The sequence below is a fragment of the Veillonella rogosae JCM 15642 genome (genome assembly GCF_002959775.1).
In the GTDB taxonomy this organism is placed as follows: Bacteria; Bacillota; Negativicutes; order Veillonellales; family Veillonellaceae; genus Veillonella; species Veillonella rogosae.
Genome location: NZ_PPCX01000002.1, coordinates 115,343 through 173,013 on the forward strand (window position 1 = coordinate 115,343; position 57,671 = coordinate 173,013).

The window sequence follows — 57,671 nt, forward strand, 5'->3', positions numbered from 1 at the left end:
GGCTACATTAACACAAGATGTTAAACAATTAGTTCAAGAGAAGGCAAAAGCTATTCGCGTTAGTATTGTACAGTCTGTGACGGCTGCGAAATCCGGTCACCCAGGTGGTTCACTATCTATCGCCGATGTGATGGCCTTATTGTACTATGTAGAAATGAATGTAGATCCAGCAAATCCAAAGGATCCTAATAGAGATCGTTTCGTTCTTTCTAAAGGTCATGCAGCACCTGCATTATATGCTACATTGGCAGAAAAAGGTTATTTCCCTAAAGAAGAACTTTTGAACTTGCGTAAAATTGACCATATGTTACAAGGTCATCCTGATATGAAACATACACCAGGTGTAGATATGTCTACTGGTTCTTTGGGTCAAGGTATCTCTGCGGCTTGCGGTATGGCCTTGGCTGGTAAAATTGATAATGCTGACTATCGTGTATATTCCATTCTTGGTGATGGCGAGCTTGAAGAAGGTCAAGTTTGGGAAGCAGCAATGTTTGCTGGCCATTACAAACTCAATAATTTAACTGCTTTTGTCGATTTCAACGGTCTTCAAATTGATGGAGATATTACAAAAGTGCTTTCTCCATTGCCAATTCCAGAAAAGTTTAAAGCTTTCAATTGGAATGTTATTGAAGTAAATGGTCACGATCTTGATGAACTTCATAATGCTATTGAATCTGCAAAAGCTTTCACAGAAGGCCCAACATGTATTGTAATGCATACTGTAAAAGGTAAAGGCGTTGAAGAAATGGAAGGTCAAGCTGGTTGGCATGGTAAAGCACCAAGCGAAGAACAAGGTGTAGCCTTTGTTAATGAGATTATGGGGGTACAATAATGGGTAAAGCAACACGTGAAGCATATGGTAATGCGCTAGCTCGCATTGGTAAAGAAAATACAAATATTATTGTTTTAGATGCAGATTTATCTAAATCTACTAAAACAGATACTTTTAAAGGTGCATGCCCAGAGCGCTTCTTTAACGTAGGTATTGCAGAGCAAAATTTAATTTCTGTTGGTGCCGGTCTTGCAGCAGCAGGTAAGATTCCATTTGTTTCTTCCTTCTCTATGTTTGCTACAGGTCGTGCTTTTGAACAAATTCGCAATGCTGTATGTTATCCAAAATTAAATGTAAAAGTATGTGCTACACATGCGGGTATTACAGTAGGTGAAGATGGTGCTACACATCAAAGTTTGGAAGATATTTCCTGTATGCGTACATTGCCTAATATGACAGTCGTAGTTCCTGCAGATGAGCGCGAAACAGAGGCTGTTATTGACTGGGCTGCATCTTATGAAGGCCCTGTATATGTACGTCTTGGTCGTGCAGGTGTAGATGATGTTACTGCAGAAGGTTATACATTTGTACCAGGCAAATCTACCACATTAGTAGAGGGCTCTGATGTTACAATCATCGCTTGTGGTGCGTTGGTTGGACCTGCTGTAGAAGCAGCAAAATTGTTAGGTGAGTCTAATGTATCTGCTCGTGTTATCAATATGGCATCTATTAAGCCTATCGATGCAGATGCAATTATAAAAGCAGCTGCTGAAACAGGCGCTATCGTTACCGCAGAAGAACATAATATCATTGGTGGTCTTGGTTCTGCTGTGTCTGAAGTTGTTGTGGCTAATAAGCCAGTTCCTATGGAATTCGTTGGTGTCCGAGATACATTTGGGGAGAGTGGTACACCAAAAGAATTATTGGCTAAATATGGCTTAACAGCAAAAGACATTGTAGAAGCAGTAAAACGTGTAATCACTCGTAAATAATTTAAGGGGCCCCCATGATTGAATTTAAGAATGTTAGTAAAGTCTATGATAATGGTTCTGTTGCATTAGACGATGTGTGTTTAACCATTAACGATGGTGAATTTATCCTCGTTTGTGGTCACAGTGGTGCAGGGAAATCAACTCTATTTAAGTTGTTGACACATGAAGTTGTGCCAGACACTGGTACAGTTATCGTCGATGACTTTGATGTTACGCGCATGAAGCGTAGCAAAATTCCGAAATTACGTAGAAAGCTAGGAGTAGTATTCCAAGACTTCCGTCTATTACCAAATAAAACGGTAGCTGAAAATATAGCCTTTGCTCTCGAAGTAATTGAAGAAAAACCAAAAATCATTAAAGAAAAGGTGAGTCATGTATTAGAGCTTGTTGGTTTAAGTGATAAGGCTAATGATTTACCAGAGGATCTATCTGGTGGTGAACAGCAGCGTGTGGCTATTGCTCGTGCTATTGTTAATCGCCCATCCGTACTCATTGCTGATGAGCCTACAGGCAACCTAGATCCTGATACAAGTAAGGATATTGTAGATTTGTTCAAGCATATCAACAATTTTGGCACTACCGTTATTATGGTTACCCATAATATGGATCTTGTTTCGTATTTAAATAAACGCGTTATTCGTTTAAAAGACGGCCGCGTTCAAAGTGACAATATGAGAGGTGCAGAAATTAATGAAGCCTAGAACGATAAAATACTATTTTAAAGAAGCTCTAAAATCTATGAAGCGTAATGGGCTTATGACCTTGGCGTCCATTTCTACAGTAGCTTTATCCTTATTTATGCTTGGTGTATTCCTTTGTGGTGTTATCAATTTGAATAATATGGCATCTAGCTTGGAAAACCAAGTACAGTTGAGCATTTACTTAAAAGACGGCTTAACAACAGAACAAATTATGTCTGTAGGCAAGCAAATTAAGGCTATACCAAATCTTAAGAAGCTTGAGTTTGTTAATAAAGAACAAGCTATGAAAGAGTTTAAAGAGCGTCTTGGTGATCAACAACAATTAGTTAATGCTTTAGGTGGTGTAAACCCATTACCTAATTCTTATGTATTAACTTTTGATAATCCTAGTGATGTAAAGGCAACTGCAAAGCTAGCTACGACCTTTCAAGGTGTAGAAAGTACACATTATGGTCAAGATATTGTAGAAGAGCTCTTCCGAATTACTCAAGTTATTCGTATTGGTGGTATTGTATTGATTGCTTTTTTAGCAGCCGCTACATTATTTATTATTTCTAATACGATTCGGTTGACTGTATTTGCACGTCGTAAAGAAATTGCAATCATGAAGTATGTAGGTGCTACTAATGGCTTTGTCCGTTGGCCGTTCTTGATTGAAGGCATGTTGCTAGGCTTAATTGGTGCTATCATTGCCGTTCTTTGCGTCGGTGAATTCTATCACTTTATTACTATGGAAGTATCTGAATCTTTAGCATTCTTCCCATTAGTACCAATGTTCCCATTCTTCTATGATGTGGCTATCTATATTTTAGGTGGTGGCATAGTAGTAGGTGCTATTGGTAGTACTATTTCGTTAAAACAATACATGAAGGTGTAATGTTTATGAAATATAAAACAATAAAGTCCCGTCTTGTAGCAACCATTTTAACGGGTATAGTCGTACTGGGAACACCTCTATACATCGTTGCAGAAGACGAAGATTTAACGAATCAACTCGATTCGATCCAACAACAAGTAAATCAGCAAAATGCTATTAAAGCAGATGCTGAGACTGTCATTGTTAGCGTATCTGAGCAATTGCGTCAAATTGAAGAACAATTGCGTCAAGCACAGCAACAATTAGAAGTAATTCAACAGCAACGTATAGCAGTAGAAAATGATATTACTGTTAATGAAAAGTTACTTGCTGAAGCACAAAAGCGCTTAGAAGGCCGTGAAGCTGTTTTCTATAAACGTGTACGTGATATTTATATCAATGGTCGATTGAGTTATTTAGATGTAGTTATTGGTTCTAAAGACTTTAAAGACTTTGCAAATCGTTTAGAAATCTTAAAGCGTATCATTGATTCAGATATTAAGTTAATTGATGAAATTAAAAAAGAGCGAGCTGAAATCGCTGCTCGTAAGCAAGCCCTTGAACAATCTCGCGCTAAATTAGTAGAGCTTGAAAAAGCGGCAGTGGCTAAACAAGCTGAAATTGAACAGAAGAAACAAGAGCGTGAAGTAGTTCTACAAAAAGCACAAAATGATCGTGCTGTAGCAATGCAAGCTGTAGAAGAACTAAATGCATCATCTGCTCAAATTACTTCTCTCTTAAAAGCTCGCCAAGCAGAACGTGCGGCAGCACGTGCAGCTGCAGAAGCAGCAGCGGCAGCGGCGGCTCAACAAGCTGCACCAAGTTATTCTTGGGTACAAGGGTCTGGTCAACTTGGCTGGCCTGTTAGTGGTGAAATTACTTCACCATATGGCTATCGTACACATCCAATTTGGGGTACTACAATTTACCATTCGGGCATCGATATTGGTGTTGATGAGGGTACACCTGTTCATGCTGCGGATGGCGGTACTGTTGTTTGGTCTGGATGGATGGGTGGTTATGGTTATGCCGTAGTTATCGATCATGGTAACGGTATGTCTACATTATATGCGCATAACTCTGAACTAGCTGTTTCTGAAGGTCAAGATGTAGGTAAAGGCCAAGTTGTAGCCTATGCTGGTAGTACTGGTAACAGTACGGGACCACACGTACATTTTGAAGTTCGTATAAGTGGGGATCCAGTGGATCCTATGGGATATTTATAATATGAAATTTGACACACGTACGGTGTTATGGAGCCTATTGAAATATATAGGCTCTGGCATCGTCATTATGTGGCTTACATTTTGGTATCTTTCCGGTTCATTCTGGGGGTTGCCAAGATTATTTGTAGCCTACTATGCTGCGAGTCAAGTCTTTATGACACCGACAGCTAAATCCACTCTTTATGATGGAATGCTAAAAGGTTTAATTGACTCTTTGGGAGAACCGCATAGTGTTTACTTAGATGCTGAAGAATATAAGTCCATGAAAATGCAAACATCTGCAACTTATGCAGGTGTAGGTATGGTTCTTGGCACTGATGATAAAGGTTTACATGCTGTTAGCGTTATGGAAGATCAACCAGCTTTTAAAGCAGGAATCAAGCCTGGAGATCATATCATTGCTATTGATGGACAATCTACTAGTGACATCACAGTAGAGGAAGCATCCTCTAAAATTCGTGGTGAAGCAGGTACTGTTGTAGCTCTTGATATTGAGCGCAATGGTGAAAAGTTGCATTTCGATATAACTCGAGAATCTATAGTTCTTCCTACTGTTAAAAGTAAAATGCTAACTAGTACAGTTGGTTATATTCGCATTAGTCAATTCGCTGAGAATACGGCAGATGATTTTGCTACTCAGTTTAAAGAGCTTCAAGCTCAAGGTATGAAGGCACTTGTATTAGACTTGCGAGATAATCCAGGTGGCTTACTTTCAACAACTGAAAAAATATCCAACTACATCATGCCTCCAGGTACATTAGTAACAGTACAAAATCGGGCTGGTAAAAAGGATGTTTATAAGTCTGATGGTCCTGAAGTAGCTATTCCTTTAGTCGTTTTAGTAAACAAAGGCTCTGCTAGTGCATCTGAAATCATAGCAGGGGCCGTTCAAGATCGTAAATTAGGTACTATTGTAGGTACTAATACATATGGCAAAGGTACAGTTCAAACTATATATCCAAGTTTAGATAATGAGGGCATTAAAGTTACCATTGCTAAATACCACACACCAAGTGACCGTATTATTGACGGAACTGGTATCAAACCTGATGTGGAAATAGAGTTACCAAAAGGGGTAAATCCATCTAGTAAATTAGATGATATTCAAATTAAAAAAGCATTAGAGATATTACAACAATAATGCATAGGAGTTAAATTATGTTTATAGATAGAGCGCGCGTCTTTGTAAAGGCTGGTGACGGTGGTGACGGCATGTCTAGCTTCCGTCGTGAGAAATACGTGCCAAATGGCGGTCCGAGTGGCGGCGATGGTGGTAAAGGGGCGGACGTTATTTTTAAAGCGGACAAGAATATTAATACTCTTGTAGACTTTAGATATAAACGTCAATTCAAGGCACCTGCTGGTGGTAATGGTGAAAGTTCCAACAAGCATGGTCGTGGTTCTGAACCACTTATCATTCCTGTTCCTTTGGGGACAGTCATTAAAGAGGAAGAAACGGGCAAAGTTTTCTGCGACCTCGTTAATGATGGCGATACATTTGTTATTGCTAAAGGCGGCCGTGGCGGTCGCGGTAATGCTCGTTTCCAAACGAGTGCTAATCGTGCGCCAACATTTGCAGAAAAAGGTGAACCAGGTGAAGAATTCTGGTTACAATTAGAGCTAAAAGTATTAGCTGACGTGGGTTTATTAGGATATCCATCTGTTGGTAAATCTAGTATTTTGCGTAAAGTATCTAAAGCTCAACCTGAGGTAGCAGCGTACCACTTTACTACATTGACACCAGTTCTAGGTGTTGTAACTATTTCCGGTGACCGCAGCTTTGTATTAGCCGATATTCCTGGTCTTATTGAAGGGGCGAGTGAAGGTGTTGGCTTAGGTCATAACTTCTTGCGTCATGTTGAACGTACGAATATTTTAATTCATGTTCTTGATGTATCTGGTATGGAAGGCCGTGACCCTAAGGTTGACTTTGATGCTATCAATGAAGAGTTACGTAAATATTCTGAAAAATTAGCTAATAAAAAGCAAATCGTTGCTCTTAATAAGATCGATATGGTCTTTGATGACACCACAATTCCAGATAATAAAAAATACTTTGAAGATAAGGGCTATGAAGTATTCCTTATCAATGCATTGAGCGGTGAAGGTTTACCAGAGCTTATGGAACGAGCTTACTACTATGTAGAAAACTACGAACCAGAGCCTGAAGCGACTGATGATACAGTTGTTTATGAAGCGAAACAAGATGTAGAGTTTGTTATCACTCGTGGTGATGATGCTGCCTTCTACATTACTGGTAAACGTATTGAACGATTAGTTGCTATGACAAATCTTAGCGACGATCAATCTCTTCGTAGATTCCAACGTATTTGGCGTTTTATGGAGCTCGATGCTAAGTTGAAAGAAAAAGGTTGTAAAGACGGTGATGAAGTTGTAATTGGGGATCAACGCTTTACATTCCAAGAGTAGGAGATATAATGACAGGAAAACAAAAACGGTATTTACGTTCTTTAGCTGCTACTATGCCACCAGTTGTACAAATTGGTAAAAATGGCTTAGAAGATAGTGTTATTGATAGCGCTCGTGCAGCGTTGATGGCTCGTGAGTTAATTAAAGTGAAATTACACAATAACAGCCCTGAAGATAAAACTATTTTCGAAGAACTAGCGGATATGCTAGGTGCTGAGCTAGTGCAAGTTATTGGCTTTAATGGCGTTTTGTATAAAGCTAAAAAAGAACCAAAAATTATTTTACCTAAATAGTTTTGAAATCATTTCTATTAATATGTTGTAGTTAAGAAACTGTTAACCTTAGGAGGTTAGTCTATGCGCAGCGCTATCGTAAACGCTAAACGAATTGTAGTCAAAGTTGGTAGCAGTACGCTTTGTTACGCTAATGGTCATTTAAATTTAGAGCGTATTGAAAGATTAGTACGACAATTATCAGATTTGGCTAACCAAGGTAAAGAGGTAATCCTTGTTTCTTCTGGTGCTACAGGAGCTGGACTTGCTCCACTAGGTTTTAAAGAGAAGCCTAGAGATCTTGTACTTAAGCAAGCAGCAGCAGCGGTCGGCCAAGGCATTCTTATCCATATGTACGAGCGCATGTTTCGTGAATATGGACGTACTGTAGGGCAAATTCTTTTAACAAAAGAGGATAGCACTGGACGTCATAGTTATCTTAACTTACGTAATACATTACATACTTTGTTGCAACTTAATGTTATTCCCATAATCAACGAGAATGACGTGGTTGCTATTGAAGAGTTTAAAATAGGCGATAATGATACTTTATCTGCTACTGTGGCAGGTATTGTAGATGCTGATTTACTTATCATTTTATCTGACATTGAAGGTTTATATACGGCTAATCCAGCAACTCATCCAGATGCTACATTAATAGAAACAGTTTCTGAAATTACAGATGAAACGTATGCTATTGCAGGTGGTGCTGGTTCTAACATGGGCACTGGTGGTATGTATACTAAAATAAAAGCGGCTCACATGGCGACAAACTCTGGTGTACCTATGGTTATTACCTCTGGTGAAGTAGAGGACTCTGTTCGTCGCGTATGTAAGGGTGAACAAATCGGTACTCTCTTTGAAGCACATGATGCTGGTCTATCAGGGAAACATCATTGGCTAGCCTTTGGTAAGCGGTTGAAGGGTTCCATTACTATTGATGATGGTTGTGCTCGTGCTGTTTTAGATAAAGGGGCTAGTATATTACCTGCTGGTATTGTTGATGTGGAAGGTACATTTGGACCTGGTGATACAATTTCTATTTATCATAATGGGAAAGAAATTGGACGTGGTCTTATCAACTATAGTGTTGATGATATGAAAGCTATTAAAGGTCATAATACTAACGATATAGCTCAGATTTTAGGTATTAATACGACGTATGATGAAGCTATACATCGTAATAATCTAGTTTTATTACACTGAGGATACAATATGAACCAGTACGAAGAAATTTGTAAAGATATGGGTCTGAGAGCTAAAGCAGCTGCTTTTGAATTAGCTCAACTTGATCAAGGTACGTTAGATGCTGCATTATTAGCAATCGCTGATGCTGTGGAAGCACAAACTGATGAAATCATGGCCGCTAATAAGCAAGACTTAGATAAATCTGGGGACTATAATGTACCTCAAACTATGATTGATCGATTAACGTTGACCCCTAATCGAATTGCTCAAATGGCTGAAGGTGTTCGTCAAGTCGCAGCTCTTGAAAGCCCTGTAAGATCTGTTATGGAAACGATTACACGTCCTAATGGCTTGACTATAGAAAAAAGAGCAGTACCTTTTGGTGTGATTGGTATTATTTTTGAAGCGCGCCCCAATGTGACTATCGATGCTGGTGTACTTTGTTTAAAAACTGCAAATGCTACGATTTTACGAGGTGGTAAAGAAGCATTCCATACGAATCAAATTATCGTGTCTATCATGCGTAATACTTTAGAATCTTTGGGCATTAATGGTGATGCTATCCAATTGGTTGAGGTTCTTGATCGAGATATGGTTGGCGTACTATTGCAACAACGCGAATACATAGATGTTATTATTCCTCGCGGTGGGGCTGGACTCATTCGCCGTGTCGTAGAGGAAAGTAGTATTCCTGTTATTGAAACGGGTAGTGGTGTATGTCATACGTTCGTAGATGAATATGCTAATCTCGATATGGCATTAGACATTGCTATTAATGCTAAAGTGCAACGTCCATCGGTATGCAACGCTATGGAAACTTTGTTAGTTCACCAAGCAGTGGCTGCTGAATTTTTACCTCGCCTTGATATAGCCTTACAAGAATATGGTGTTCGCATTCACGGTGATGAAGTAGTAGCTCAATATATGAAAAATACAATTCCTTTAACAGAGACGTCTTTTAACACAGAATACAATGATATGGATTTAAATGTACGTATCGTTCAAAATCTTGAGGAAGCTATTGAGCATGTAAACTACTATACTACACATCACTCTGAGGCTATTATTACTGATGAGCCTATGCGTGCTACAGTATTTATGAATTTAGTAGACTGTTCTACTGTGTATCATAATGCGTCTACACGCTTTACAGATGGCTTTGAGTTTGGCTTTGGCGCAGAAATTGGTATTAGTACACAAAAACTTCACGCTCGTGGTCCTATGGGCTTACAAGCTTTAACATCTTATAAATACTTCGTATTTGGAGAAGGCCAAGTGCGGACGTGAAGAATATATATTACTTTATAAGGGCATACTACAGATATATTCAAACACCAAAAGGACGATATGAATGGATATCCTATGGAAAGGCATTGCTCTTATTCATCATTATTTGTGTCATTGTCATTAAGGGTGTGACCGCATTATGGTAGAGAAACGTCGTATAGGTATCCTTGGTGGAACTTTTAACCCCATTCATCTAGGTCATCTAATGATTGCAGAGGTTGCTTGTGAAAGCTTTAATCTAGAAAAGGTTATATTTGTACCTGCTCGTATTCCACCGCATAAACAGCATGATGTGATAGATAGTCGTCATCGCTATGCTATGGCAGCTGCTGCTGTAGCAGATAATCCAAATTTTGAAATTTCCGATATAGAGATGCGAAGAGAAGGTCCATCGTACACTGTAGATACAATTCAACATTTCAAAATTATATATGGTCCAAATGTAGAATTTTATTTTATTGCTGGCACGGATACAATTCGGGCATTGCCGACTTGGAAATTTATAGAAGAATTATTAGATGAAGTTCATTTTATTGGTGCTACTAGACCAGATGGAACGAGTGTTATTGATGCTACATTAGATGAACTAGGGCCAAAGGCACATGAAAAGATTCATGTTATGGAAGTGCCTGAAATGAAATTATCTGCTACTTATTTACGGGATCGTTTACGTTCTGGCAAAACCGTTCGCTATATGTTGCCTAAATGTGTAGTAGATTATATAGAAAAAAACCATATTTATGGGAAGGAATAAAGGATGTTATCTTTTGATGAAATAGAACATAGAGTAAGCCAATGGATGGGTAAAAAACGCTTTAAGCATACTCTAGGTGTTGTTGAATCAGCCACTCAATTAGCTAAACTGTATAACGTCGATGTAGAGAAAGCGCGTTTAGCAGCATTACTACATGACTGTGCAAAGGAAATGCCACTCAAGGATATGCAGGCTTTGGTAGAGGCTAGTAAATACGAAGCTGATGATGAATTGTTAGCTAATGGTAATTTGTTGCATGGCTTAGCAGGTATGATTCGGGCTGAAAAAGAGTTTTCTATAACTGATTTAGAAGTTTTAGAAGCGATTCGTGTTCATACTACTGGTAAGGTTCATATGTCTAAGCTAGATAAGGTTATATTTTTAGCCGATTATATTGAGCCTAATAGAGATTTCCCTGGTGTAGATGAATTGCGTAGATTAGCAGAACAAGACTTAGATAAAGCTGTATTATTGGGATTTGATAACACTATTAATCATCTTATTAAGCAACATCTTTCTATTTATCCTTTGACCATTCTTGGTCGTAATGACGTATTACAATCTTGTAAGTAATGGAGTTTTTATATGGAAGAACGTGAACGAGCAAGAGCTCGCCGGCGTAGGAGAAGACGTCAACAAAAGTCATCGGTAAAATGGCCTAGAGTCATTTTAGCCATCGTTGTTGTTCTCGCTTTGCTCGGTGGGATAGGATATGGCATATATAGTGGCGTATCTTATGCATATAGAGCTATTGTAGGAACTACAGAAGTTACTGAAACAGTAGCAGATAATGGAAATAAACAAGACGCTAACACTGTATCAGTTGAGCAAAAAGGGTTAGATAAACCTCTATATATTTTGGTTGTTGGTACTGATGATAATAATCCAAGCCAAGGGGATAGTTTATTTTTATTATCTGTAAATCTTGATCAAAAAACGATGGATGTTATTGGTATTCCAAGTAATAGTAAGATCGATAATCGTGATCAAACTGATGCAACTATGTTGAATGGTATCTATGAAAAAGGCGGCATCGAGCTTACTAAAGCCGTTATTGAAGATATGTTCCACATTTCAATACCATACTATGTAGTGGTTGATCAAAATGCTTTCAAAAAAACAAATGATGTTCTAGGTGATCAACAAATTTATGTAGAGCAACCTATGGAACATGTTGATGCAGAAGGTAATAAAGATATTGATTTACGTCGTGGATATCAAACGTTAGATAGTAATAATGCGTTAGCATACTTACGATACTCAGATCCTAAACATGACACGTTTACTCGTGTTCAACGACAAGAACGATTTTTAAAATTGTGGGTGGACCAAGAGCATAATGCATTTTTCTTAACAAATGCATGGCATATTTGGCGTATTTGGGATCATTTTGATAGTAATATCTCTACCTTAGATGCGATTAAGCTCGTATACAACGCGAGCAAAATTAATAAGGAAGAAATTCATTTTTACATTCTTCCTGGCGAAAAAGAGTTAGTAGGAGATATGACTTACTGGAAGGTAAATCCAACAGAAGCACAACGTTTAGTGGGCATTACAATGGGCAATTTACCGGCTAATGAAATGACACAATTTGTATCCGCTCCTACAAACAGTACAGCTAAAGTTGCACCTGAATCAGAACATAATGGCGGTACAATTACTAAGCCTACTGAACCAGGTGATGAAAGCGGTAGTAAACGTTAAGATAAGAGGAAAACTATGAAAAATAAAGAAGATATTAAACAATTTGTACTAGCATTAGCACAAGCTGCATTTGATAAAAAAGGTAGAGACATTGAAATCCTCGATTTAGAAGGTATTTCTATGCTAGGCGATTACTTCTTAATTGCTAGTGCAAATAATATTAAGCAATCTCAAAGTATTGCTGATGAAATGGAAGATAAAGCTGCTGAATTAGGCATGACAGTTCGTCATAGAGAAGGTTACCGTGAAGGTGAATGGATTTTATTAGATTTTGGCGATGTAATTTGCCATGTCTTTGGCGGCGATGAATTGCGAGAATTCTACGGGTTAGAAGAGTTGTGGAATGACGCAGGTCGAGTTCCATTCGAAGGAGTATAATATGGCTACAGAATTGTTGGAAAATACAATTGCCACATTGAAAGTATTGCGTACTAGTGACCAAGGTGCTTTCCTAGATGGTCAAACAGGCAATACGAATGATGATATTTTGCTTCATAAAGATCAACAAACGTCTTCCGTTGCCATTGGTGATGAAGTAGAAGTATTCTTATATCGCGATCCAAAAGGTCGTTTAACTGCTTCTATGCGCTTACCAGCGATGAAGGTAGGGCAAATTGGGTATGTTGAGGTAATCAATACGACAAACTTTGGCTGTTTCGTAGAGGTTGGTACTGAGCGCGGTATCTTCATGCCACATGCAGAGATGCGTGGTCGTCCTCAAGTGGGCGAAAAAGTCTGGGTTCGACTCTATACAGATAAATCTGGTCGTTTTGCTGTATCTATGGATGTTGATGACGAAATGCGTCGCGCATCTAAGGCTGCTACAGATGCTACAGTAGGACAACTTGTAAAAGGTGCTATCTACAACTTGACTAGTGATGGGGCATTCTTTATCACTCCTGAACGATGGATTGCCTTTTTACATCGTTCTGAGATGACTAGAAAATTAAAAGTAGGAGAAATGGTTGAAGGTCGCATTACTTTTAAACGTGATGATGGTCGGGTTAATGTATCGATGCGCCCTACAAAGGAAAAAGCTCTTGTATCCGATGGAGATATTATTATGGAATATCTTTTGAATCGCGGTGGCAAGATGCCGTATAGTGATGAATCTTCTGCTATGTTGATTAAAGATAAATTCAACATTAGTAAAGCTGCTTTCAAACGTGCTTTAGGGCATTTAATGAAAGAGAAAAAAATTATTCAAGAGGATGGTTGGACATTGCTTACCGACATTGGTCGCCAGTGGACACCTCCTGTTAGTGAAGAGTCCCAAGATAAGGAATAAAGACGATGAAAATTGTCATTGTAGGCGCTGGTAAGGTTGGTTATTCATTAGCTCAACGCCTTATTCAAGATGATCATGATGTGTATGTCATCGATCGTTCACCAGAACGTATACAAAATCTTGAAAATACATTAGATGTTAGCCTTGTCCAAGGTAATGGCAGTGATGTGCAATTACTTGATGAAATTGGTATGTCTGATGTAGGCATGTTTATTGCTGTTACTGATTCCGATGAGGTTAATATGCTATCTTGTGCGGTGGCTAAAATTACAGGAGTTCCTACAACGATTGCTCGTGTTCGTGACAATAGTGTGGCGGAACATATGGATGCAGAGATGCGTGCTAAACTGGGCGTAGATCTCTTTATCAACCCTGAAATGGTTACAGCTCAAGAACTATTACAAATACTTGAAACTCCATCTGCCATTGATGTTGAAGACTTTGGTCAAGGTACAGTGCGCCTTATGGAGTTTAAACTTACTGAGGAGTTCCCTCTGTTAGGCCAGCCATTAAAAGAAATTCGCTTCCCTGAAGGTGTTCTTCTCGTAGGGATTTTACGTTATGGTGAAATGATTATTCCTCATGGTGAAAGTATTCTCCAAGCTGATGACAGCGTATTCTTCTTGGGATTAAAAGAGTCTGTAGAGGAAGTGGAAAATCTTTGGTTCCATAATTATAATGCTTTTTATAAACGGGCTGTCATCATTGGTGCTGGACTACTTGGTCGTAACCTGACTGTTTTATTAGAACGTGCTGGTTTTTCTGTGAAAGTCATTGAAAAAAACTTAGAGCGATGTGAGAAATTAGCGAATCTTGTAGATAAAGCGATGGTTATCAATGGCGATGGTACCGACTTTGATTTGTTAGAAGCTGAAGAAATCGCTGATAGCGACGTTATTATAGCTTTAACTGACGATGATAAACTTAACCTACTAGTAGCTCTTGTAGGCAAGCATATGGGCATACCAAAGACTGTTGTGCGCGTAGGTCGACCTGAATATATTATGCTTATGGAACAAGTGGGTATTGATGTCGTATTCTCGCCACGTTTATTTACAGCGAGTCAAATTTTACGTTTCGTGCGTAGTGGAGAAGGGGTTGTATCTATTTCGACCTTTGAAGGTGGAAAAGCGGAATCTATAGAGGTTGCCATTACAAGTGAATCACCTGTAGCTGGTAAACAATTAAAAGACATCCGTTTACCAGGGAAGGCGTTAGTTGGTGTAATTTTACGTGGTGATGAAGCCATCGTACCACGTGGTAATACTGAAATCTTAGATGGAGATCACATTGTTCTATTTGCGTTACCTGAATCTGTAAGTAAATTACTTAAATATCTTACTTAGTATGGAGGGACTATGCGCATTCAAATTGTCATGTCCTTAGTGGGGCGATTATTATATATATTTGGGATTTTTACATTAATTCCTTTTATATATGGTATCGTATTTGAAACTGCATATTGGTCGTTTTTGGTTACTACTGGTATTTCATTTGGCTTAGGTGGACTTTTATCCTATTATGGTCATGAAAGTCAAAGCTTTAGTCTTCGTGATGGGTTTTTAGTTGTATCAGCTACATGGATATTAACTGTTATCTTAGGTTCCTTACCATTTATTCTTAGTGGTATATTAACCAATGTATTTGATGCTCTATTTGAAGCTACATCGGGGATTACAGCAACTGGTGCTACAATTATTAATAGCGTAGATGATTTACCTAAGACATATGTTTTATGGCGTGGACTAATGCACTGGATTGGTGGGATGGGGATTATTGTCCTTATCTTATCGTTCTTAAAGAACTTAGGTGCAGATGCAGCTCATATGTTTAATGCAGAAGCATCGGTACCAAAACCTGGTGTTGTTATGCCCCGTATTCAATCAATGGCTACTAAACTTTGGCGTTTATACGTTGCTTTTACGGCTCTTTGTTTCGTTATGCTATGGGCTGGTGGTATTGAGCCTTTTGATGCGTTAAACTATGCCTTTTCCATTATTGCAACGGGTGGATTTACCCCAACATCAGCAGGGGCATTTATATATGAACAGAGTAACTATATTTGCTTTGTATTTGTTTTCTTTATGATCCTTGCAGGTGGTAATTTTTCAGTGTATTACAACGCACTTCAAAAAGGCTTTCGCGTTTTGATTGATGATTTTGAAACACGTATGTATTGGCTGGTTATTTTTATTGGAATTGCTATAATATCAATTTCGATGGCAGTACAATCAAATATTAATGACCCAATTCAAATCTTCAGAGATGTTTCCTTTAATTATGTATCGATTCAAACTGGTAGTGGATTTGCTGTAAGCGATTATGATTTATGGCCAGCCGCTGCACAGATGATGTTATTTATTTCATCATTTTTTGGTGGTTGTAGTGGTTCTACAACAGGGGGCGTAAAAATTATTCGCCTCATTATTCTAATTAAGAGCAGCATTATTTATTTAAGAAAATCAATTCATCCTGAGATGGTACAAGTAGTGCGCATTAATGGTAAACCGATGCCTACTAAATGGATACAGATGGCACAGCAATTTTTATTTTTATATTTAATGATTTACGTTATATCTGTGTTCCTTATGACTTGTTCGGGAATGTCTACTTATGATGCGATGCAAATTATAACAGCTTTTCTTAGTAATGTAGGCATTGGATTTGGTGGTTTTGGGCCTACAGATGCCTTTGGTAGTATGTCTGATGGTGCTAAATGCGTAGCAATGGCAGATATGTTATTAGGTCGTTTGGAATTATTTACAATTCTTGTTATGCTTCATCCTCAATTCTGGGAAGGGTATTTTATAAAAAAACAATCTGCTAAACGGTATCGTATCCTATAGGAGGGCGAATAATATGAATATTATAAAACGCCCTCTAGGGCTTTATAAAGCAAATTGTTATGTATTAATTAAAGATGGAAAATCTCTTATTATTGATCCTGGGTTTCATAGTAAGCATATAATTGAAATGGTAGGAGATTCTGAGCCTATAGCAGTATTATTAACACATGGTCATTGTGATCATGTATCGGCTCTTGATGAGGTTTGTGAGTATTATAATATTCCTGCTTATTTACATCCTTTGGATCATGAGTTGTTACAATTAATTCGTCGTAGACCTAGTGTTTACAAGAGGAAAATGTATACTAATTGTGAAAATTTAGTAACAGGAAAATTACAATTAGGACCTTTTGAAGTTATTGTCCATCATACACCTGGTCATAGTGCTGGTTCTGTTTGTCTTGAAATTGAGGGACACTTATTTACTGGCGATACTGTGTTTAAGCAAAATGTGGGAAATACAGATAATTATAAAAGTAATCCTCATGATTTAATTACAAGTTTGAAGTATATTTTATCTTTATCTAAGGACTTAATTATTGAGCCAGGACATAAAGAATCTACCATATTAAAAGATGAAGAAGAATTCATCAAAAATATTGTAGTATAGTGTTGACAAAAGTTGTGATAACCGATATACTAAGCAAGTACTTTGGATACGGCCCCGTGGTGTAGCGGTTAACATGTCGCCCTGTCACGGCGAAGATCGTCAGTTCAAATCTGATCGGGGTCGCCATTCATGCCTCGGTAGCTCAGTTGGTAGAGCAACGGACTGAAAATCCGTGTGTCGACAGTTCGATTCTGTCCTGAGGCACCATGTACATGCGGGAATAGCTCAGCGGTAGAGCACCGCCTTGCCAAGGCGGGGGTCGCGAGTTCGAATCTCGTTTCCCGCTCCAACTTTATATGGCGGCATAGCCAAGCGGTAAGGCAGAGGTCTGCAAAACCTTTATTCCCCAGTTCGATTCTGGGTGCCGCCTCCACAATCGTTACCCATGCCGGGGTGGCGGAACAGGCAGACGCAACGGACTTAAAATCCGTCGGTTGGAGACAACCGTACCGGTTCGATTCCGGTCCTCGGCACCAATTAAGACTAACTTCGGTTAGTCTTTTTTTCTTATTTGAATTAATAAAAAGTATTGCTATGAATAATAAACCTAAACTATTGATTAGTGAATGCTTATGTGGTGTTCCTTGTCGCTATGATGGAAGAGATAATTATATAGAAGCACTTGACCTTCTGAATGAGTATTATGAATTAGTACCTGTATGTCCTGAGGTATTGGGTGGTCTCGGCACGCCGAGAGATCCTGCTGAGCGCCAAGGAAATCGTATATGCACTGCTGATGGGACAGATGTGACAACACAGTTTATTCGAGGTGCAGAGCTTACAGTTCGTATAGCTATTGAATGTAAATGTGAACAAGCTCTAATGAAGGCGAAAAGCCCTAGTTGTGGTTATAAGCGCATTTATGATGGCTCCTTTACTAGAACCTTAAAAGATGGTCATGGATGTACTGTAGAGGCTTTATTAAAGAAAAATATTAGAATTTATACGGAACATGATATAGATCTTTTGTTGGCACAAAAAAAGAGATGAGTTTAGGGTTATAGGACAAAAAGTGTTGCTATTTTAGTCCCAAAGATTGGTAAATAGGCAATCATAATTATGCAAATCACTCCAAACAATAGCATCACCCCAAGTCGGAATAGAAGCTTCTAACCTAGATTGTTCATGTATGGTATGATATATATCAGAAATACTCTTGTTGGTCGGCATAACCTTAAGTATTTCTGCATTAGAAAGCGGGTTTGGTGAGTGCATATAGCACCACCAGAACACCGCTTTTATTCGTCTTTCAATAGACATTCCTCTATGATTACGTAACATAGTGCGTAACTGAGCATTTACACCACCTTCTATACGATTATTAGTAGCTGGGCAGGTACATGTTAACGATGCATCTAAGTAAGTAAATAAACATCTTTTGTTAATCAATTTAACTAAGGAATTTTCTGCTTTTATAAGTCGTTCATGTTTAGGTCGTATCGTACCATTTTCATCAACTGTTATTTCTGATAGGAATACCCTATGTCGTACTTTCCATGACATAACGTTTTGTACCCACTTCATAGCATGATCTTGCGTGTGTATTGTTAATAAATCCCTTGCAATTCCATATAACTCACAACCAGCAATCGTTTTAGGACGTATTGTTGTATAGCGTTTTACTTGTTGAAATGCATGAAATAAGCACCTTTGTAGTTTGGCTTTCGGCCAAACTTTTTTTAATGCCTTTTGAAAGCCGGTACCACCATCGGATATAACTACTATAGGTGATGAAATACGTCGTAATAAAGCCTCCCAAGCCTTAGAATGCTCATATCTACAAACATACCAGCCTAAGACATGCGTCTCATTACAACAGATTAAAATACAAGCATTTCTAGCTAAATAAATACCATCAACAAATACCACACTACTTGATGATTCAACTTTTGGTGGTAATGGCCAAAGCTCCCAAAACTGTGATGTTTTTCTACGAAATGAACGTCCATCGCCAGCCATATCTAACTGTGTGTGTTTACCAAATAACCAATCCAAAAATATCTGTAAATTATTATTAGTTTTATTCACTTTATTTGTGAATGAGCAAGAACATTGATTACAATACCAACGTTGAGAACCCGCACTTGTTTTACCATTTCTCTTACAGACGAAACCACAATTAGGGCATCTGACTAGTTTCATAATTATACTCCTTCTAAAAAATATATCTCTTTAGAAAGATAAAACCTTTTTTGAGTCAGTAAAATCAAGGGGGTTCCGACTTTTTAGCAACACTTTTTGTCCTATAACCCTGAGTTTAACTCATCTCTTTTTCTTTTATTAAGTTAACCTTTATTGTTAATACATAGTATGTTATAGGGCATTATTTTTGAAACATTAACTATAGGTATGTACTACTGTTATTTACCAGCATTAACAGGATCATTAATTAGTGGCTGTTCACCAAGTAATGTAGTTAAGTTATGTAAATTGAATCGATATGACGCATTACTGAAGTCTCGCGTAGCATCGTAACGATAGTTAGGTGCTTGCATGAGACCTACTAATGTGTCATATAGCAGATCATTCGTAAAGAATTGATGCTCGTGTTTAGTCAGCACATCTGCCGTTTGTGGATAGGCTGTACGATATTGTGGAGATAAGTATACCCAGAATGGAATATGTGTCATAACAAAGTCGAATGTATCAGGATTGTGAGACTTATCTAAGCTTTCACCGTGATCGGAGAAGTATACCATAGCTTGTAAATTCAATTTATCTTTACCATAGGTGTAAATTTGTTGTAATAACCAGTCTGTATATAACTGACTATTTGCATATGCTTCTTGGCCGTCAGGATATGGACCTTGTTTCCATTTACTAAATTCATGAGGGTAACGGTCATTGTAATAAATATGACTACCCATAATATGAATAACAATAAAGTTATTTTTGGTAGGGTCTACAGTTTCTAATAATGGCAATAGTGCTTCGTCATAGCGATCGGAGAACGCATAAGACTCATGAGACCATTTTGTAGTGTCTGCAGTTTTAGCCATCAACGAAATAGCTGTATCATATTCACCGAATACACCTTGGTTGCTAAACCAAGAAGTTGTGTAACCCGCTTTTTTGGCTACATCTAAGATGTTTGCTGAATCAAGGAATGGTCTATCGTCGTACTGGTTTCGTTCAGATAGAGCACGCTCTAAAGTTGGTACTGTTTGTACATAAGAGGAATAGGCGTTATCAAAGAATATAAAATCTTTATTGTCTGCACGCATATTTCCTTGCCATGGTGTATCATCATAAGGGAAGTTCGGATTATATACTTTCATATAATCACGAGAGCTAGATTCACCGATGACGAGAATAATAGTTCCCGGTGCTTTCTGGGCAGCTGTTTCTTTAGTATCTAAGTTAAAGGAATCAAATACTATATGATGGTTATCATTATATTGCTGCATTTGTTTTACATAATCACCAGCAGCAATCCAGTTGGCTACGATACATGTTTGAGGGAATAAGAAGAACGGTACATATACAAGAAAGGCTACGATAGAAGCGATGAGCATAGCAGATCGCATAGGGCGTGTAGTATTTAAATTAACTACCGCTTTCATACCTAAATTAGACCAGTATAATAAATATGTCCACAATACAAGACCAACACCTACTGCAATTAGACCAGGAATACCAGCTGCATTTTTTAAGAAACCAAATGCCTCTTCTGGATTAGTCATATAGACTGCTAATAGACTAGCTGGTGTTAAACAGTGCCATGTAGTCATGTAATAGCCAATTTGTAAGAATGGGATGAGGCTAAGAATCATGGAAATGATAGCCATGATTAAGGATGTTGTTTTATGGAAGCGATTCGTTTGATTGAGTAAAAACTGAATGCCCGATAAACCCATAAAAATCAATAAACCAAATAAGAAATCATTGGCAAATTCATAGAAGTACAATGGTTTTACATAAGACCAGTGAAATAGAAGTGGGAAGGTAAGAGCCCATAAGATACCTACCAATCCATATCCTAAAAATGGTCTATGAAAAACGGTGCAGCCCATAAAATATTGAAATAAGAATGTGCCAACAATGGTGGGCACCGCTAAAATTGTAATATCCTCTACATCTAAGCCTAGTGTAATGGGTTCATAAATTAAAAATAGAATGATATATAAAACAATACCTATAATACCAAAGCGAAAAATGGGGTTACGCCCAATTTGCCTTAAACTAGATGACATAATAAAGCCTCTCTTAAAGGAACACACAATAATATATCTTTATAATATATAATAATTATATTATTAAAGATAGCAGATGAATATAAAAAAAACAATTATTTGAAAGTACTACTATAAATGCTTTATAATTATATAGTTAAAGTATATCTTTCTAAGGATTGGGGTTTATGGGAGATTATAATTATAAGTTGGACGTCTTTGAAGGTCCCCTTGATTTGCTGCTGCATCTCATTGAAAAACATAAAATAGAAATCACCGATATTCCTATCGTTGAAATAACGAGTCAATACTTGGAGTATCTAGATAACTGGAACCATTTTGATATTCACTATAGTAGTGAATTTCTTGTTATGGCTTCCACCTTATTACAAATCAAATCGCGTATGCTATTGCCTAAGGCTGAACCTGAGCCAGAGGATGCAGAAGATCCACGGGATGAGTTAGTAGCTAAATTAGTTGAGTTTAAAAAGATTAAAGATTTTACATCTCTATTGATGGAGCGAACAGCCGTATCGGCAAATGTTTTTAGTCGTCCTGAAGAAACGAGTGTTCTCGGTTTAGATAATGTATATAATCTAGAGCTTTCACAGCTATATCAAATCTTCTACCAAACCTTAAAACGGGCTAAAGAATTGCCTGAAGAGGAACCTATTCGAGAGGTTAAGGTAGAAAAAGATACGTACAGTTTAGAGGATATGATTCTATCCTTGTCGAGTCGTATACGTCGTGGTGAAAGTTTACACTTTAGGGAGTTATTAGTAGCTATAGAAACCAAAAGTGGTATGGTAACAATCTTTATGGCTGTTCTTGAATTGTTAAAGCAGCAAGTAATGGACATGCGCTACGAAGATGATGATATTATATTCACTGCTGCTTTAGATGGAGCCGTGTAGAAAGGGGACTATATGAGCTTACCAACAATGCATTTAGAGGCTGTTTTGTTTGCAGCGGCAAAACCTATATCAATCGATATGTTAGAAGAGGTGTTCGGTCTTTCACGAGACGAAATACAAGCCTATATAAATGAATTAAAACGGGAGTTAGAAGATCAACATCGAGGTATTCGACTTCGTATATCTGGGGCTGGTGTCGAATTAGTCAGTGCTATGGAAAGTGCTGATTATGTGGGACATATCCGCAAGCGAGAAGATAAGCTATCTAATGCGGCTATGGAAACACTGGCAGTTATTGCTTATAAGCAACCAATTACTAAAGCTGAAATTGAAGAAGTACGCGGTGTAAATAGTGATAAAATTATAAAACAATTGCTTACTAGATCTCTTATAGCTGAGTTAGGCCATAAAGATACTGTAGGCAGACCTATTCTATATGGTACGACTGATGAATTTTTAAGAAGTGCTGGTGTAGAATCGATAGAAGCTTTACATCAAGAAGTTTCGGAAGCAGAAGGATAATATGGAACGATTACAAAAATATATTGCTAGTTGTGGTGTTGCATCACGACGTAAAGCAGAAGAGCTAATTACAGAGGGTAAGGTACAGGTAAATGGCCGAAAGGTTACAGAGCTTGGCATTAAAATTAACCCTCAAAAAGATAAGGTTAAGGTTAATGGCCAATTATTGGCTCAGGAAAAGCCTGTATATTATTTATTAAATAAACCAAAAGGTGTCATTACATCTGTATCTGATCCTCAAGGTCGAGAAACTGTTTTAGATTATATTAAAAATGAATCTAAACGCATTTATCCTGTGGGACGTCTCGACTTATATACAGAAGGTTTATTACTACTTACTAATGATGGTGAGTTAGCACAAAACTTAACACATCCCTCTAAAGGTGTGGAAAAAACTTATGAAGTGCGTATAAAAGGTCGCGTTCGCGATGAAGACTTACAAGTTATAGCTAATGGGGTGAAACTTGAAGATGGTATGACTGCACCTGCTACAATTGTAGATTTAGGTTTTGATGATCATAACGGTGTACATGAAGTAGAAATCACTATCCATGAAGGTCGTAATCGACAAGTTCGCCGTATGTTTGAACACTTTGGGTACCGCATTCATAACTTAAAACGTATTGCCTATGCTGGTCTTACCTTGGGCGGTGTTAAACGCGGTGCTTCTCGTCAGCTTACAATTCGTGAAGTAAAAGCTCTAAAAGCGTTAGGAACAGGTAAGAAATGAAACAAATCATAGTCATTGGTGGCGGTGCAGCAGGCTTAATGGCAGCTGTTATAGCTGGCCGTGAAGGAGCACGTGTCATCTTATTAGAAAAAATGAATATGGTTGGTAAGAAAATGGGCATTACCGGTAAAGGTCGCTGTAACATTACAAATAGTGCGGATATGGCTGAGTTTATTAAAAATACACCTGGTAATGGCAAGTTCTTATATGGTGCCTATGAACGTTTCAGCAATGAGGACCTTCTAGATTTACTGCATGGTTGGGGATTGAAAACCAAGGTTGAACGAGGGGGCCGTGTGTTCCCAGAATCCGACTCAGCTTTAGAGGTACGCAATACGTTCATGAAAATCCTTAAAAAGTATAATGTTCAAGTTCATTTGAATGAACCTGTTACATCTATTACGGTAAAGGATAATCGCGTAGTAGGCGTTACAACAGATAAGGAACAATATGCTTGTGATGCTGCCATCATTTGTACAGGCGGTGCATCATATCCATTAACAGGTTCAACTGGTGATGGTTATGCTTTAGCTGAAAAAGTGGGACATACGATCACTGATATTCGTCCATCTTTGGTACCTATCGTTACAAACGAAGCATGGGTAAAAGACATTATGGGGCTTAGTCTTCGTAATGTTGAAGTGTCTGTAGTTTCTAAGAATAAAGTACAGGCTAAACAATTTGGGGAAATGATGTTTACTCATTTTGGTCTTACGGGCCCTACGATTTTGTCTTTGAGTCACACAGTAGGCAAGTTGCTACGTAAGAAGAACCCTCAAATTACAATTGAAATCAATCTTAAGCCTGCTTTGACTGCTGAGGTATTGGATAAACGCTTACAAAAGGACTTTGATTTATATTCTAAAAAACAATTAGCTAATGGTATGAAAGACTTACTTCCAGTAAATCTCATTCCTATAGTTATTAAGCTTGCTGAATTAGATCCAGCTAAACCGATTAATCAGATTACAAAGGAAGAGCGTTTACGCTTGTGTCATGTATTACAACATATGACGTTAACTGTTAAGGAATTGCGACCTGTAGCTGAAGCCATCGTTACAGCTGGTGGTATTTCTTTAAAAGAATTTAATCCTAAAACTATGGAATCCAAGTTAATTAGTGGTTTATATGGCGCTGGTGAAGTATTGGATATCGATGCTTTCACAGGAGGCTATAATCTACAAGCTGCCTTTTCCACAGGCTATGTGGCGGCAATGCATGCCGTACACGGTGATGAAGAATAGAGGTTATTATGAACACTAAAAAAATTGCCATTGCTATTGATGGTCCTGCAGGGGCTGGTAAAAGTAGTATTTCTAAAGTAGTGGCTAATGAATTAGGGTATTTATATATTGATACAGGTGCCATGTACCGAGGTGTAACATGGGCTGTTCTAGATAGTAAAATCGATGTTAATGACCAAGAAGCTGTAGAAGCTTTATTGCCATCATTAAATTTAACATTAGAGCCTACTGCAACAGCATGTAAAGTTTTTGTTAAAGGTAAAGATGTAACATCATTAATACGACAACAACAAATCAATGAAAATGTATCTAAGATTGCTTCTTATAAAGGGGTTCGACAATACTTGGTAGAACGTCAACAAGCAATGGCTGCTGTTGGTGGTGTTATTCTGGATGGTCGAGATATCGGCTCTGTTGTATTGCCTGATGCAGAGTTAAAAATATATTTAACTGCTTCTGTGGATGCTCGTGCTAAACGGAGATGGCTAGAAGTACAAGGTACACCAAATGAGCAGACTTTAGATGAAATTAAAAAGAATGTTGAAAGTCGCGATGAAATGGATAAGAATCGAGAGGAATCTCCTCTAGTATGTGTCGACGATGCAGTAGTAGTAGATTCTAGCGATATGGATTTCGACGAAACTGTGGCTTATATGTTGAAGTTAATACAGGAGACAATCAATCATGAATAAATTTTCTACCTGGTTATGGCGCACCGCTTTCTGGCTCCGCTATAAGGTTGGGTATGGATTGAAAGTATATGGACGGGATAATTTCCCTATGGAAGGTCCTGTTATCGTAGTACCAAATCACTTAAGTAATAATGATCCACCTATCTGTGGCTATGCCTTACCTAGACATGTACATTTCATGGCAAAACAAGAATTGTTTGTGAATCCTATTTCTCGTTTTATTTGTACTTGGCTTGGTGCATTCCCATTAAATCGAGGTGCTATCGATAAAGTTGCTATCCGACATGCTATGGGGCTGCTCAAAGATAACAAGGTATTAGGTATCTTTGCGGAAGGTAATCGTCAAAAAAGTGGTAAACTTGGTAAATTCCACGATGGAGCAGCATCAATTGCGCTAAGAACAGGGGTTAGTATTGTACCTGTCGCTATTATTGGCTCTTATAATATGGAGCGTGATAAGGTAGCTTGTATTATTGGGAAACCTATACCTGTAGAAAAGGAAAAGGCTACCCCAGAAGCAATCAAAAAAGTAAATGATCAAGTTAAAGGTGAAATCCAACGAATGATTGATTCTTATCATGAAAATCGTGTAGAGGAGACTTTATGGAAATAATTTTGGCTGAAAACCATGGTTTTTGCTATGGTGTAAAAAGAGCCGTTGAAATGGCGAATGAAGCTGCGAACAGTGATGGCAAAAGTTATACATTGGGTCCTATTATTCATAACCCTCAAGTTGTAGGTCGTCTTGAAGATAAAGGGGTTAGTCCTGTTCAAGAAGTATCTGACATCGAAGAGGGGACAATGATTATACGATCTCATGGTGTTGGTCCTGCTATTTATGAAGAGGCTGAAGAAAAGGGGTTAAACATTGTAGATGCTACATGTCCCCATGTTAAAAAGGCACAACAAGATGCGAAGTCTGTCATTGAAGATGGGATGACTTTGGTGATTTTGGGCGAAAAAAACCATCCTGAGGTCAAAAGCATTAATTTATGGGCTAATAACGAAGGTATAATCATCGAAGATGAAGAATCCGCTGAAAAACTACAAATTGTGGAAAAAATGGGTGTTGTTGTACAAACAACCTTTTCACAATTCAAATTTAACAGTATAATAGACATATTAGAGAAAAAATCTAAGAATCTTAAGGTTTTCAAAACGATATGCAATGCAACGCAAGAACGACAGAACTCTGCCGTTGAATTAGCACGTAATGTAGATCTTATGATTGTGGTAGGCGGTAAGAACAGCGGCAATACAAACCGATTGGCAGAGGTTTGTCGTGACGTTGGATGTACAACATATCACATTGAAACTTCTACTGAATTACAACTGGAATGGTTTAACCGAGTACAGACGGTAGGAGTGACAGCAGGAGCATCGACTCCCGACTGGATTATTAAGGAGGTCATTGAGACAATGAAAGATTTTGCAGAATTATTAGCAGCCGAAGGTCAAGAAGAATTTAAGAAAGGGAACGTTGTAGAAGGTACAGTAGTTCAAGTTGAAGATGAACGCGCTTATGTATCTTTTGGCTACAAAACTGAAGCCATTTTGAACAGAACTGAAATTTCTTATCCAGCACCAGAATCTGCCAAAGATGTGTTAAAAAATGGTGATGAAATTAAAGCAGTTATCATGAATCACATCAAAGAAGATAATCCTATTTATCTTTCCATGACTCGCTTGGCTAAAGATGAAGATTGGCAATATGTTATCGAAGCACAAGAAAAAGATGAAGCTATCGTATGTAAAGGTATTGATGCTATCCCAGCAGGTTTGGTAGTAACAGTTAAATCCCTTCGTGGTTTCATTCCATTGTCCCAAGGTGATGTTCACTTCGTGAAATCCTTGGACAACTTGGTTGGTACAGAATTCGAAGCTAAAGTACTTGAAATCGATGAAAAGAAAAACCGTTTGGTTCTTTCCCGTCGTGCAGTATTAGAAGTTGAACGTCAAGCTAAATTAGCTGAAGCATTGAAAAACATCAACGTTGGCGAAAACTATAAAGGTATCGTTCGTAAAATCATGCCTTATGGTGCTTTCGTAGATATCGGCGGTATTGAAGGTTTACTTCACATTTCCGACATTTCTTGGCAAAAAATCAAAAAAGTGGAAGATGTTCTTTCCGTTGGTCAAGAAATCGAAGTTAAATTACAATCCTTCGACGCTGAAAGCAACAAATTATCCTTGTCCTTGAAAGCTTTGTCTAAGAGCCCATGGGACGTAGCTGAAGAAACATTGCATGTTGGCGATGTTATCAACGGTAAAGTTGTTCGTTTGGTAGCTTACGGCGCATTCGTAGCTGTTAACGACGACATTCAAGGCTTACTTCACATTTCCCAAATTACAAAACAACGTAATGCGAAAGTTGAAGATTACTTGAACCGCGGTCAAGAAGTTGAAGTTAAAATTATTTCTCTTAACAAAGATGAAAAGAAATTGGGTTTGGCTTTAACTGAAATGATGGAATCCAAAGAAACTGCAGAAGACGCTGAATAATTCATTGTCTAATATAAGGCTAACCAAGGTTTACTTGGTTAGCCTTTTTGCGTACTATACGTAGAATATGATAAAATATAGTAATGTATTAGATTAGATAATGAGGTGAAACTATGGCAAAACCATTAGTGGCCGTTGTAGGCCGTCCAAATGTAGGTAAATCTACACTTTTTAATGCCATTGTTAATAAACGTATCTCTATAGTCGAAGATATTCCCGGTGTTACACGGGACCGTATTTACTTCGATGCAGAGTGGTTAAATCGTGAATTTACAATGATCGATACAGGTGGTATCGAATTCATCACTGAAAATAGCCATGTTATTCCAAAAATGATGCGATTACAAGCTGAATTGGCTATCGAAGAAGCGGATGTAATCTTATTTGTCGTCGATGGTAAACAAGGTATTGTACCAGCTGATGAAGAGGTTGCAAATATTTTGCGCGCTAGTGGTAAACCTGTAGTTCTTGTAGTTAACAAGATTGATAGCGTAAATCAAGAGCCTAATATTTATGAATTTTACAATCTTGGCTTAGGTGATCCTATTGGTATTTCTGCAAAAAATCTAATGAACTTAGGTGATTTGCTTGATGACACCGTGAAACATTTCCCTCCTGTAGGTACTAATATAGATGACGAAGATACAATTCATGTTGCTATTATTGGTCGTCCAAATGTTGGTAAATCTTCTTTGACGAATGCATTATTGGGTCAAGTTCGTGTTATCGTATCTGATGTAGCAGGTACTACTCGTGATTCCATCGATACATATTGGACTCATGGGGATCAAAAATTTGTATTGATTGATACAGCTGGTATGCGTCGCAAATCTAAAATTGATGAAGCTGTAGAACGATATAGTATTGTACGTTCTTTGCGATCTGTAGACCGTTCTGATATTGTTGTTCTTGTGCTAGATGCACAAGATGGTGTTACCGAACAAGATAAGAAGATTGCAGGTTATGCTTATGAAGCCGGTAAGGGTGTAGTCATTGTTGTTAATAAATGGGATCTTGTTGAAAAAGACGATAAAACTACATTGCGCTTTACTGAAGATATTTATGAAGAATTAGGTTTCTTGCAATTTGCACCGATTCTTTTTGCATCTGCTTTAACTAAGCAACGTATACATCGATTAGCAGATATGTTAAAATTCGTCTCTGAACAACAATATCGTCGTGTATCTACTGGTACGTTGAATCAATTGTTACAAGATGCGCAAACAGTTAATCCAGTACCATCTCGCAATGGTAGAATTCCTAAGATTTACTACATGACACAAGCAAGTGTCAAGCCACCGACCTTTATTTTGTTTGTAAATGAACCTGAGTTAATTCACTTCTCTTATATGCGTTTCTTAGAGAATCGATTGCGTGAATCCTTCGGTTTTGAAGGTACTCCAATTCGCTTAGTATTACGTGGTAAGAAACGGGATGATGAAGACTAATGGATATTATGATTATCGTTTATGCTGTATTAGCGTATTTTATTGGTTCAATTCCTAGTGGCTTAATCATTGGCAAAACCTTCTTTAATACAGACGTACGCCAATATGGATCAAAGAATATAGGGGCTACCAATACATATCGTGTTATCGGTCTTAAAGCTGCATTACCAGTATTTTTATGTGATGCTCTAAAAGGTGCTGCTGGGGTAGTATTATTATCCTCTTATGGACCTATGTATATGATTTTAGGTGGTATCCTTGCTATGATGGGCCATAACTGGTCTATATTCTTAGGGTTCAAAGGTGGTCGTGGCGTTGCTACCGGATTAGGTGTTCTCATTGCTCTTTCTCCTTTAGTAGCATTGCTTTGCTTCCTTGTGTGGGGCATCATCGTATATTTCACCAAGCTCGTATCATTAGGTTCTATTGTAGCTGCTGCATTAGTACCTGTATTGATGTACGTTACAGGTGAATCTTATTGGTTTGTTGGCTTTGGTGGATTAGCTGCGTTATTTGTTATAGTTCGTCACTGGGATAATATTAAACGTCTACTTGCAGGTAATGAGTTGAAAGTAGAACGTATTAAAAAGGATTAATGTATGAATGTTGTTGTTATAGGTTCTGGTAGTTGGGGTACAGCCCTTGCTATTAAATCCGTTTTGGCTGGAAATACTACAACTTTATATTGTCGTCGCCCAGAATTTGCTGACCAATTGGCTAAAGATTTAGAAAATAAAGATTATTTGCCAGGTGTAGAGCTACCTAAAGAGTTACTATATAGCTCTGATTTAGAAACTTCTATTAGAAATGCAGAAGTTGTTTTAATGGTTACACCTTCTGTACATGTCCGTACTAGCTTAGAGTCTATAAAGCCTTATGCGCATAAAAATCAATCTTATATTCTTTGTTCAAAAGGGGTTGAACGAACTACAGGTAAATTATTAACCAATGTTATGAAAGAGGTTCTAGGTCCAGTTGGTTGTCACTTGGCTGTTCTTTCTGGTCCAAATCACGCAGAAGAGATTGGGCGTAATTTACCGGCTGCTTCTGTATTAAGTACAGAGGATTTAGAGGTGGCTACTACACTTCAAAAAGCATTATGTAGCCAAAATTTTAGAATTTATGCCAATACTGATATCATAGGTGTTGAACTTGCTGGTGCTACAAAGAATATTATTGCTTTAGCTGCTGGTATCGTTGATGGCCTTAAACTTGGCGACAATTGTAAAGCCTTATTATTAACGAGAGGTCTTCATGAGATGACTCGCTTTGGGGTTGCCTTAGGTGCCCAGAAAGAAACTTACGCTGGTCTAGCCGGTATGGGCGATTTAATTGCTACTTGTATGAGTCCTCATGGTCGTAACCGTGCGGCTGGTCAAAAGCTTGCAGATGGTAAGACGATGGACTATATTATTAATCATACAAATATGGTGGTGGAAGGTTTTTTTGCCACCGATATTGTATATAAAATGGCTTGTGAACATCAAATTGAAATGCCTATAACTAAAGCGTTGTATGAGGTTTTATATGAGGAGAAATCGCCTGCTTTAGCCTTGGCTGAGTTAATGGGGCGCGATATTAAAATTGAAGTATCATAAATAAAAGATACTTTTAATTTGGTTATTTATATACTATAATTAATGAGTATAATCTTGTGAGGGTTGTATGCGAATTATTGGCGGAACTGCGAAGGGACATGCTATAAAAGCACCTAAAGGGGTTGATACTAGACCTACACTTGATCGTGTTCGAGAAAGTGTATTTAATGTATTAGCTAATAGAGGCATATTTGGTACAGACGTATTAGATATATTTTCTGGCACTGGTGCAGTAGCAATTGAAGCCTTAAGTCGCGGTGCAGCACATGCAGTAGCGGTAGACTTTAAAACGGGAAAATTAATTTTAGAGAATGCTAAACATTGTCGTGTGGATGATCGGTTAGAAATTATTCCGAGGAAACTTTCACAATTAAAAAATTATATAGTGGGGCGACAGTTCGATTATATTTTTTCTGATCCGCCATATGAGAATGGATTTATACAAGATACCATAGATTTGGTTGTGACCTATGATTTATTAAAACCTGAAGGTGTTTTATTACTAGAACATCATAAGGATGAGCTTTTTAGTTTACCTGAATCATGGGAGTGTATAAAAGAACAGAAATTTGGTTATACGATGGTTTCCTATTTTGTAAACACAGCTGAAAGGAGCTAATCCTGTGCGTATAGGTGTATGTCCGGGTAGTTTTGACCCAGTTACTAATGGACATGTTGATATTTTTGAACGGGGCAGTCGATTAGTTGATAAATTAATCATTGCTGTTAGCTCAAATCCGAATAAAAATTCCTTATTTACCATGGAAGAACGGGTTGCGATGATTCGAAATTCTGTCAAACATATTCCTAATGTTGAAATTGATTGTACAGGTGGTTTGCTTAACGAATATGTTAAATCAAAGAATGCTACTATTATCATTCGTGGTTTGCGTGCATTGAGTGACTTTGAATATGAATTTCAGCGTGCTTTGTTTGCAAAATACTTGGATGATGACATCGAAACAGTATTTATTATGACAAATAACAAATACTCTTTTGTCAGCTCCACAGGTATTCGAGAACTAGCTAAATTTGGTGGCAAACTAGATGGCCTTGTTCCGGATGATGTTAAGGAAAAACTTGAAGAACGATTTAATACGGTCCATAATAAATAGGGGTGAATTGTATGAAAACAGAAAAATTATTAGAAGATTTAGAGGTTCTTATTGAATCTAGCAGCCGTATTCCTATGACTACAAAACGTATGGTCGAGGAAGACGAAATTATGCGTATTATCGATTCTATTCAAGAGTCCTTGCCATTGGAACTTGAAGAGTCTCGTCGTATTGTAGCTGATAAGGATAAAGTATTAGCTGATGCTCAACGTCAAGCGGAAACTTTAATTGATCAAGCTAAAGACTACATTGCTAAATTAACAGCGGAAAGTGAACTTGTTAAACAAGCGCAAGAACAAGCTAATCAAATTATCAATGCTGCTAACCAATCCTCTGAAGAATTGAAATCCAGCTCCATTCAATATGCTGGTGATGTTCTTAAATACGTGGAAAATAACTTAGAGAAAACATTGGAAAGCTTACGTCAAAATCGTGAAAGTTTAAAACAGACTGAACAACGTACAGAAGAAAACCAATAATATAAATAAAAGAAGCGAAGGATTTCCTTCGCTTCTTTTTTATTCATTATAATTGTCCGGTTTTTTAGGTTCTACAATCATAGTTTGATGTGTATTAAAAATAACAAAACCTAAAGGAGATCCAGGCGGTTTTTTGATATTTTTAATGTATGTATAGTCTACAGGAACTTTACTAGTTTCTCGTGCCTTACTAAAGTAGGCTGCATATTGTGCTACTTTAGATAAAATCATATCATCTGGTTCAACATTAAGTCTAAGAATAAGGTGAGAGCCTTGAATGTCTTGCGTGTGGAACCAAATGTCCGTTGGTTTAGCAAAACGATGCGTTAAATATTCATTTTGCTGATTGTTACGACCGATAAACATTTCACCTTCGTCAATTGTTAAGTGAATGTAGTTAGATTTACCTAGCTTGTAGGATAGTGGCTTTTTAGATTTTTTTATAATGCCCGCATCCATACATTCTTTGCGAATTTCCTCTAAACTTTCACGAGTGGTAGCAAGCGATATACTATACAAAATTGACTTTAAGTATTCAAGTTTTGTAGTACTTGCGTTAAGTTGGTACTCACCGCTGACCATACGATTCTTCAGTTTAGTGTAAAGTTTGTAATACCATTGTGCATTTTCTACAATCGTTAGATTTGGCTTTAATGGTATTGTTAGCATTTCTCCTTCATCAGAAAGAAGATTTTGTAATTCAATAGAAGGTTCGTATTGCACTTGAAGGTGTGCATTAATCATTAATAGATCACCATATAATTTATAGGTATCCATTTTATTCGTGTCTTCTAATTCATCTTTAATCTTTTGGTGACGACCTTCTTCTTTTTTGATGGCCGCCGTCAAAATCTTTTCTAGCTCTTTATCCGCTGTGTGGATTGCTTTTGTACTGTGAATTGTTTCTTCTAAAGCTTCAGAAATAGTTTCGTATGTTTTCACAACATTATAGTTATGTAAGATAAAGGTAGAATATGCTTTTTTATGGTTATCATTTACTAAGGAGAGTAATCCATTGCCGTTTTGAAGCATCATTTTTAAATCGTACAAGGCATTTGCTAACTTGTCGACTTGTGATGCCTCTAAATCAGTTATAATTTCATCACCATTTAAATTAGCGTTATATAAAACCTCATCAAGTAAAGGTTTACCAAAGCCGTTAAAAATAGCGCGAATAGATTGTTGAACGCTGCCATTACCAAAGGAGACTAGTAGATTTCTAATCTCATTATAATCAAAGTCCATTAGACTAACGCGATTAGCATTTGGTGGTAACTCGTATTGAAGTTTTGGACTAATAGAACGCTCACGGTTCATCAGTGGAGAAACATGAATTAAAGATTCTAAGACAACTCCATCTTGTACAAAGATACAGTTAGAATATTTGCCCATTAATTCAACATAAATGAGTGTACTTGTAATGGAACCATCCATTTCTAGTTTATCCGTTTGGATACACATAATACGGTCCCCATTGATTTGCTCAACTTTTACTATACGGCTACCTTCAATGTGTTTACGTAAGAACATACAAAGTGAGCTAGGCTCTTTTGGTAAATCTTGCAGTGGCTTGCTAAGATACATGGCTGGGGTAGCACCTACGGTGATGATCAAGTTTTGATCTTCATTAAGGGCTCGAATTTTAAATAATAGTGTAGTTTTATCTATTTGATATAGTTTTTGTATTTGACCAGTTTGTAATCGCTCATTTAACTCTTTAGCGAGTACAGACATGGTAAGACCATCTAAATTCATAGTACTCCTTTCAAATTTATTTAGAAGTATAGTTTAGTATACCATAGTGTACATATAATTCTTAGTATTTAAACACGGATTGTGTAATTCGTGGTACAATAATAAAAACTACTAAGGAGGATATCTTATGAAAAGTATGACCGGTTTTGGTTCTGGTACAGCAACCAAAGATGGCATTACCTGTACGGTAGAAATTAAGTCCGTCAATGCACGTTTCTTGGATTTATTTATACGTTGTCCAAAACAAATGAATCCTTTTGAAAGTATCATTCGTGGAATGGTACAAGATCGTATAAATCGAGGCAAGGTAGAGGTATCGGTTTCTATTCAAGATGCTGGCGAGAGACCTAAGACGTTTACTATAAATAGTGTATTAAGAAAACAAATTCAAGAATTGCTCGTTCAAGAAGAATTTTATGATGATCCTAAAAAGGTACCATTACAAGCTGTAAATTCAATTTCTAATGATTGGATTCAACAACAAGATACTCCCATTGCAGAAGAGGTACTTTCAGATATAGTGAAAGAATCTACAAGTTCTGCATTAGATGCTTTGATAGCTATGCGAGCTGTGGAAGGTGAACATATTCAACGAGATTTAGTGGACCGCATCGCCACACTAGAAAATATTATTTCTCATATTGATACTAACAAATCTGGTGCTGTAGAAGCATATCGTGAACATATTAGAAGTAAAATTCAAGAGTATTTACTTTCTTTAGAAGCAAGTATTAGCGAAGAGCGTTTTCTACAAGAAATTGCTATATTAGCTGATAAGACTGATATTACTGAAGAGATTGTCCGATTCAGCTCACATGTGGTACAATTAAAAAACACACTTACAGATGAAAATCCAATCGGTCGAAAGGTCGATTTTATTTTGCAAGAAATGAATCGTGAAGTAAATACAATTGGATCCAAGGCGATGGATTCCAGTATTACAGAGTTTGTGGTTCAACTTAAATGTGAGTTAGAGAAAATTAGAGAACAAGTACAGAATGTAGAGTAATAGGAGGTCCATGAATGAGTATTCAATTGCTGAATATAGGCTTTGGTAATATGGTATCTGCTAACCGTGTTATGGCTATCATTAGTCCTGAATCTGCACCGATTAAGCGAATGGTTCAAGATGCTAGAGATAAGGGCCTGCTCATTGATGCTACATATGGTCGTAAGACTCGTGCTGTATTAGTTATGGATAGTGGTCAAATTGTATTATCTGCAATTCAACCGGAAACCGTAGCACATCGACTTGTGCAACATGATGTAGATGTAGATACAGTGGAATCATAGGAGTACATATGTCAGACAGAGGATTATTAATCGTTATATCCGGGCCATCTGGCGCAGGTAAAGGTACGATTTGTGCGAATATTCGTAAAGAAATGCCTAATTTAGTTTATTCCGTTTCTATGACCACACGTGCAGCGCGTGTTGGTGAAGAGGAAGGGGTTAACTATTTCTTCCGCTCCAAGGAGGAATTTGAGACTTTACTCAGTGAAGATGCATTCTTGGAGTATGCAAAGGTATATGATAATTACTATGGTACGCCTAAACAACATGTAATGGATTTATTAGATGATGGTAAAAGTGTACTATTAGAAATTGATATTCAAGGTGCTATGCAAGTTAAGGAACGTTTTAGTGATGCCGTATTTATTTATATTGTACCGCCATCCTTAACTGAATTATCTGAACGATTACATAATCGTGGTACTGATGCAAAAGAGGTTATTGATAAACGATTGTCATTAGCTTGTTCTGAATTGGCATTAGCTCATCGATATGACTATATAGTTGTAAATGATGATCTTGCAGATGCATCAGAGAAGGTTGCATCTATTTTACGGGCTGAATCCTGTAAGATTAGTCGCAATAAAGAGCAAATTCAATTTATTTATAAACAATATCAAGAGTCTAAGGAGAAGTGATAGTATGATGGTAAAACCTCCATTGAAAAAACTAGAAAGTCAAGTAGATAGCAAATACACTTTGGTAACATTGGCAGCTAAACGAGCTCGTGAACTAACAGATGGTGAACCATGCTTAGCTGAATCTACACATGCAACTGACAAGCCTGTTTCCTTGGCATTCTATGAAATCGCTGAAGGTGAAGTGACGTATAAACGTACTAAAGAAGGCATTAAATAAGATAAATCAATTCCTTGTATCCTTGATACAAGGAATTTTTAAAAGGAGAAGAACATGCGCGGAAAACATATCATTGTCGCAGTCTCTGCTGGTATTGCAGCATATAAGGCAATTGAAGTGGTTAGTCGTCTTCGTAAAAAAGGGGCAGAGGTCAAGGTTGTGATGACTCGTAATGCTACGAATATTGCATCACCATTGACCTTTGGTGAGATTAGTGGTCACCCTGTAGCATTAGACATGTTTGAACAAGTGCATCAATGGGACGTGGAGCATATTGCATTGGCTACATGGGCTGATGCGTATGTCGTAGTTCCAGCTACGGCTAATGTAATCGGTAAAATCTATGCTGGTATTGCAGATGATATGTTGACTACTACTATTATGGCAACTACAGCACCTAAATATATTTGCCCTGCTATGAATACAGAAATGTATAACAATCCAATTACGCAACGTAACCTAGAAGGGCTACGTTCCTTGGGCTATCATATTATGGAACCAGCTGAAGGTTGGCTTGCTTGTGGCGTTACAGGTGTTGGTCGCTTACCAGAGCCTGTAGCTATTGTAGAATGGCTTGAAGCCCAACTGTGTAAAACTTCTGAACTTGAAGGTATTACCGTGCTTGTCACTGCTGGTGGTACTCAGGAGAACATAGATCCAGTTCGTTATATTGGAAATCGTTCTAGCGGTAAAATGGGATATGCTATTGCTGAACAAGCTGTACGAATGGGTGCGAATGTCATTTTAGTGAGTGCCCCTACATCTTTATCAGTACCAAGTGGTGTTGAATTTGTCCCAGTAGATTCTGCACTTTCCATGCAAGAAGCTGTTGAATCTAGATATAAAAATGTAGATGTTGTGGTTATGGCGGCAGCAGTTTCCGATTTTAGAGTGCTTCATAAAGCGGAGCAAAAGATTAAGAAAATGGAATCTATGACGCTGGAGCTTGTAAAAAATCCAGATATCTTACAAGGTTTAGGCTCTCATAAAGAACATCAAATCCTTGTTGGTTTTGCGGCAGAAACAGAGCATGTAATTAAGTATGGTCAAGATAAAGTAGCTAGAAAAAACTTAGATATGCTTGTAGCAAACGATGTAAGTAAATCTAATGCTGGATTTAACGTAGATACAAACGAAGGTTATTTCTTATATCCTGATAAAGAGCCTAAAGAAATGGCTAATATGAAGAAATCTGAATTAGCTCAATATATTATGAAGGAAGTAGTTGAGTTAGTAGCAAATAAACACCTCTAATATCAAATTTTTTGCGTGTAGTTTGAGAAAGGTGTGTTATTTATATGTTTGCTATTCAAAAAGCATATTTAAATGGCTCCTTAAGTAAAGATAAATGGAGTAATAATATTATTGCTGGCTTAGTGGTAGGAGTAGTAGCCTTACCTTTAGCAATGGCCTTTGCTATCGCTAGTGGTGTTACACCTCAAGCTGGTATTTATACGGCTATCATTGCCGGTATCTTTGTATCTTTGTTTGGCGGCTCACCCGTACAAATAGCAGGGCCTACAGGAGCCTTTATTGTCTTATTGAGCAGTATCGTCGTTAATTATGGTTTTGATGGCTTGCAAATTGCAACCATGATGGCTGGCGTTATGCTTATTTTAATGAGTATAGCCAAATTAGGTACTGTTATTAGATTTATACCAACGCCGGTTATTATGGGCTTTACTGCGGGTATCGGTGTTACTATTTGGGTAGGTCAATGGCCATACTTCTTTGGATTCCCTCAGTTACCGTATATACCTCATTTCCATGAAAAATTATGGGCAATGATTCAATCATTGCCGTATTCTGATATACCAACCTTAGGGATTGCTTTACTGAGTTTAATCATTTTATTAGTTTTGCCGAAAATTCCTTATATTAATAAAGTTCCAGCTCCCATTGTAGCCATGATGGTCGCTACAGTCATACAAGCTGTTTATCAGTTTCCTACGGTTTTGACTATAGGTAGTGCTTTTGGTGGTATTCCACAAGGTTTACCTGCATTTTCCGTGCCACACTTTGATTTTGATAAAATCTTAACATTAATTGGTCCAGCTTTTACAATTGCCATGCTAGGTGCTATTGAGTCCTTATTGTCTGCAGTAGTGGCAGATGGTATGAGTGGTACTAAGCATGAGTCTAATACTGAGCTATTTGGACAAGGGTTAGCCAATATTTTTGTACCTTTGTTCGGCGGTATTGCATCCACAGGTGCAATTGCTCGAACGGCTACCAATATTCGGCAAGGCGGTAATTCTCCAATAGCAGGTATTGTTCACGCTATTACATTAGGGGCTATTTTATTATTTTTAGCTCCTTATGCTGTCTACATTCCATTAGCATCTATGGCAGCAATATTGTTTATAGTATCTTATAATATGAGTGATGCACCGCGTTTTATACGAATGCTCATCTTAGCACCAAGACCAGATCAGATAATCTTACTGCTCACCTTTTTCTTAACAATCTTTACCGATTTGGTAGTTGCTGTAAACGTTGGTGTGGTCCTTGCAGTCTTGCAGTTTATGCGTAAAATGGTTAATACTATCGATGTCCATGAAGCGAGTTGTGATGAATTATCTGAACAAATTAAGCACGAAATAACACTTCATCCTGACATTATGGTATACACCGTGGAAGGACCTTTATTCTTTGGTGCCATTAGCGCTTTTGATAGAGCCTTAAGTTCTATACATAAAGATCCAAAATATTTAATTATTCGTTTTGTAAAGGTGCCTTTTGTAGATTTGACGGGATTGCGTATTCTGCGAGGCATCATAGAAGAACTTCAAAAGAGAGACATTGAAGTTTTACTTAGCGATGTGAGTTACGATATTCGTAGAGAAATGTATAAATCTGACTTCTTAGATGTTCTAGGACGTCATCATATGTATCGACTGTTTGACAGTGCCCTTCATAAAGCTGAACATGATTTAGCCTTGAAAGATGGTAAAGAAGTATAATAATGACTTGCTTTCTCACTGTAAATACACTATAATATTTCTGTAACTCATCAAGAGTAGCGGAGGGATAGGCCCTGTGAAGCTACAGCAACCATTCCAAGGGGAAAAGGTGCTAATTCCTATGACAAATGTCGTTAGATGGGAGGGTCTCTCATGAGTACATGAGAGGCTTTTTTTCGTATTAGGAGGATAAAATGGCTGAAAAACATATGTTTTTTACTTCTGAATCTGTTACTGAAGGCCATCCAGATAAAATAGCTGACCAAATTTCTGATGCTGTTTTGGATGCGATTATTGAAAAGGATCCAACTGCTCGTGTAGCTTGTGAAACTTTAGTTACTACTGGTCTAGTTCATGTAGTAGGTGAAATTTCTACTCACACTTATGTAGATATTCCTCGCATCGTACGTGATACAGTTCGTGAAATTGGTTATACACGTGCAAAATTCGGTTTTGACTGTGATACTTGTGGTGTCCTTGTATCCATTGATGAACAGTCTGCTGATATCGCTATGGGCGTTGATGAAGCACTTGAATCTAAAGAAGGTAATGGTGAAGCACTTGATAAAATCGGTGCTGGTGACCAAGGTATGATGTTTGGTTATGCATCTAATGAAACACCTGAACTTATGCCTTTACCAATTTCTTTGGCACACCGCTTGTCCCGTCGTCTTGCGGAAGTTCGTAAAGATGGCACTTTAACATATCTTCGTCCAGATGGTAAAACTCAAGTTACTGTTGAATATGTTGATGGTAAACCTAAACGTATTGATACAATTGTTATCTCCACACAACATAGCCCTGAAGTAACTCAAGAACAAATTAAAACTGATTTGAAACGCTATGTTATCGATGCGGCTTTACCTGCAGAATTTGTTGATGAAAATACTAAATACTTCATCAATCCAACTGGTCGTTTCGTAATCGGTGGCCCTCATGGTGATGCTGGTTTAACTGGCCGTAAAATCATTGTAGATACTTACGGTGGTATGGCTCGTCATGGTGGTGGTGCTTTCTCTGGTAAAGATCCATCTAAAGTAGACCGTTCTGCAGCATATGCAGCTCGTTATGTAGCTAAAAACGTTGTAGCAGCAGGTCTTGCTGATAAATGTGAAGTACAAGTTGCTTACGCTATTGGCGTTGCGCATCCTGTATCTGTATTGGTAGATACGTTTGGTACAGCTCGCATTGAGGAAACTAAAATTCAAGAACTCGTTAAGAAACATTTCGACCTTCGTCCAGCAGGTATTATTGAAATGCTTGATTTGTTAAAACCTCATTATCGCAAAACTGCAGCATATGGTCACTTTGGTAGAACTGATGTAGATTTACCTTGGGAACGTACAGATAAAGCAGCAATTTTAAAACAAGAAGCTGGCTTATAATACAAAAGGTCTTAGTAGAATTTCTACTGAGACCTTTTATAGTAAATGAAAGGATATGAGTCTATGCGTGTAGCACAAGTTATTATTAACAGACCTGCCAAACAACTTCATAAACCATTGAGCTATTTGATGCCTGAAAAGTTTGGTAACGTACTACCTGGTACTCGCGTACTCATTCCTTTAGGTCATAGTCGTGAAGAAGGAATCCTCATTGGTTATGAAGAATTAGTTGAGCCACCTGAGTTCACGTTGCGAAATATAGTGCAAGTATTAGATAGTGAGCCTTGGTTTACACCAGAAATGATGGATACGGCACGACGTTTAAATGAGTATTATCTTTTTTCTTATGGTGATGCACTACGATTATTTACAGTAAATAAAACATTGAAATCCTATGAGGCACCAAAAGAAGAATGGCTTGTAGTTATGCCTGATTTTTCAATAGATCAATTTAGTGAACGAAAAAAGAAACAACGTGAATTAGCGCAATACGTACTTGAAGTCGGTGGTGCGTCCAAGGCACTATTATTAGCTAAAGGCTTTTCTCGCATGGTCATAAAGCAAGTAAGTGAAGCTAAAGGGATTACTATTGAATCACGTTTTAAAGCCACAAAAACGACCTTTACGGAGCTTTTAACGGAAGAGGTGAATATTCCTCTTACTCAAGCTCAACAATCCGTATATGAGCCTATACAAGAGGCTATGAATAGTCATGAGCATAAAACCTTCTTACTTCATGGTGTAACCGGTAGCGGTAAAACTCAATTATATTTACGAGCTACAGCAAAATGTATTAGTCAAGATAAGACTGCTATTATCTTGGTGCCTGAAATTATATTGACCGATCAAATTGTGCGACGATTTGTGGAAACCTTTGGCGATGAAGTTGTCGTATTTCATAGTAAATTGACGGTACAACAACGCAATAATAATTGGGAACGGTTGCGTCGTAAGGATAGTCATATTATTATTGGTGCCCGTTCGGCTGTGTTTGCTCCTGCTGAGGATATCGGTCTTATTGTTGTGGATGAAGAACATGATACATCTTATAAACAAGAAGATATGGTTCGATACCATGCCCGTAATGTTGCCTTATGGCGTGGTGAAGCACATAATTGTCCTGTGATTTTAGGTTCTGCTACACCAGCTATTACTTCTTACTATAAAGCTAAGCAAGGCGAGTATCATTTACTCGAGTTACCTCATCGTATTTTTGAACAACCTATGCCAAAGGTAACTATTGTTGATATGAAGGAAGAAATCCTCCATGGCAATTATTCTGTTTTTTCTGACGCTATGAGTCGGTTGATTCAGAAAACATTACATGAACATAATCAAATGATTATTCTGTTGAATAGACGTGGTTATAGTACCTTTGTAATGTGTCGCGATTGCGGGGAAACTATTATGTGCCCTCATTGTGATGTAGCGATGGTCTATCATCAATCAGGTGAGGAATTGCGCTGTCACTATTGTGAACATCACGAACCGATTCCTACGGTTTGTCCAAAGTGTAATAGTAAACGCATTAAATTCTTTGGCTCAGGTACGCAAAAGGTAGAGGAAGAGTTGCGACGTCATTTTAAATCGGCTCGCATTGCCCGCCTTGATCAAGACGTAACTAAAAACAAACAAATGGCAGAAGACATCTTACATGACTTTGGAGCTCATAAATACGATATTTTATTGGGAACCCAAATGGTATCTAAAGGGCATGACTTTAAAGATGTAACAGCGGTTGGTATTTTAACAGCTGATTCGGTTTTAAATATTCCTGTGTATACTGCTTCTGAAAGAACTTTTGATTTGCTTACCCAAACTTCTGGGCGTGCTGGTCGAGGGGATAAAACCGGTAGTGTTGTAATACAAACATATAATCCGTTAAATTATGCTATAATAAAGAGTAAGGCTCATGATTATGTAGGCTTTTACCATGAAGAAATTCAAAATAGAAAAGCTTTAGGATATCCTCCATTTAGAGAAATGATTCACATGGTAGTGCGTCATCAAGATATGGAAACCTTAGAGTCTATTGCAAATCGAATAGTAGATGATTTGGAGGCTCATAAAGGGGATGAAGATATTCTTATTAATGGTCCTTACGAAGCAACTATAAAAAAGGTACGGGACATGTATCGCTTAGCGATTATGATCCGTGGTACTGATTTAACGAATTTGAAAGAATATATATATAACTCATGGATTTTCACGCAAGAAGGGCTTCTGATTGACGTGGATCCTGTGTAGTATAGGAGTGTCAATGGCAGTATTAGATGTTGTAAAAGCAGGTCATCCCGTTTTGAAACAAGTAGCGGAACCTGTAGAACATGTTAATAAAAAACTTAGAGCCCTTATCGATGATATGGCTGAAACTATGTATAAAACTGAAGGTGTAGGTCTTGCCGCACCTCAAGTAGCTGTTTCTAAACGAATTATCGTAGTAGACGATCAAGTTGGTAGTGGCCTTATTGCATTAATTAATCCTGAAATTACACATGCTGAAGGCTCTCAAGTAGGACCTGAAGGATGTTTAAGTGTACCAGGCTATTTTGGAGATGTAGAACGTTTTAATAAGATCACCGTTAAAGGTATTGACCCACATAACAAAAAGGTTACTATTAAAGCGGAAGGCTTCTTAGCTCGTATTTTCCAGCATGAAATCGATCATTTAGAGGGTCATTTATTTATAGAAAAAGCGACAAACTTACGATTGATTGCAGATCATCCAGAGGAGAAAGAAATTGTCTAATCATAATCCTTTACGTGTTGTCTTTATGGGAACGCCAGACTTTTCTGTTCCCACTTTAGAAGCGCTAATTCAAGCAGGACATACTATTGTTGGTGTGTACTGTCAGCCAGATAAACAAAAGGGTCGTGGCAAACAAGTTCAAATGCCACCGGTAAAGGTAGCTGCTTTAGAACATAACTTACCTGTTTATCAACCTGTTACTTTACGGGATGAGCAAGTGCAAGCAGAATTAGAAGCATTAAAACCTGATGTAGTAGTAGTTATTGCATATGGTAAAATCTTACCGCCATGGCTAATTCGATTACCTCAATATGGGTGTATCAATGTACATGCTTCTATTTTGCCTAACTATAGAGGGGCTGCGCCGATTCACTATGCCATTCTAAATGGGGATACTAAAACAGGTGTTACCATTATGCACATGGATGACGGACTTGATACCGGTGATATTATCGATATCGTGGAGACTGATATTTTACCTGGGGAAACGACAGGACAGTTATTTGAACGTATAGCGGTGCTTGGTGGTGAAACAATTGTTCCCGTATTAACTCGTTGGGTTAATGGGGAAATTGTGGCAACGCCACAAGATGATACAATGGCTACACATACTGCTAAGATTACAAAAGAAATGGGGCATATAGACTGGTCTAAGCCTGCTAATGAAATTTCAAATCTCATTAGAGGACTTAATCCAGCACCTGGATGTTATACTTACCTCGATGGAAAACGTTTAAAAATATGGTCTGGAGAAGTGGTTCCAAGTGATACGACTCACTGTTTGATAGATATCCGTGGTAAACATGTACCAATTGCTATATCAGCCACAACTGTGCCTGGTACAATCGTATCTAAAATAGACGGTTTAGGTGTATTTTGTGGTGATGGAAATATAATTCTATTAACAGAAGTCCAACCAGAAAATAAGAAGCGTATTTCTGCTACAGATTTTATTAATGGACATCAGATAAAGGAAGGTATCGTTTTTGGGGACTCAAATTAAACAGTACGAAACGTATCCGTTATACCTGATATTATCAACTATTACATGTGCTTTGCTCACTGCAGTACTTGGTTTTCTAATGTATGTATTAGAACCTGGGCTATCACAATTACATTCTCTTGCATCTATTATGAGTAGTATAGTTCTTTCTATTCTGATAGGTATTATATGGTTATTGTGTTTATCCCTTATTGTTGCAAGTACAGGTATTATACGGTTACATCCTATTGTTTTAAGATTGGCCAATCAGTTTATATATGGATTATTTCCATTAACCTTGGCTATCGGTAAGGTGAGAGGGGTTACTAAGGATCAACTTCGTCAGTCTATGATTGATTTAATTAATCATCTTGTGATGCTTGATATGTATACGGTTGATCCAGAACGTATATTATTATTGACGCCACATTGTTTACAAGAAAGTTCATGTGTTCATAAGGTAACACATGATGTATACAATTGTAAGCAGTGTGGGCGGTGTCAAGTTGGTAGCTTATTACAAGTGGCTAAAGACTATGGATGTCAATTTATAGTTGTCACTGGAGGTACTTTAGCGCGAATGAAGGTAAAGGAAGCGCGGCCAAAAGCTATTGTAGCAATAGCTTGCGAACGAGATTTAGCAAGTGGTATGGCTGATGTATTTCCCATCCCAGTTATTGGCGTATTAAATGAACGTCCTAATGGGCCATGTTGTAATACAACCGTAGATCCTGAACGTGTTCGTGCAGTAGTAGAACAATTGATTGGTAGGAATAGTGATGTCAGAAGTAAAGAATAACCAACAACAGAATATTCGGTTGCTTGCTGTGAAAGCATTGAGCGATATTAATCGTAATGGTGCTTATGCAAATATTAAGTTGCAAGAGTATTTACAAAAATATCATTTGTCCGATTTGGATCGACGATTTTTTACAGAACTTGTATATGGTGTTATTCGTAGAAAAAATTATTTGGATGCCATAATTGTTCACTTTGCAAAACGACCTTTGAAGAAACTTTCTTCTATGGTTGTGGAAATCCTTAGACTTGGGATTTATCAAATTATCTACATGGATAAGGTTCCTGAAAGTGCGGCGGTCAATGAATCTGTCAAACTTGCTAAGAAGTTAACACGAGGATTATCTGGTTTTGTAAACGCTGTATTGCGATCCGTTTTGCGTGAATGCGATAGTATTTCTATTGGTGAACTTGCTAAGTCTGAAGCCGAAGAGATTTCTTTCATCTACAATCAACCGTTATGGCTTGTTACTTTGTGGATGAATGAAATGGGCAAAGATAAGACCGTAGACCTATGTGCTTGGTTTAATGAACAACCTCGTTTAACAGCACGTATTAATACGGTGAAAGTATCAATCGAGGATTGTATAAAAGAACTACAAAATCTAGGATGGACTGTTGAACAAGATAAAGATATTCCTGAAGTAGTGTATATTGATAGTCACCAAGGACACTTAGAAAAAGCAAAACCAGTTATAGAAGGTCATATTACCTTTATGGATAAAGCATCTATGCTCGTTGCCCATGTAGTAGACCCTCAACCAGGGGACCGTATCTTAGATTGCTGTGCCGCACCAGGTGGTAAGTCTATGCATATGGCAAGCCTTATGAATAATACGGGTGCTATTATGAGTTGTGACATTTATGACCATAAGTTAGATCTTATGAATCAGAATGCAGAACGATTAGGTGTATCTATTGTTTCTACTAAATTACAAGATGGTCGATATTTACCCGATAATTGGAAGGAACAATTTGATCGTGTCTTAGTTGATGCCCCATGTTCTGGCCTTGGCATATTACAAAAGAAATTAGATATGCGTTGGCGTAAAACAGAGGACTTGCTAAATGAATTACCTCCATTACAGCTTGAAATTTTAGAAAAAGCGTCTGAAATGGTTAAGGTTAATGGCTATTTAGTATATTCCACATGTACTATCAATAGCGGTGAAAATGAGGATGTATTGGAAAAATTCCTAGCAACTCATAAGAACTTTGTTATCGATCCTGTATCCTATGAAGGGTTACCACCGGCTACAGATGGTATGATTTCAACATATCCTCCGCGAGATTATATGGATGGATTCTTTATGGCTCGTATGAAACGCCTATCATAATATAAGAAATGGAGTACCATGATAGAATTATTGGGTAAGTCTTTAGAAGAATTACAATCTATCTTTAAGACCCATAATATACAAAAGTTTCGAGCGAAACAGTTAATCGACTATATCTATCATAGATATGTGTTCGATTTTCAAGAAATGACACAATTCCCAAAAGAATTGCGTCAATGGTTAAGTGATAATTGTGTTATCTCTTTACCTACATTAATTACAGAGTCTATATCTCCAGATGGAAAGACTAGAAAAATCCTATTGGAGATGACAGATCAAAGCCGAGTAGAAGCTGTTTTGATGGAGCAACACTATGGTTATTCCGTATGTGTTTCATCTCAAGTAGGCTGCGCTATGGGCTGTGTATTCTGCGCCTCTACGCAAGGTGGCTTATACCGCGATTTAACAGTGGCTGAAATCATTGGTCAAGTCGTTATTTTTGGGGCTCTTACTAAAGAACAAATACATTCTGTTGTAGTTATGGGGGCAGGGGAGCCATTACAAAATTATGATAATGTGTTACAAGCTTTGCAATTGTTACATGATCCAGTGATTTGTAATATTAGTTATCGCAAGATGACTATTTCCACTTGTGGTTGGGTTCCTAATATTTATAAATTAGCTGATGAAGGTTTGCCTATAACGTTGGCCCTTTCATTACATGCTACAAATAATGAAGTACGTCGTAGTATCATGCCCGTTGGTGCCCGTTATGAATTGACGGAAGTCTTAGATGCGGTAAAATATTATTATGATACAACACAACGTCGTATCACCTTTGAGTATATCCTCATAGATTCTGTAAATGCATCTATGGAGGAGGCTCATGCATTGGGACAAATCTGTAAGGATTTTCCAAATTGTCATGTTAACTTAATTCCTGTTAATGGCAATGAACATATTGAATTATATAAACCATCTATTACGAATATGAATACATTTAAAGACATTGTTGGTTCCTATGGAGTATCTGTAACGGTACGAAAGGAAATGGGCGATGCAATCCAAGCCGCATGTGGGCAATTAAAAGCTGCTCATGGTCGGAAAAAGGAGAATCATGAATAATTTTGTTGGTTTAAGTAAAATTGGACTTGTGCGGCAGCGCAATGAAGACCGTTTCTTTATTGATGGTAACGTTTGCGCTGTCACTGATGGCATGGGTGGTTATAGCGGTGGTGAAATCGCTAGTACGTATGCTGTAGATGAAATAAGAGAATATTTGGCCTCCCTTGAAACGGTGGGTCAACAAGATTTATGCGACGCTATCATTCACGCTAATCAACGCATTGTTAATCGCGTGGCTAGTGAAGAACGCCTTGCTGGTATGGGGACTACCGCTGTAGTTACAGCAATAAAAGATAATCAGTTATATTGGGCAAGTGTTGGTGATAGTCGTTTGTATGTATATAGGGATGGTCTTTTAAGACAAATTACTACGGATCATTCTATGGTACAAGAATTATTAACTGCTGGAGAGATTACAAAGGATGAAATGCTAAGTCACCCTCAACGTAATTTATTGACACGCGCAGTCGGTGTCGATGAAGTATTAGAGGTTGATAGCGGCATTGAGTCGATTCTTCCCGGTGATCGTATTTTACTCTGTACTGATGGATTAAGTGGCTATGTAACAGATGATGTAATTGCCTCTGCATTGCAATCGTCTGATGATAACATGATGGTTGTTGAATCATTGATGGATACTGTTTATGAAGTCGGAGCAGGAGATAATGTGACCATTGTAGTGGGAACAATCTAATCTAGAAATGGAGAAATAATGAGTACTATGAATATAAAAGGTATACTTCTAGATAACCGCTACCGAATTGTTGATAAAATTGGCGTTGGTGGAATGGCTGACGTATACCTAGGAGAAGATACCTTATTAGGTAGACAAGTAGCAATTAAAGTATTGCATGCAAACTTTGCTAATGATGATGAATTCGTAACTCGCTTTAAGCGAGAAGCGCAAGCTGCAGGTAAATTAAATCATCCAAATATTGTAAATATGTATGATGTAGGATTTGATCAAGATTTACACTACATCATCATGGAATATGTAAACGGTGAAACGTTAAAAGAATATATTACTCGTCATGGCAGACTATCCATAGATGAGGCTGTTAAGTTTACTATTGCCATAGCTGAAGGTCTAGAACACGCTCATACAATGGGCATTGTTCACTGTGATATAAAACCGCATAATGTAATTATTACTCAGACTGGTCGTGTGAAAGTAACTGACTTTGGTATCGCTCGTGCTATGAATGCTACTAATACAGTTATGTATACGAATTCAATTTTAGGCTCTGCTCACTATTTATCACCTGAGCAAGCCAGTGGAAAACCTGTAGATGGTAATACTGATATCTACTCTTTAGGCGTAGTTTTATATGAAATGCTTACAGGTAGAGTTCCTTTTGAAGGGGAGACTCCAATTGCAGTAGCATTAAAACATGTACGTGAAAAAGTAGCTCCTCCAACTCGATATAATCCTTCAATTCCACCGCTTTTAGAAGCTGTCGTAATGAAGGCATTATCTAAAAACCCTGCGGATCGTTTTGATTCTATTTCTGACATGATAAGTGATTTAAGATTATCTCAAGGCTTTACAATGGGTAAAACTCAACGTCATGAACCATATGATTTTGCAACTCAAATGATACCAGCTGTTGATCCTGAAGCACTTGAGGATTTCAGCACTATTCAAGAAGAACGTAAAGACGAGGGTCAAAAGAAGAGTATGTTAAGTAAAATTGCATCGATTCCACAAAAATACATCGTTCTAGGTGCTGCTGTCATTTTCTTGGTAGCATTTTTAGGAGCTTTCTTAAGCTATGGTAACTTCTGGAGTAATACAACGGTAGATGTACCTAATGTTGTAGGTAAACAAGTATCTGTGGCTAAAAATATTTTAGAGGATAAACATTTACGTGTATCTACAAGTGAGGTTACAAACCCAGATGTTCCAGCAGGTCAAGTCATTTCACAAACTCCTGGAGCTGGGGAAAAGGTTAAGGAGCAACGTACGATTCACCTTGTTGTTTCTAAAGGTGTAGGTGATATTACAGTACCAGATTTATCTGACTTAACTGTAGATCAAGCTCGCCAAAGACTTAAAGATGTTGGCTTAGTTGTAGGTAAGATAACACAACAATCTGTAGATGGTAAAAAAGATGGTGTAGTTATTGCTCAAAGTCCTTCTGGGGATTCTAAAGTTTCTAAAGGTACTACAATTGATCTTGTTGTAAATAAGGCAAAAGCTAAAAAAGTAAAAGTACCTAATCTTGTAGGTATGACATTAAAAGATGCTCGCGATACTTTGAGCAATGCTCATTTAGGTGTAAATCAAGTAGCGGGCTCTGTGGAGGAAAAAGCTGTAGTCATTGAGCAAAGTATTAAAGCTGGTGATGAGATTGATGAAGGATCCACATTAAACCTTACTACTGAATTCAAAGAGGATAAAAAGAAATCTGAGAAAAAAGAAGAAAGCAGTAGCAATAAAACAACTGGTACTGTAGATGTTACTGTACCATCAGGTTCTAAAAATCAAGAACTTAAAATCGTTGTGAAAGACGATGAAGGTTCGGCTGTAATTTATGATGATACCAATAAACCTGGTGATCGTATCGTTCGTAAAGTATCTGGCGTAGGTAATGTGCGTATTGAAGTATATCTCAATGGTGCATTAGTACAAGAGACTGCATTATAAGAGGTACTATGATTACAGGTATTGTTGTCAAAAATATGAATGGTTACTTTTATGTTCAAGATGATACGAGTACTATTCATGAATGCAAAGTTCGAGGTAGACTCAAGCAAGGTCGCTACAGTCTCCTTGTTGGTGACCGCGTTACGATTTCGGAGGATGGGTTCGTTGAATCCATCCACGAACGTCATAATGCTATGGTTCGTCCTGCGGTAGCTAATATTGATCAAGTTGTATTAGTTGTAGCAGCTCATGAGCCAGATATTAATGAGCTTTTACTAAATAAAATGCTCGTTATGATTGAACATGCAGATATTCCTATCGTGCTATGTATCAATAAATGTGATTTGATGGATTCCGATACGGAAGCGATGGTTGAGCTTTATAAATCAATTGGCTACGACGTATTGATGACATCTACCTATGATATGACAGGCATTGAAGATTTACGTCATGTACTGCAACATAAGGTAACTGCCTTTGCAGGCCCATCTGGGGTTGGTAAAAGTAGTCTATTAAATGCGGTCGATCCTAAGTTTGCCTTTCAAACTGGTGAGGTAAGTGACAAAATAAAACGTGGTAAACATACTACCCGCCATGCTTCCCTATATAGTTTAGATGCAGATTCCTTCATTATGGATACACCTGGATTTAGTGCTATTGAGTTCAATGATGTATCTCTTGAGCGATTGCCTACATTATTCCCAGAATTTAGTCAATATGTGGATGTTTGTAAATTTAACCCATGTTATCATGAACATGAGCCAATTTGTGGCATTAAAGATGCTCTCGAAGCAGGGCATATTCATCAAGGACGATATGACGCTTATATGTCTATACGTAATGATATAGAAAGTCAACGAAAGAGGTTTTAATATGATTAAAATTGCACCATCAATGCTTTCCGCAAATTTTGCGACTTTAAGCGAAGAGTTACAATCTATTGAATCAGCGGGGGCTGACTTATTACATATCGACATTATGGATGGACATTTTGTGCCAAACTTAACCTTTGGTGCTCCTATTGTGAAAGCGATTCGTCCATATACAAAATTGCCTTTTGATGTGCATTTAATGGTTACAAACCCTGGTGACTATGTAGAAGAATATGCAAAAATCGGTGTAGAATATTTTACGTTCCATCAAGAAACAGTACCGCATATGCATCGTTTAATCCAACATATTAAGCAATGTGGTATGAAAGCTGGTGTTGCTTTAAATCCAAGCACACCTGTATCCGTGTTAGAAGATGTGGCTGCTGATTTAGATATGATTTTAATTATGTCTGTAAATCCGGGCTTTGGTGGACAATCTTTTATTAAAAATGCTATTAAAAAGGTTAAACAAGCTAAGATATTGTTAGAGGAAGTAGATAATACTACGGCTGTAATTGAAGTCGATGGTGGTATCAACGATATTACATGTGTACCAATCAAAAGAGCAGGTGCTACAGTATTAGTAGCTGGCTCTGCTGTGTTTGGTGCTGAAGATCGTGCTCATATGATTGAAGCCATTCGTAATAACTAAATCTATATTAGTAATGGAGTTACCTATTATAGGCTTAAAAAGAATATAGTGATGATCTAAACTACGAATTAAGATAAGGAGTGAGGAATTCTTTAAGAAATCCTCACTCCTTGCTTGCTTTTACAATAATTATTTGTTAAAATTATTGGGTATGAAAAATATGCACGTCGGTGGACTTCGGTACTGTGCCTAATTTTGGGTGACCCGAAGGATGAAGCGGCGGAGGTTAATTAACAGGAGGTGCCACAATGGCAGTAGTATCAATGAAACAATTATTAGAGGCTGGTGTACACTTTGGTCATCAGACTAGAAGATGGAACCCTAAAATGGCGAAATTCATCTTCACTGAGCGCAATGGTATTTATATCATTGACTTGTCTAAAACAGTAAAAAAAGTAGAAGAAGCTTACTCTTTCTTGCGTGAAGTTGCTTCCCAAGGCGAAGTAATCTTGTTCGTAGGTACTAAAAAACAAGCTCAAGAGGCTATTAAAGAAGAAGCTATCCGTGCTAACATGTACTTCGTTAACGAACGTTGGTTGGGCGGCATGTTGACAAACTTCAAAACAATTGAAACTCGTATTAAACGTTTAAAACAATTGGAAGCTATGGCAGAAGATGGTACTTTCGAAGTATTGCCTAAAAAAGAAGTTATCGGTCTTCGTCATGAAATGGAAAAATTGGAAAAATACCTTGGCGGTATCAAAGATATGCCTAAAATGCCAGGTGCTCTTTTCGTAGTTGATCCTAAAAAAGAAAAAATCGCTATTGCAGAAGCTAAAAAATTGGGTATTCCTGTAGTTGCAACAGTTGACACTAACTGCGACCCAGATGAAGTTGATTTCCCAATCCCAGCAAATGATGACGCTATCCGCGCTGTTAAATTGTTGGCTGGTAAAATGGCTGACGCTGTTCTTGAAGGTCGTCAAGGCGAATCCTTCGAAGAAGGCAATGCTGAAGCTGCAGAATAATTCTGCAAAGCTACTTAATCATTTCTGATTAGCATTTGAAAGATAAATCTATAACATATATAATTAGGGTAAGGACTATATCCTTACCTTAATTAGTACTAGGAGGAACAAAATAATGGCAATTACTGCTGCTTTGGTAAAAGAATTGCGCGACATGACTGGCGCAGGTATGATGGACGCTAAAAAAGCATTGGTTGAAACTGACGGTAATATCGATAAAGCGGTTGACCTTCTTCGTGAAAAAGGTTTAGCTGCAGCAGCTAAAAAAGCTGGTCGTATTGCAGCTGAAGGTGTAGTACAATCCTACATCCACGCTGGTGGCCGTATCGGCGTTTTAGTTGAAGTTAACTGCGAAACTGACTTCGTTGCTAAAACTGACGACTTCCAAAACTTAGCACGCGATATCGCTATGCAAATCGCTGCTGTTAACCCTACATACTTGAACCGTGAAGAAGTTCCTGCTGAAGTAATCGAACACGAAAAACAAGTATTGTTGGAACAAGCTAAAGTAGAAGCTGAAGAAGACGTAAAAGCTGGCCGTAAACCAAAACCTGAAGCTGTTTTGGAAAAAATGGTTGCTGGTCGTATTGAAAAATTCTATAAAGAAAACTGCCTATTAGAACAAGTATTCATTAAAGATGGTGACAAAACTGTTACTGATGTAATTAATGAAAGTATTGCAAAAATCGGTGAAAACATCAACGTACGTCGTTTTGTTCGCTACGGTTTAGGTGAAGGCATTGAAAAACGCCAAGATGACTTCGTAGCTGAAGTAATGGCATCTGTTGGTAAATAATTAAGAAACAATAAGAGAACACCGTACAGTGTTCTCTTATTTTGCAATAGAGGAGTAAAAACATGGCAAAGAGAAACTTTCAACGTATTGTTTTGAAGTTGAGTGGTGAAGCATTAGCAGGTGACCAAGGATTTGGTATTAACCCTGATGTTGTTGAAGAATTCGCGCAAGAGATTGCGGCTTTAGCAAAATCCACTGATTTAGAAATCGCAATTGTTGTTGGTGGCGGTAACCTATGGAGAGGGTTGGCTGGTAGTAACCAAGGTATGGATCGTGCTACTGCTGACTATATGGGTATGCTAGCAACAGTAATGAACTCCTTAGCATTGCAAGATGCATTAGAGCAAGCTGGCGTAGATACTCGCGTACAAACAGCTATCGAAATGCAAGAAATTGCAGAACCTTATATTCGTCGTCGCGCTATTCGTCACTTAGAGAAAAAACGTATCGTAATCTTCGGTGCTGGTCTAGGTAAACCTTACTTCTCTACAGATACAACAGCTGCATTACGGGCTGCTGAAATCGAAGCTGATGCGATTTTGATGGCGAAGAAATTTGCTGATGGTGTATATGATTCCGATCCTAAGACGAATCCTAATGCCATTAAGTTTGATGAGTTAACATATAACGATATCATCACAAAAGAATTAAAAGTTATGGATGCTACATCTACAACTTTATGTAAAGATAACAATATTCCTATTATTGTATTTAGCATGGACATTCCTGGTAACATTACAAAAGCCGCTAAGGGCGAAGAGATTGGTACCATTGTTCGAGGAGAATAATTCAAATGGAAATTAAAGAATTGTTACAACAAGCAGAAGAACGCATGAATAAGTCTATTGAGGCTTTAAAACATGAATTTGCATCTATTCGTACTGGCCGTGCTAGTGTAGCATTGCTTGATAAAGTAATGGTTGATTACTATGGCAGTCCATCTCCAATTAATCAAGTTGCGAATATCTCCGTGCCTGAGCCTCGTATGATCGTAATTGCTCCTTGGGATAAAACTATGATTGGTGCAATTGAAAAAGCGATTTTACAATCCGACCTTGGTTTAAATCCTGGTAATGATGGTGCTCAAATTCGCTTAACTATTCCTCAATTAACTGAGGAACGACGTAAAGAAATCGTTAAAGTAGTTCATAAAAAAGCTGAAGATGCTAAAGTTGCAGTGCGTAACATTCGTCGTGACGTAAATGATGCATTGAAAAAAGAAGAAAAGGCTAAAACAATTACTGAAGATGATGCTAAAGACGGTTTAGATGAAATCCAAAAACTTACAGATGCTAAAGTTAAGCATATTGATGAGTTAAAAGCAGTAAAAGAAAAGGACGTATTAGAAGTATAATGTTAGATTCTAATAGCCTTATTGGAATGCCATGGCAGCTTGCAAAGTCTCGTTTGCAGGCTGCCCATATTCCTTTTAAGGTAATGATTGGGGCATCCTTTAATCGCTTTTTTGAGATTGCAGACGAAGGATTTTATGTAGCACGTATTACTAAGGTAGATGAGTGTTTACATATACTAGTATATAGACCAATGATTGCCAGCGACTTCGGACATTCTATCGAGGTAGACTATGCTAAAGAAATTATTTAACCGTAAACAATCGGATACGCCTGCTATTGATAGCAATGCTATTCCTAAACATGTTGCTATTATTATGGATGGTAATGGACGTTGGGCTAAACGTAGAGGAATGCCACGTTCCATGGGTCACCGTGCAGGGGCAGACGTATTAAAGCAGATCGTTATCGCTGCTGACGATATTGGAATTAGAGCTCTTACGGTATATGGTTTCTCCACAGAGAACTGGAAACGACCTGAACAGGAAGTTTCTTTACTTATGGCTCTCATCAAAGAATACTTAAACAATAATGTTAAGTATATGCATGAACATAATGTTCGCATTCGATTTATTGGATATATTGGCGCTCTTTCAGAGGAGTTACAACAAATCATTCGGGATGCAGAACTGTTAACTCAGAATAATACAGGTCTTACTTTACAGTTAGCTATTAACTATGGTGGACGTGATGAGATAGTAAGAACTATCCGCGATATTACAAGTTCTGTAAAAGCGGGTACTATTACAACGGACGATATTACTGAAGACTATGTAAGCTCTCAATTATTTACTAAAGAGTTTAGCGATGTAGACTTATTGATTCGTCCAAGTAGTGATTTTAGAATTAGTAACTTTTTGTTATGGCAACTAGCTTATGCTGAATTCTGGTTTACTGATTTACATTGGCCAGATTTTACAAAGGAAACTTTGTTAGAAGCTGTTGCGGCATATCAGAAACGAGAACGCCGATTTGGTGGCTTACGTGATGAGGAATAAAGAATGTTAAAAACACGTGTTATTACCGCTGTTATAGGTTTTATTATTGCCTTAGGGGCCATTACATTAGGCGGACCAGTGTATGATGTTCTTATTACGCTGTTGGCCCTATTAGGGTGGCGTGAATTTGTTTTGCTCGGTAAGGCTAAACATGTACGTATGTCCATTATATGGGGTTACATCAGTATGTTATTATTGATGATTGCTTTCGCATGTCATCAATATATTCTAGCTATAGCTATTTTAGTATTAAGTTTATTTGCTAATTATATGTTATGTACGTTTGGCGAAAATAAATACTCTATGGCTAGCGTCTCCTTTAGCGTATTTGGTTTGCTATACGTTGGTATTGGCATGATTTCTTTGCTCATGATTCGTCATGACTCTATATATATGTCTTTAACAATGCCTTTTGAACTACATAACTGGGGAACAATTACACTTTGGTTATTATTGTTTACTACGTGGGCTAGTGATACCTTTGCTTACTTTGCAGGTCGTGCATTTGGTAAACGTAAGATTGTACCATCAATTAGTCCTAATAAAACATTAGAAGGTTTTATTGGTGGTTTTGTAGGCTGTATCATTACAGGCGCAGTATTTTCGTATATTGTTGGTATTCCTTGGTGGATTGGTATCCATGTAGGGATGATCAGTGGTATATTAGCACCATTAGGTGATTTATTTGAATCAAAGATTAAGCGATTATGTAATGTAAAAGATTCTGGTACTTTATTACCAGGTCATGGTGGTGTATTAGATCGCTTTGATAGCTTACTATTTGCTGCACCTATCACATTAGTCTATATATTGCTATTCGCGTAATAATCGAATAGAGGTAAACTTATGAAATACCTAAGTATTATTGGCAGTACTGGCTCAATCGGTACACAGACACTTGATGTAGTGTCTCAACATCCAGATCAATTCAAGGTGGTTGCCTTAGTGGCACATCATAATATTGACCTCTTAGAAAAACAAATTAAAGAATATAAGCCATTAGTAGCTGGTCTAGTTGATGAAAGTGCTTTTAAAGAGCTACAAGGACGTTATACAGGTCCTACAAAACTTGTAGGCGGCAAGGAAGCCCTCATAGCAGCTGCAACCATTCAAGAAGCTACTATGGTTGTTACTGCAATTGTTGGTGCCGCAGGTATTGAGCCAACGGTGGAGGCTATCAAAAAGGGTAAAACAATTGGTCTTGCTAATAAGGAAACCCTTGTTGCTGGTGGTCCGTTGATTACATCTTTAGCTAAAGAGTATGGTGTACAAATTTTACCTATCGATAGTGAACATAGTGCTATATTCCAATGCTTAGAAGGTCAAGATCGCAAGAATGTTGATTCCTTGATCGTTACAGCTTCTGGTGGTCCTTTGCGCACCTGGGATTCTGATAAAATTAAAACTGCTACAGCTGCAGACTGCTTACGACATCCAACTTGGAATATGGGTAATAAGATTACTATTGACTCTGCCTCTTTATTTAATAAAGGCTTAGAGGTAATTGAAGCTCATTGGCTATTTGGTTTTGATTTTGATCATATTGATGTAGTAGTTCATCCACAAAGTATTGTTCATTCTATGATCCGTATGAAGGATGGTGCTATTTTAGCGCAAATGGGTAATCCAGATATGCGCGAGCCTATTCAATATGCTTTGACATATCCAAAACGTGAAGTTTTAAGTATGAATCATCTTGATTTTACGAAAGCTTTACAATTGGAATTTTTACCACCACGGTACGATGATTTTCCTGCACTTCGTTTAGCCTATGAAGTCGGTCGTGCCAGTGGTTTTAAGCCTGCTGTATTTAACGCAGCTAATGAAACTGCAGTTTATGCATTTTTAGAAGA

At 37.7% G+C, this 57,671-nt stretch carries 60 protein-coding genes, 5 tRNA genes and 1 riboswitch (2 of these 66 running past the window's edge); of the genes, 62 read left to right on the forward strand and 3 right to left on the reverse strand.

Features of this window, described 5'->3' with window-relative positions:
* From VRHSUH09_RS00785 to VRHSUH09_RS00900, 24 genes are all read left to right on the forward strand, one after another.
* Positions 1–835: the 3' portion of a transketolase gene (locus VRHSUH09_RS00785; protein ID WP_009351809.1), read on the forward strand. Its footprint begins 2 nt before the window's first position; 835 of the gene's 837 nt are visible here — the last part of the coding sequence; the start codon is cut by the window's left edge — 1 of its three bases falls inside, at position 1; it ends in the stop codon at positions 833–835.
* Entirely contained in the window at positions 835–1,767 is a 933-nt protein-coding gene (locus VRHSUH09_RS00790) for a transketolase family protein (RefSeq protein WP_105081104.1), read from the forward strand. The genes VRHSUH09_RS00785 and VRHSUH09_RS00790 overlap by 1 nt, the downstream gene beginning before the upstream one ends.
* Before the next feature lie 14 nt (positions 1,768–1,781).
* Positions 1,782–2,468 carry a cell division ATP-binding protein FtsE gene (gene ftsE, locus VRHSUH09_RS00795; RefSeq protein WP_009351813.1) on the forward strand — a complete coding sequence of 229 codons (687 nt, stop codon included), beginning with the start codon at positions 1,782–1,784 and terminating at the stop codon, positions 2,466–2,468.
* Positions 2,458–3,345 (forward strand): permease-like cell division protein FtsX, encoded by an 888-nt coding sequence (ftsX, locus tag VRHSUH09_RS00800; protein ID WP_054747197.1) that lies wholly within the window; start codon positions 2,458–2,460, stop codon positions 3,343–3,345. Before ftsE ends, ftsX begins: the two co-directional genes overlap by 11 nt.
* A complete protein-coding gene (locus VRHSUH09_RS00805; RefSeq protein WP_420856579.1) occupies positions 3,345–4,550 on the forward strand; it encodes a murein hydrolase activator EnvC family protein in 1,206 nt (401 codons plus the stop codon). The genes ftsX and VRHSUH09_RS00805 overlap by 1 nt, the downstream gene beginning before the upstream one ends.
* Before the next feature lies 1 nt (position 4,551).
* Positions 4,552–5,691, forward strand: a complete 1,140-nt coding sequence (locus tag VRHSUH09_RS00810) for a S41 family peptidase (RefSeq protein WP_043005991.1) — start codon at positions 4,552–4,554, stop codon at positions 5,689–5,691.
* Positions 5,692–5,708: 17 nt separating this feature from the next.
* Positions 5,709–6,980, forward strand: a complete 1,272-nt coding sequence (obgE, locus tag VRHSUH09_RS00815; protein WP_105081105.1) for a GTPase ObgE — start codon at positions 5,709–5,711, stop codon at positions 6,978–6,980.
* An 8-nt stretch (positions 6,981–6,988) separates the two neighbouring features.
* Complete coding sequence (yhbY, locus tag VRHSUH09_RS00820; RefSeq protein ID WP_054747195.1) at positions 6,989–7,273, forward strand: ribosome assembly RNA-binding protein YhbY; 285 nt, start codon at positions 6,989–6,991, stop codon at positions 7,271–7,273.
* A 63-nt stretch (positions 7,274–7,336) separates the two neighbouring features.
* Positions 7,337–8,458 carry a glutamate 5-kinase gene (gene proB, locus VRHSUH09_RS00825; protein ID WP_054747193.1) on the forward strand — a complete coding sequence of 374 codons (1,122 nt, stop codon included), beginning with the start codon at positions 7,337–7,339 and terminating at the stop codon, positions 8,456–8,458.
* A gap of 9 nt (positions 8,459–8,467) precedes the next feature.
* Complete coding sequence (locus VRHSUH09_RS00830) at positions 8,468–9,727, forward strand: glutamate-5-semialdehyde dehydrogenase (RefSeq protein WP_105081106.1); 1,260 nt, start codon at positions 8,468–8,470, stop codon at positions 9,725–9,727.
* 139 nt (positions 9,728–9,866) lie between these two features.
* A complete protein-coding gene (nadD, locus tag VRHSUH09_RS00835) occupies positions 9,867–10,481 on the forward strand; it encodes a nicotinate-nucleotide adenylyltransferase (protein WP_054747191.1) in 615 nt (204 codons plus the stop codon).
* Between the two features lie 3 nt (positions 10,482–10,484).
* Positions 10,485–11,054 (forward strand): bis(5'-nucleosyl)-tetraphosphatase (symmetrical) YqeK, encoded by a 570-nt coding sequence (yqeK, locus tag VRHSUH09_RS00840; protein ID WP_054747190.1) that lies wholly within the window; start codon positions 10,485–10,487, stop codon positions 11,052–11,054.
* A gap of 12 nt (positions 11,055–11,066) precedes the next feature.
* A complete protein-coding gene (locus tag VRHSUH09_RS00845; RefSeq protein WP_105081107.1) occupies positions 11,067–12,188 on the forward strand; it encodes an LCP family protein in 1,122 nt (373 codons plus the stop codon).
* 15 nt (positions 12,189–12,203) lie between these two features.
* Positions 12,204–12,566 (forward strand): ribosome silencing factor, encoded by a 363-nt coding sequence (gene rsfS, locus VRHSUH09_RS00850; RefSeq protein ID WP_054747186.1) that lies wholly within the window; start codon positions 12,204–12,206, stop codon positions 12,564–12,566.
* A gap of 1 nt (position 12,567) precedes the next feature.
* The gene (locus VRHSUH09_RS00855) at positions 12,568–13,476 is read left to right on the forward strand and encodes a CvfB family protein (protein ID WP_054747185.1); all 909 of its coding nucleotides are present in this window, start codon (positions 12,568–12,570) and stop codon (positions 13,474–13,476) included.
* A 5-nt stretch (positions 13,477–13,481) separates the two neighbouring features.
* On the forward strand, positions 13,482–14,822 hold the full coding sequence (trkA, locus tag VRHSUH09_RS00860) for a Trk system potassium transporter TrkA (protein ID WP_105081108.1): 1,341 nt from the start codon (positions 13,482–13,484) through the stop codon (positions 14,820–14,822).
* A gap of 12 nt (positions 14,823–14,834) precedes the next feature.
* Positions 14,835–16,322, forward strand: a complete 1,488-nt coding sequence (locus VRHSUH09_RS00865; protein ID WP_105081109.1) for a TrkH family potassium uptake protein — start codon at positions 14,835–14,837, stop codon at positions 16,320–16,322.
* Positions 16,323–16,335: 13 nt separating this feature from the next.
* Positions 16,336–16,932, forward strand: coding sequence for an MBL fold metallo-hydrolase (locus tag VRHSUH09_RS00870; protein WP_105081110.1), 597 nt, complete (start codon positions 16,336–16,338; stop codon positions 16,930–16,932).
* 50 nt (positions 16,933–16,982) lie between these two features.
* Positions 16,983–17,058 (forward strand) — tRNA-Asp (locus tag VRHSUH09_RS00875).
* 5 nt (positions 17,059–17,063) lie between these two features.
* A tRNA-Phe gene (locus VRHSUH09_RS00880) sits at positions 17,064–17,139 on the forward strand.
* A 7-nt stretch (positions 17,140–17,146) separates the two neighbouring features.
* Positions 17,147–17,221 (forward strand) — tRNA-Gly (locus VRHSUH09_RS00885).
* Between the two features lie 9 nt (positions 17,222–17,230).
* A tRNA-Cys gene (locus VRHSUH09_RS00890) sits at positions 17,231–17,305 on the forward strand.
* Between the two features lie 14 nt (positions 17,306–17,319).
* A tRNA-Leu gene (locus VRHSUH09_RS00895) sits at positions 17,320–17,408 on the forward strand.
* 58 nt (positions 17,409–17,466) lie between these two features.
* The gene (locus VRHSUH09_RS00900; RefSeq protein WP_054747183.1) at positions 17,467–17,922 is read left to right on the forward strand and encodes a 2-thiouracil desulfurase family protein; all 456 of its coding nucleotides are present in this window, start codon (positions 17,467–17,469) and stop codon (positions 17,920–17,922) included.
* Positions 17,923–17,955: 33 nt separating this feature from the next.
* On the opposite strand, the gene VRHSUH09_RS00905 is transcribed toward VRHSUH09_RS00900, so the two are convergent.
* Together VRHSUH09_RS00905 and VRHSUH09_RS00910 are read right to left on the reverse strand one after the other, a co-directional pair.
* Complete coding sequence (locus VRHSUH09_RS00905; protein ID WP_105081111.1) at positions 17,956–19,074, reverse strand: IS256-like element ISVesp1 family transposase; 1,119 nt, start codon at positions 19,072–19,074, stop codon at positions 17,956–17,958.
* A gap of 218 nt (positions 19,075–19,292) precedes the next feature.
* A complete protein-coding gene (locus VRHSUH09_RS00910; RefSeq protein ID WP_105081112.1) occupies positions 19,293–21,125 on the reverse strand; it encodes a phosphoethanolamine transferase in 1,833 nt (610 codons plus the stop codon).
* A 167-nt stretch (positions 21,126–21,292) separates the two neighbouring features.
* Here VRHSUH09_RS00910 and VRHSUH09_RS00915 point away from each other — a divergent pair, with 167 nt between their 5' ends.
* The 13 genes from VRHSUH09_RS00915 to VRHSUH09_RS00975 all read left to right on the forward strand — a co-directional run bounded on the left by VRHSUH09_RS00915 (position 21,293) and on the right by VRHSUH09_RS00975 (position 32,348).
* Positions 21,293–22,018: a segregation and condensation protein A gene (locus VRHSUH09_RS00915; protein ID WP_054747576.1), complete on the forward strand. Its 726-nt coding sequence runs from the start codon at positions 21,293–21,295 to the stop codon at positions 22,016–22,018.
* Between the two features lie 12 nt (positions 22,019–22,030).
* Complete coding sequence (gene scpB, locus VRHSUH09_RS00920; protein WP_105081113.1) at positions 22,031–22,540, forward strand: SMC-Scp complex subunit ScpB; 510 nt, start codon at positions 22,031–22,033, stop codon at positions 22,538–22,540.
* A gap of 1 nt (position 22,541) precedes the next feature.
* A complete protein-coding gene (locus tag VRHSUH09_RS00925) occupies positions 22,542–23,270 on the forward strand; it encodes a pseudouridine synthase (protein ID WP_105081114.1) in 729 nt (242 codons plus the stop codon).
* Complete coding sequence (locus tag VRHSUH09_RS00930) at positions 23,267–24,514, forward strand: BaiN/RdsA family NAD(P)/FAD-dependent oxidoreductase (protein ID WP_105081115.1); 1,248 nt, start codon at positions 23,267–23,269, stop codon at positions 24,512–24,514. Before VRHSUH09_RS00925 ends, VRHSUH09_RS00930 begins: the two co-directional genes overlap by 4 nt.
* 8 nt (positions 24,515–24,522) lie before the next feature.
* Positions 24,523–25,206, forward strand: coding sequence for a (d)CMP kinase (cmk, locus tag VRHSUH09_RS00935; RefSeq protein WP_105081116.1), 684 nt, complete (start codon positions 24,523–24,525; stop codon positions 25,204–25,206).
* Positions 25,199–25,819 (forward strand): lysophospholipid acyltransferase family protein, encoded by a 621-nt coding sequence (locus tag VRHSUH09_RS00940; RefSeq protein WP_009351454.1) that lies wholly within the window; start codon positions 25,199–25,201, stop codon positions 25,817–25,819. Before cmk ends, VRHSUH09_RS00940 begins: the two co-directional genes overlap by 8 nt.
* Positions 25,810–27,708 carry a bifunctional 4-hydroxy-3-methylbut-2-enyl diphosphate reductase/30S ribosomal protein S1 gene (locus VRHSUH09_RS00945; protein WP_105081117.1) on the forward strand — a complete coding sequence of 633 codons (1,899 nt, stop codon included), beginning with the start codon at positions 25,810–25,812 and terminating at the stop codon, positions 27,706–27,708. Before VRHSUH09_RS00940 ends, VRHSUH09_RS00945 begins: the two co-directional genes overlap by 10 nt.
* Positions 27,709–27,821: 113 nt before the next feature.
* On the forward strand, positions 27,822–29,156 hold the full coding sequence (gene der, locus VRHSUH09_RS00950) for a ribosome biogenesis GTPase Der (protein WP_105081118.1): 1,335 nt from the start codon (positions 27,822–27,824) through the stop codon (positions 29,154–29,156).
* Entirely contained in the window at positions 29,156–29,752 is a 597-nt protein-coding gene (gene plsY / locus VRHSUH09_RS00955; RefSeq protein WP_009351484.1) for a glycerol-3-phosphate 1-O-acyltransferase PlsY, read from the forward strand. The genes der and plsY overlap by 1 nt, the downstream gene beginning before the upstream one ends.
* A 3-nt stretch (positions 29,753–29,755) precedes the next feature.
* Entirely contained in the window at positions 29,756–30,754 is a 999-nt protein-coding gene (locus tag VRHSUH09_RS00960) for an NAD(P)H-dependent glycerol-3-phosphate dehydrogenase (RefSeq protein ID WP_054747570.1), read from the forward strand.
* Positions 30,755–30,821: 67 nt separating this feature from the next.
* On the forward strand, positions 30,822–31,373 hold the full coding sequence (rsmD, locus tag VRHSUH09_RS00965; RefSeq protein ID WP_105081119.1) for a 16S rRNA (guanine(966)-N(2))-methyltransferase RsmD: 552 nt from the start codon (positions 30,822–30,824) through the stop codon (positions 31,371–31,373).
* A gap of 4 nt (positions 31,374–31,377) precedes the next feature.
* Positions 31,378–31,869 (forward strand): pantetheine-phosphate adenylyltransferase, encoded by a 492-nt coding sequence (coaD, locus tag VRHSUH09_RS00970; protein WP_009351506.1) that lies wholly within the window; start codon positions 31,378–31,380, stop codon positions 31,867–31,869.
* An 11-nt stretch (positions 31,870–31,880) separates the two neighbouring features.
* Complete coding sequence (locus VRHSUH09_RS00975; RefSeq protein ID WP_005386756.1) at positions 31,881–32,348, forward strand: hypothetical protein; 468 nt, start codon at positions 31,881–31,883, stop codon at positions 32,346–32,348.
* 39 nt (positions 32,349–32,387) lie between these two features.
* Here the strand turns inward: VRHSUH09_RS00975 and VRHSUH09_RS00980 are convergent, their stop codons facing one another.
* Positions 32,388–34,103: an Rqc2 family fibronectin-binding protein gene (locus VRHSUH09_RS00980; RefSeq protein ID WP_105081120.1), complete on the reverse strand. Its 1,716-nt coding sequence runs from the start codon at positions 34,101–34,103 to the stop codon at positions 32,388–32,390.
* A gap of 127 nt (positions 34,104–34,230) precedes the next feature.
* On the opposite strand from VRHSUH09_RS00980, the gene VRHSUH09_RS00985 reads away from it, so the two are divergent.
* The 25 genes from VRHSUH09_RS00985 to VRHSUH09_RS01105 form a co-directional block, all read left to right on the forward strand.
* Positions 34,231–35,112 (forward strand): YicC/YloC family endoribonuclease, encoded by an 882-nt coding sequence (locus VRHSUH09_RS00985; protein WP_054747565.1) that lies wholly within the window; start codon positions 34,231–34,233, stop codon positions 35,110–35,112.
* Positions 35,113–35,126: 14 nt separating this feature from the next.
* The gene (gene remA / locus VRHSUH09_RS00990) at positions 35,127–35,396 is read left to right on the forward strand and encodes an extracellular matrix/biofilm regulator RemA (protein WP_004695657.1); all 270 of its coding nucleotides are present in this window, start codon (positions 35,127–35,129) and stop codon (positions 35,394–35,396) included.
* 8 nt (positions 35,397–35,404) lie between these two features.
* Positions 35,405–36,034 carry a guanylate kinase gene (gene gmk, locus VRHSUH09_RS00995; protein WP_105081121.1) on the forward strand — a complete coding sequence of 210 codons (630 nt, stop codon included), beginning with the start codon at positions 35,405–35,407 and terminating at the stop codon, positions 36,032–36,034.
* Positions 36,035–36,038: 4 nt separating this feature from the next.
* The gene (gene rpoZ / locus VRHSUH09_RS01000; protein WP_004695660.1) at positions 36,039–36,254 is read left to right on the forward strand and encodes a DNA-directed RNA polymerase subunit omega; all 216 of its coding nucleotides are present in this window, start codon (positions 36,039–36,041) and stop codon (positions 36,252–36,254) included.
* A 54-nt stretch (positions 36,255–36,308) separates the two neighbouring features.
* Positions 36,309–37,508: a bifunctional phosphopantothenoylcysteine decarboxylase/phosphopantothenate--cysteine ligase CoaBC gene (gene coaBC / locus VRHSUH09_RS01005; protein ID WP_105081122.1), complete on the forward strand. Its 1,200-nt coding sequence runs from the start codon at positions 36,309–36,311 to the stop codon at positions 37,506–37,508.
* A 44-nt stretch (positions 37,509–37,552) separates the two neighbouring features.
* Positions 37,553–39,217 (forward strand): SulP family inorganic anion transporter, encoded by a 1,665-nt coding sequence (locus VRHSUH09_RS01010; protein WP_105081123.1) that lies wholly within the window; start codon positions 37,553–37,555, stop codon positions 39,215–39,217.
* 44 nt (positions 39,218–39,261) lie between these two features.
* Positions 39,262–39,362, forward strand: a riboswitch (SAM riboswitch).
* Between the two features lie 49 nt (positions 39,363–39,411).
* Entirely contained in the window at positions 39,412–40,602 is a 1,191-nt protein-coding gene (gene metK, locus VRHSUH09_RS01015; protein ID WP_054747560.1) for a methionine adenosyltransferase, read from the forward strand.
* Positions 40,603–40,665: 63 nt separating this feature from the next.
* Positions 40,666–42,849, forward strand: coding sequence for a replication restart helicase PriA (priA, locus tag VRHSUH09_RS01020; RefSeq protein WP_105081124.1), 2,184 nt, complete (start codon positions 40,666–40,668; stop codon positions 42,847–42,849).
* A gap of 13 nt (positions 42,850–42,862) precedes the next feature.
* Positions 42,863–43,351, forward strand: coding sequence for a peptide deformylase (gene def / locus VRHSUH09_RS01025; RefSeq protein ID WP_054747555.1), 489 nt, complete (start codon positions 42,863–42,865; stop codon positions 43,349–43,351).
* On the forward strand, positions 43,344–44,354 hold the full coding sequence (gene fmt / locus VRHSUH09_RS01030; RefSeq protein ID WP_105081125.1) for a methionyl-tRNA formyltransferase: 1,011 nt from the start codon (positions 43,344–43,346) through the stop codon (positions 44,352–44,354). The genes def and fmt overlap by 8 nt, the downstream gene beginning before the upstream one ends.
* Positions 44,338–45,132 carry a DUF116 domain-containing protein gene (locus VRHSUH09_RS01035; protein WP_105081126.1) on the forward strand — a complete coding sequence of 265 codons (795 nt, stop codon included), beginning with the start codon at positions 44,338–44,340 and terminating at the stop codon, positions 45,130–45,132. Before fmt ends, VRHSUH09_RS01035 begins: the two co-directional genes overlap by 17 nt.
* Positions 45,113–46,468: a 16S rRNA (cytosine(967)-C(5))-methyltransferase RsmB gene (gene rsmB, locus VRHSUH09_RS01040; protein WP_105081127.1), complete on the forward strand. Its 1,356-nt coding sequence runs from the start codon at positions 45,113–45,115 to the stop codon at positions 46,466–46,468. Before VRHSUH09_RS01035 ends, rsmB begins: the two co-directional genes overlap by 20 nt.
* Positions 46,469–46,486: 18 nt before the next feature.
* Positions 46,487–47,533, forward strand: a complete 1,047-nt coding sequence (gene rlmN, locus VRHSUH09_RS01045) for a dual-specificity RNA methyltransferase RlmN (protein WP_009351448.1) — start codon at positions 46,487–46,489, stop codon at positions 47,531–47,533.
* Complete coding sequence (locus VRHSUH09_RS01050; protein ID WP_009351475.1) at positions 47,526–48,227, forward strand: Stp1/IreP family PP2C-type Ser/Thr phosphatase; 702 nt, start codon at positions 47,526–47,528, stop codon at positions 48,225–48,227. Before rlmN ends, VRHSUH09_RS01050 begins: the two co-directional genes overlap by 8 nt.
* 27 nt (positions 48,228–48,254) lie before the next feature.
* Entirely contained in the window at positions 48,255–50,180 is a 1,926-nt protein-coding gene (gene pknB, locus VRHSUH09_RS01055; RefSeq protein WP_167386465.1) for a Stk1 family PASTA domain-containing Ser/Thr kinase, read from the forward strand.
* 8 nt (positions 50,181–50,188) lie between these two features.
* Complete coding sequence (rsgA, locus tag VRHSUH09_RS01060; RefSeq protein ID WP_009351481.1) at positions 50,189–51,052, forward strand: ribosome small subunit-dependent GTPase A; 864 nt, start codon at positions 50,189–50,191, stop codon at positions 51,050–51,052.
* 1 nt (position 51,053) lies between these two features.
* Positions 51,054–51,704, forward strand: a complete 651-nt coding sequence (gene rpe / locus VRHSUH09_RS01065) for a ribulose-phosphate 3-epimerase (RefSeq protein ID WP_009351452.1) — start codon at positions 51,054–51,056, stop codon at positions 51,702–51,704.
* A 248-nt stretch (positions 51,705–51,952) separates the two neighbouring features.
* Complete coding sequence (gene rpsB / locus VRHSUH09_RS01070; protein WP_054747543.1) at positions 51,953–52,672, forward strand: 30S ribosomal protein S2; 720 nt, start codon at positions 51,953–51,955, stop codon at positions 52,670–52,672.
* A gap of 115 nt (positions 52,673–52,787) precedes the next feature.
* Positions 52,788–53,468 carry a translation elongation factor Ts gene (gene tsf / locus VRHSUH09_RS01075; RefSeq protein ID WP_009351493.1) on the forward strand — a complete coding sequence of 227 codons (681 nt, stop codon included), beginning with the start codon at positions 52,788–52,790 and terminating at the stop codon, positions 53,466–53,468.
* Positions 53,469–53,530: 62 nt separating this feature from the next.
* Positions 53,531–54,256 (forward strand): UMP kinase, encoded by a 726-nt coding sequence (gene pyrH, locus VRHSUH09_RS01080; protein WP_009351482.1) that lies wholly within the window; start codon positions 53,531–53,533, stop codon positions 54,254–54,256.
* A gap of 5 nt (positions 54,257–54,261) precedes the next feature.
* Entirely contained in the window at positions 54,262–54,822 is a 561-nt protein-coding gene (frr, locus tag VRHSUH09_RS01085) for a ribosome recycling factor (RefSeq protein WP_009351464.1), read from the forward strand.
* Entirely contained in the window at positions 54,822–55,073 is a 252-nt protein-coding gene (locus tag VRHSUH09_RS01090) for a hypothetical protein (protein WP_009351441.1), read from the forward strand. Before frr ends, VRHSUH09_RS01090 begins: the two co-directional genes overlap by 1 nt.
* Positions 55,054–55,818, forward strand: coding sequence for an undecaprenyl pyrophosphate synthase (locus VRHSUH09_RS01095; RefSeq protein ID WP_009351491.1), 765 nt, complete (start codon positions 55,054–55,056; stop codon positions 55,816–55,818). Before VRHSUH09_RS01090 ends, VRHSUH09_RS01095 begins: the two co-directional genes overlap by 20 nt.
* 3 nt (positions 55,819–55,821) lie before the next feature.
* On the forward strand, positions 55,822–56,643 hold the full coding sequence (locus tag VRHSUH09_RS01100) for a phosphatidate cytidylyltransferase (protein WP_105081129.1): 822 nt from the start codon (positions 55,822–55,824) through the stop codon (positions 56,641–56,643).
* A gap of 21 nt (positions 56,644–56,664) precedes the next feature.
* Positions 56,665–57,671, forward strand: the 5' portion of a protein-coding gene (locus VRHSUH09_RS01105) for a 1-deoxy-D-xylulose-5-phosphate reductoisomerase (protein ID WP_054747537.1). Its footprint extends 139 nt past the window's final position; 1,007 of the gene's 1,146 nt are visible here — the first part of the coding sequence; the start codon lies at positions 56,665–56,667; its stop codon lies beyond the right edge, outside the window.

Coding starts and splice junctions, on each gene's coding strand:
- rsmD (WP_105081119.1), top strand. CDS start 30,822: ATGCGAATTATTGGCGGAACTGCGAAGGGACATGCTATAAAAGCACCT.
- rpe (WP_009351452.1), top strand. CDS start 51,054: ATGATTAAAATTGCACCATCAATGCTTTCCGCAAATTTTGCGACTTTA.
- VRHSUH09_RS01050 (WP_009351475.1), top strand. CDS start 47,526: ATGAATAATTTTGTTGGTTTAAGTAAAATTGGACTTGTGCGGCAGCGC.
- VRHSUH09_RS00790 (WP_105081104.1), top strand. CDS start 835: ATGGGTAAAGCAACACGTGAAGCATATGGTAATGCGCTAGCTCGCATT.
- VRHSUH09_RS00905 (WP_105081111.1), bottom strand. CDS start 19,074: ATGAAACTAGTCAGATGCCCTAATTGTGGTTTCGTCTGTAAGAGAAAT.
- rpsB (WP_054747543.1), top strand. CDS start 51,953: ATGGCAGTAGTATCAATGAAACAATTATTAGAGGCTGGTGTACACTTT.
- rsfS (WP_054747186.1), top strand. CDS start 12,204: ATGAAAAATAAAGAAGATATTAAACAATTTGTACTAGCATTAGCACAA.
- pknB (WP_167386465.1), top strand. CDS start 48,255: ATGAATATAAAAGGTATACTTCTAGATAACCGCTACCGAATTGTTGAT.
- VRHSUH09_RS00985 (WP_054747565.1), top strand. CDS start 34,231: ATGAAAAGTATGACCGGTTTTGGTTCTGGTACAGCAACCAAAGATGGC.
- VRHSUH09_RS00810 (WP_043005991.1), top strand. CDS start 4,552: ATGAAATTTGACACACGTACGGTGTTATGGAGCCTATTGAAATATATA.
- def (WP_054747555.1), top strand. CDS start 42,863: ATGGCAGTATTAGATGTTGTAAAAGCAGGTCATCCCGTTTTGAAACAA.
- der (WP_105081118.1), top strand. CDS start 27,822: ATGGCAAAACCATTAGTGGCCGTTGTAGGCCGTCCAAATGTAGGTAAA.
- rlmN (WP_009351448.1), top strand. CDS start 46,487: ATGATAGAATTATTGGGTAAGTCTTTAGAAGAATTACAATCTATCTTT.
- yqeK (WP_054747190.1), top strand. CDS start 10,485: ATGTTATCTTTTGATGAAATAGAACATAGAGTAAGCCAATGGATGGGT.
- cmk (WP_105081116.1), top strand. CDS start 24,523: ATGAACACTAAAAAAATTGCCATTGCTATTGATGGTCCTGCAGGGGCT.
- VRHSUH09_RS00805 (WP_420856579.1), top strand. CDS start 3,345: ATGTTTATGAAATATAAAACAATAAAGTCCCGTCTTGTAGCAACCATT.
- scpB (WP_105081113.1), top strand. CDS start 22,031: ATGAGCTTACCAACAATGCATTTAGAGGCTGTTTTGTTTGCAGCGGCA.
- VRHSUH09_RS00980 (WP_105081120.1), bottom strand. CDS start 34,103: ATGAATTTAGATGGTCTTACCATGTCTGTACTCGCTAAAGAGTTAAAT.
- tsf (WP_009351493.1), top strand. CDS start 52,788: ATGGCAATTACTGCTGCTTTGGTAAAAGAATTGCGCGACATGACTGGC.
- VRHSUH09_RS01010 (WP_105081123.1), top strand. CDS start 37,553: ATGTTTGCTATTCAAAAAGCATATTTAAATGGCTCCTTAAGTAAAGAT.
- VRHSUH09_RS00865 (WP_105081109.1), top strand. CDS start 14,835: ATGCGCATTCAAATTGTCATGTCCTTAGTGGGGCGATTATTATATATA.
- frr (WP_009351464.1), top strand. CDS start 54,262: ATGGAAATTAAAGAATTGTTACAACAAGCAGAAGAACGCATGAATAAG.
- rsgA (WP_009351481.1), top strand. CDS start 50,189: ATGATTACAGGTATTGTTGTCAAAAATATGAATGGTTACTTTTATGTT.
- priA (WP_105081124.1), top strand. CDS start 40,666: ATGCGTGTAGCACAAGTTATTATTAACAGACCTGCCAAACAACTTCAT.
- yhbY (WP_054747195.1), top strand. CDS start 6,989: ATGACAGGAAAACAAAAACGGTATTTACGTTCTTTAGCTGCTACTATG.
- VRHSUH09_RS01100 (WP_105081129.1), top strand. CDS start 55,822: ATGTTAAAAACACGTGTTATTACCGCTGTTATAGGTTTTATTATTGCC.
- VRHSUH09_RS00870 (WP_105081110.1), top strand. CDS start 16,336: ATGAATATTATAAAACGCCCTCTAGGGCTTTATAAAGCAAATTGTTAT.
- VRHSUH09_RS00945 (WP_105081117.1), top strand. CDS start 25,810: ATGGAAATAATTTTGGCTGAAAACCATGGTTTTTGCTATGGTGTAAAA.
- gmk (WP_105081121.1), top strand. CDS start 35,405: ATGTCAGACAGAGGATTATTAATCGTTATATCCGGGCCATCTGGCGCA.
- trkA (WP_105081108.1), top strand. CDS start 13,482: ATGAAAATTGTCATTGTAGGCGCTGGTAAGGTTGGTTATTCATTAGCT.
- VRHSUH09_RS00960 (WP_054747570.1), top strand. CDS start 29,756: ATGAATGTTGTTGTTATAGGTTCTGGTAGTTGGGGTACAGCCCTTGCT.
- VRHSUH09_RS00855 (WP_054747185.1), top strand. CDS start 12,568: ATGGCTACAGAATTGTTGGAAAATACAATTGCCACATTGAAAGTATTG.
- VRHSUH09_RS01095 (WP_009351491.1), top strand. CDS start 55,054: ATGCTAAAGAAATTATTTAACCGTAAACAATCGGATACGCCTGCTATT.
- pyrH (WP_009351482.1), top strand. CDS start 53,531: ATGGCAAAGAGAAACTTTCAACGTATTGTTTTGAAGTTGAGTGGTGAA.
- VRHSUH09_RS00975 (WP_005386756.1), top strand. CDS start 31,881: ATGAAAACAGAAAAATTATTAGAAGATTTAGAGGTTCTTATTGAATCT.
- plsY (WP_009351484.1), top strand. CDS start 29,156: ATGGATATTATGATTATCGTTTATGCTGTATTAGCGTATTTTATTGGT.
- VRHSUH09_RS00940 (WP_009351454.1), top strand. CDS start 25,199: ATGAATAAATTTTCTACCTGGTTATGGCGCACCGCTTTCTGGCTCCGC.
- proB (WP_054747193.1), top strand. CDS start 7,337: ATGCGCAGCGCTATCGTAAACGCTAAACGAATTGTAGTCAAAGTTGGT.
- obgE (WP_105081105.1), top strand. CDS start 5,709: ATGTTTATAGATAGAGCGCGCGTCTTTGTAAAGGCTGGTGACGGTGGT.
- VRHSUH09_RS00830 (WP_105081106.1), top strand. CDS start 8,468: ATGAACCAGTACGAAGAAATTTGTAAAGATATGGGTCTGAGAGCTAAA.
- VRHSUH09_RS01090 (WP_009351441.1), top strand. CDS start 54,822: ATGTTAGATTCTAATAGCCTTATTGGAATGCCATGGCAGCTTGCAAAG.
- VRHSUH09_RS00910 (WP_105081112.1), bottom strand. CDS start 21,125: ATGTCATCTAGTTTAAGGCAAATTGGGCGTAACCCCATTTTTCGCTTT.
- nadD (WP_054747191.1), top strand. CDS start 9,867: ATGGTAGAGAAACGTCGTATAGGTATCCTTGGTGGAACTTTTAACCCC.
- VRHSUH09_RS00915 (WP_054747576.1), top strand. CDS start 21,293: ATGGGAGATTATAATTATAAGTTGGACGTCTTTGAAGGTCCCCTTGAT.
- rsmB (WP_105081127.1), top strand. CDS start 45,113: ATGTCAGAAGTAAAGAATAACCAACAACAGAATATTCGGTTGCTTGCT.
- remA (WP_004695657.1), top strand. CDS start 35,127: ATGAGTATTCAATTGCTGAATATAGGCTTTGGTAATATGGTATCTGCT.
- ftsX (WP_054747197.1), top strand. CDS start 2,458: ATGAAGCCTAGAACGATAAAATACTATTTTAAAGAAGCTCTAAAATCT.
- rpoZ (WP_004695660.1), top strand. CDS start 36,039: ATGATGGTAAAACCTCCATTGAAAAAACTAGAAAGTCAAGTAGATAGC.
- metK (WP_054747560.1), top strand. CDS start 39,412: ATGGCTGAAAAACATATGTTTTTTACTTCTGAATCTGTTACTGAAGGC.
- ftsE (WP_009351813.1), top strand. CDS start 1,782: ATGATTGAATTTAAGAATGTTAGTAAAGTCTATGATAATGGTTCTGTT.
- VRHSUH09_RS00925 (WP_105081114.1), top strand. CDS start 22,542: ATGGAACGATTACAAAAATATATTGCTAGTTGTGGTGTTGCATCACGA.
- VRHSUH09_RS00900 (WP_054747183.1), top strand. CDS start 17,467: ATGAATAATAAACCTAAACTATTGATTAGTGAATGCTTATGTGGTGTT.
- coaBC (WP_105081122.1), top strand. CDS start 36,309: ATGCGCGGAAAACATATCATTGTCGCAGTCTCTGCTGGTATTGCAGCA.
- VRHSUH09_RS00845 (WP_105081107.1), top strand. CDS start 11,067: ATGGAAGAACGTGAACGAGCAAGAGCTCGCCGGCGTAGGAGAAGACGT.
- VRHSUH09_RS00930 (WP_105081115.1), top strand. CDS start 23,267: ATGAAACAAATCATAGTCATTGGTGGCGGTGCAGCAGGCTTAATGGCA.